The following is a 49,776-nucleotide window of genomic DNA, read 5'->3' as shown; positions in this document are numbered from 1 at the left end:
CAGCACACCATCGCCCACATCTGGCACGACCTCCTCAACCACCCCACCCCCAGCCTCGACGACAACTTCTTCGACCTCGGCGGCCACTCCCTCCTTCTCATTCAGGCCCACGAGCGGCTGCGGGCACTCAAAAGCGATCTCCAGGTCCTGGATCTGTTCCGCTATCCGACCCTGCGCTCGCTGGCCGCCTACCTCGCGGGAGAGGCGCACGACGCTCCGGCCGCATCGGCCGAGGACACGCCGCAACTCGAAGAGCGCCGCGCGGGGATGTCGCGGCTGAAGCAGCGCCGCCGACGCCTGAGCGACGAGTCGAAGGGACACGACAGATGAGCATCGACCACACGTATGACAGCGACAGCGACTTCATCGCGGTCATCGGCATGGCGGGGAGGTTTCCCGGCGCCCCCGACATACGTTCCTACTGGGACAACATCCTCAACGGCGTCGACTCCGTGTCCGCCGCACCGCGATCCTGGTCGGTTCCCAAAGGAGTCCTGGAGGACCACGACCTGTTCGACGCGGAGTTCTTCGGCTTCAGCCCCAAGGAGGCCGAGCGGACCGATCCGCAGCAGCGCCTGTTCCTGGAGTGCGCGTGGGAGGCTCTGGAGCACGCCGGATACGGCAGCGCGAACCGGCCGGTCACCGGGATCTACGCCGGATCGTCCACCAGCAGATACGTGTTCGATGTCCTGTCGAGCCCGCGTCACCGGGATCTGCTCGACGACTCGCAACTGCTCATCGGCTGCGACAAGGACTATCTGACGACACGGACCTCCCACAAGCTCGACCTCCGGGGGCCGAGCGTGGTCGTGCAGACGGCTTGTTCCACGTCGCTGGTCGCCGTCCACATGGCGTGCCAGGCTCTGCTCGCCGGCGAGTGCGACATGGCGCTCGCGGGAGGGGTCGCGGTCAGGGGTGCCGAAGGGCTCGGGCGTGGCTCAAGCCGTCCTGACGGGATGCTGTCGCCGGAAGGGCGCTGCCGCGCGTTCGACGCGAACGCGACCGGGATGGTCAACGGCGACGGCATAGGCCTCGTCGTCCTCAGACGCCTCGACGACGCGCTGCGTGACGGCGACTCCGTGTACGCGGTCATCCGAGGCTCGGCGATCAACAACGACGGCGCCCTCAAGGCCGGATTCACCGCGCCCGCGATCGCGGGCCAGGCACGCGTGATCCGCGCCGCCCACGCCGCCGCCGAGGTGGACCCGGCCACGATCGGCTACATCGAGGCGCACGGAACGGGGACCCGCCTGGGGGACCCCATCGAGGTGGCGGCGCTGGCCGAGGCGGTCGCCGGTGTGGAGCCGGGTGACCGGTGCGCCCTCGGCTCGGTGAAGACGAACATCGGGCATCTCGACGTCGCCGCGGGCGTCGCCTCGCTCGTCAAGGTCGTGATGGCGCTGGGTCATCGGGTCATTCCGCCGACGCTGCACTTCGAGCGGCCCAATCCCGAGCTTCGCCTCGACACCACGCCCTTCTTCGTGAACGGTGCGGTCCGGCCGTGGGAGCCGATAGCCGGGGTACGGCGGGCGGGTGTGAGCTCGTTCGGCATCGGTGGCACGAACGCGCACGTCGTGGTCGAGGAGGCGCCCGAGCCGGAGAGGGCGGACGGGAGCCGTCCCTGGCAGATCATTCCCGTCAGCGCGCGGACCGCCGCCGGGCGTGACCGGGCCATCACGGCCCTGGGTGACGCGGTGCGGGATCTGGACGGCGCGCGGCTCGCCGACGCGGCCTACACGATGCAGGCCGGACGCCAGGAGTTCGAGCATCGGGGCGTCGTCATCGCGCGGTCGGGCTCCGAGGCCGCGGCCGAGATCGCGGCGGCCGGGCATTCGAGGGTCCTCAGGGGCCGGGCGGCCGCTCCGCCTCCGGTGGCGTTCATGTTCTCCGGCCAAGGCTCGCAGTACGTGGGCATGGCGGGCGGGTTGTACGAGGCGGAGCCGGTGTTCAGGCGGGAGTTCGACGCCTGCCTGGACCTTCTCGGCGAGGGTGAGTCCGGGGTCGATCTGCGTGAGACGCTCTGGCCCTCCGGGCACACGGTCGATCCGGAGCTTCCGCTGCGGCGCACGTCGGTGACCCAGCCCGCGCTCTTCGCGATCGAGTACGCGCTCGCGCGGCTGTGGATGTCCTGGGGGATCGAACCGGCCGTGCTGATCGGCCACAGCGTCGGCGAGCTGGTCGCCGCCTGTGTCGCGGGTGTCATGTCGCGCGAGGACGCCGCGCGCCTGGTCATGGCCCGCGGGCACGCGATGGCGGCGAGCCCGCGCGGGGCGATGACGGCCGTGGCGCTTCCGGAGGAGCAGGTTCTCGCCGACCTCGCGGACGGCGTGGAGGTCGCGGCGGTCAACGCGGCGTCGCAGACCGTGCTCGCCGGTGAGATCGCCGCGATCACCGCCCTTGAGGAGCGTTACCTCGGGCGCGGGATCGGCTACCGCCGGCTGCGGACCTCCCATGCCTTCCATACGTCCGTGATGGACCACGCCGCGGAGATGGTGGTGAAGGCCGCGGCGGCGGTGACGCTCTCGCCGCCCCGGCGGCCGGTGATCTCCAATGTCACCGGGCGGGTACTCACCGCCCAGGAGGCGACCGATCCCGCCTACTGGGGACGCCAGGTGCGCGCGACCGTGAGGTTCGCCGACGGGCTCGACGCCGTGGCGGCCGAGGGTGCGCGCCTGCTGGTCGAGGTGGGGCCGGGCCGGGCTCTCTGCGATCTCGTCTCGGTGCGCGATCCGGCCGCCTTCGCCGCGGCGGTGCCCTCGTTACCGGGGCCCGGCCGTACCCGGGACGACCTTGAGGTCATGCTCGGTTCGCTCGGCAGGCTGTGGTCGCACGGGGCCTCGGTCGAATGGGCGGGCCTGCACGAATCCCAGCGGCGGCGCCGGATGGCCATGCCCACCTATCCGTTCGAGCGCCGGCGCTACACCGTCGAGGCGGTGGAGGACCCCTGGGACGCGCGGGGGACGGACCCGGCCGAGGCGCGGCGGCTGGCGGCCGGCGCCGACCTCGACAAGACCGATCTCGACAAGACCGGCCCCAACGAGACGGACTTCAACGAAACCGAGCAGGTCATCGCGGAAGTATGGGAACGCCTGCTCGGCATCGGCGGGATCGGCAAGAACGAGTCGTTCTTCGACATCGGCGGGCATTCCCTGCTGGGCATGCAGGCGCTCGACGAGTTGTCCCGGCTGTTCCGGATCGAGCTTCCGCTGGCCGTGTTCTACGAAAGCCCGACCATCGCCGAACTCGCGCTCCTGGTCGAAGACGCGATCATCGCGACCCTGGAGACGCCTGACCGGGATGCCGACAGCCTGTGGGAGGCGGGGGCATGAGCGAGGGAAGCCAAGCCGAGTCGATCGCCCGGCGCAGGGAGGCGCTGTCCCGGGAGGCCCGCGCCGAGCTCGCCGCCCGGCTGCGCGGTGCGAGGCAGCTCCAGGCCGATCCGGTGGTCCCGCGCCGGGGCGGCGAGGACGGTGAGGATGCGCCGCTGTCCCTGACGCAGGAACAGTTCTGGCTGCGCCAGTACCTCTTCCCCGAGGACGCCTCCGCCAACGTCTTCATGGCCCTGCGCCTGCGCGGACATCTCGACGTCGCCGCGCTGCGGCGTGCCTGCGAGGAGTTGCTCCGCCGGCACGACGTGCTGCGGTCGAGCTTCGTGGAGGTGGACGGGGAGCTGCTGCAGCGGGTGAGCCGCTCGGCTCCGCCGCGCGTTCCCTACGCCGATCTCACCGCCCTCGACGAGGCGGAGCGGGATCGGGAGCTGGAGAGGATCGCGAGTGAGGAAGCCGGCCGCGCCTTCGACCTCGGCACCGGCCTGCCCTTCCGGGCGTCGCTGATCCGGATGGGTGACGACCATCACGTGCTGCTGATCACCGTCCACCACATCGCCACGGACGCGTGGTCGAACACGGTGCTGCTTGAGGAGCTGGCCGCGATCTACGCCGCCACGCGGGACGGCAGCAGGGCGTATCCGCCACCACCGCGGCTCCAGTTCGCCGACTACGCGTCGTGGCAGCGGCGACGGCTCGGCTCCGCGGACCGGGCCGGTCTACCGGACCACCAGGCCGGTCTACCGGACCACCAGGCCGGTCTACCGGACCACCAGGCCGGTCTACCGGACCACCAGGCCGGTCTGCCGGACCTGCCGAACCATCAAGCCGGTCTGCCGGACCATCGGGACCCGGTGCTCGCGGAAGCGTCGCCGGCCCTGGAGCTGCCGGCGGACGGGCCCCGGTCGCCCGGGGTGGCGGGCCAGTCAGGGCGGCTGATCACGACGATCTCCCCGGAGGTGACACGCGAGTTCACGCACTTCTGCGGTTCGATTCGCGTACCGCTTTTCGCGGGGCTGATGGCGGCGCTGCAGGTGCTGCTGCATCGCTATACCGGGGCGTCCGGCTTCCTGGTCGGCGTGCCGTTCGGCGGCAGGACGCGGCCCGAGCTCGCCCGGGTCGTCGGTCCCCTGTTCACGACGGTCCCGATCCGGGCCGACCTGTCCGGGGCGCCTTCCTTCCGTGATCTCGCGACCCGGGTGCGGGCCGCGGCCGCCGACGCCTTCGCCCACGCGGACCGGCCTGCCGACCGCCCGGCCGGTGGCGCGCCGTCAGGCCGGGGAGCGAAGCGCGCGCCGTACGACGTGTTGTTCGCCCTGCAGGACGCGCCGCCGCCGCGGGTGGAGGTGGACGGGCTCACGGTCGAGCCGATCGAGCTGGGGCCGGGCACCGCCCAGTGCCCGCTGACGCTGTCGATCACCCCGGACGCGGGTGGCCTCCGGGTCACCACGGACTACGACCGGGCGGTCTTCGAGCGGGAGACCGCCGAACAACTCGCGCGCCACTACGGCCGGTTGCTGGAGACGCTGGCGGGCGAGCCGGACGTCCCGGTCGGCCGGGTGCCGATGCTCACCTCGGTGGAGCGGAACACCGTGCTGGTGGAGTGGAACCGGACCGCGGCGCCGGTCGCCCCGCCGTCCGTGGTGCATGAGGCGTTCATCCGGCAGGCGCGGCGGACGGCCGACGCCCCCGCTCTCCGCTGCGGGACGGAGCGATTGTCGTACGGCCGGCTGGAACGGCGGGCGCGCGACCAGGCGGAGCGTCTCGTCGCGCTCGGCGTCGGCCGGGGTGACGTCGTCGGCGTGTGCGTGGAGCGGTCGGCCGAGCTGGTGGTGGCGCTGCTCGCGGTGCTGATGGCCGGTGCGGCGTATCTCCCCCTCGACCCGTCGTACCCGGCCGAGCGGAACCGGCGGGCGCTGGCGGGCGCCGGAGCCCGTTTCCTGATCGCCGGTCGCGACCCGCGGTCGCGGGTGGACGCCGCCGGGGTGCGCGTGCTCGACGTCCGCACCTACGAGCGCACCGCGGGCACGACCGGGCGCGGGCTCCCCGTCGTGAGCGGGGACGACATCGCGTACGTGATGTACACCTCCGGTTCGACCGGGACTCCCAAGGGCGTGATGGTCGCCCATGACGGGGTGTGCAACAACCTGGAGTGGCGTCGCCGGGTCACCGGCGTCGGGCCGGGCGACCGGTTGCTGCACACCGTCTCGTTCTCCTTCGACCCCTCGGTCTGGCAGCTGTTCGGACCGCTGACCACGGGCGCCGAGGTCGTGCTCGCCACCCAGGAGGAGGCCGCCGACCCCGAGCGTGTCGGCTCGCTGATCCGCGACCACCGGGTGACCATCGCCGACTTCGTGCCGTCGACGCTCGCGCGGACGCTCGACACGGCGGCGCCCGGTGACCTGGCCTCTCTCACCCACGTGTTCTGCGGCGGCGAGCGTCTCCCCCGTGATCTGGCCGTCCGTTTCCACGAGCGGCTGCGAGCGAGGCTCTTCAACCAGTACGGCCCGACCGAGGCGACCATCGACACGACCTCGCACCCGGTCACTCCCGCCGAGCCGCGCCACGAGACGAGCATCGGCCGGCCGATCGCGAACAAGCAGGTGTACGTGCTGGACGGCGATCTCGAACCGGTGCCCGTGCGGGTGCCCGGCGAGCTGTGGATCGGCGGTGCGGGGCTGGCCTACGGTTACGTCGGCTCCCCGGCCGCGACCGCGGACCGTTTCCGCCCGGACCCCTACGGCCCGCCGGGTGCGCGGATCTACCGCAGCGGTGACCTCGTGCGCCACAGGCACGACGGGACCCTGGAGTTCCTGGGGCGTCTCGACGAGCAGGTCAAGCTGAACGGCGTGCGGATCGAGCCCGCGGAGGTCGAGGACGCGCTGCGCGAGCATCCGGCGGTCGCCGACGCCGTCGTCGTCCTGCGGGAGGTGCGCGGGCGCCCGGCGCTCGTCGGCTACGTGGTCTCCCGCGACGCCGGGGCGTTCGACGTGGCCTCGCTCCGCGGTCACCTCGTGGAGCGGGTGCCGCCCGCCTTCGTGCCCGCCCACCTGGTACGGGTGGCGGAAATCCCCCGAGGTGTGACCGGCAAGGTCGCCGCCGGGCGGTTGCCCGATCCCCCTCCGCCGCCCGCCGGGCCACGCTCCGGGCAGGTTTTCTCGCCCGGTTCCACCGAGGAGCTGCTGGCGGGCCTGTGGGCGGAGGCCCTGGGTGAGGAGGCGGTCGTGACCGGCTCCGACTTCTTCCAGCTCGGCGGTGACTCGCTCCTCGCCGTACGGCTGGTCGCGGCGGTGCGCGGACGCTTCGGGGTGGAGCTGGCGCTGCACGAGTTCTTCGAGGCCCCGACGTTCGGAGAGCTGGCCGGACTCGTCCGCGCCCGGAGTACGGACCGGAGTACGGGCCGGAGCGCGGGCGAGCGGTGGCAGGCGTTCCCGCTGCGCAGGCGGGACACCGACCGGGTTCCGCTGTCCCACGCCCAAGAGCGGATCCACCGGCTCGCCGAGGCGGGCGCCGGGCCGGAAGAACTCCATGTCCCGCTGGTGGCCAGGATCCGGGGCGACCTGGATCTCGACGTCCTGCGGCGGGCGCTGAACACGGTGGTCGCGCGTCACGAGGCGCTGCGCGTCTCAGTCGTCCCCTCATCGGTTCCGGGCCGCCCGCCGGAGCAGATCGTGCGGAAGCCGTACGAGATCGGGATCGAGCGAGGCGCCGCGGCCGTCCCGTCGCCGGAGAGCGGTGAGCTGCTCGCGGCGGAGGTCACCCGCCTCGGCCCGGACGAGCATGAGCTCTCGCTGACGCTCCACCGCGTCGCCACCGACGGCGCCTCGGCGCAGATCCTCGCGCACGAGCTCGCGGTGTCCTACGCGGCGCTGCGTGCGGGGCGCACTCCGGAACTGCCGGAGCTGAGCCTCCAGCATCCGGATTACGCCGCCTGGGAGCGCTCCTGGCTGACCGAAGACGTCGTGGCCGAGGCCGTACAGGACTGGCTGCGCACGATGCCGGAGGCCTCGTGGCCCGTGCGGCCCCTTTCGTACGGCCCGCGCAGGCTACGGCGAACCCTGACACTCGACGCGGAGGAAACCCGGGCGCTCGCCGCCCTGGCGAGAGAGCAGCGATGCGGCCTGCGCACGGTTCTGCTCACCGCCTGGGCCGTCGCGTGCTCCCGGTGCCTGGGTGGCGACCCGGTCGTGTGCGTACCGGTGAGCGGCCGGGATCATCCGGCGTTCCAGCAGGTGATCGGGCGCTTCGTCAACCTGGCGGTGCTACGGGTCCCGATGGACGACACGGATGATCTTCCCGGCCGGATCCAGCGGGTGCAGGCGGTGGCCGTCGACGCCTACCGGCGTCAGCGTTCGCTGCCCTTCGCCGCGCTGGAGCGTGCGGGGGAACGGGAGGGGACCGGCCGGGCCCCCGCGTTCCCGATGATGTTCGACCTCGCCGACCGTCCGGCCGAGCTTCCCCGGATCGGGGGACTGGACATCACGCTCCAGCCTCCCGACGAGCACTGGACGGATTTCAGCCTCGCTCTTCAGGCGCACCACCAAACCGACACGCTGGAGCTGACAATGCTGCATGATCCCGAGGTTCACGGTGCCGAGCCGATGGCCGGCCTGTTCGACGCGTTCCGCGCGGCGCTCGACCACGCGATCGCCCGCCACCGGCGGGAGGGCGGACGATGACACCCTCGCCCCGGGCGCGACTGGCCGAGATGCTCGGCGGGTACCGCCGCACCGCGCTGGTGCATCTCGCGGCCGAGCTGGGAGTTCCCGACCTGCTGGCCGGCGGGCCGCGTTCGGGCGCGGAGCTCTCCGCCTCGACAGGTGTCAGGCACGACCGGCTCCACCAGGTCCTTCGCGCCCTGGCGAGTCTGGGCATCCTGGGACAGGACACCGACGGGCGTTTCTTCCTGACCGAGACCGGCGACCTGCTGCGCGGCGACCATCCGGAAACGCTCCGCGGCCAGGCGGTCTATTTCGGCGGCCTCAGCTACCGGGCCTACTCGGGGCTGTACGACAGCCTGGTCAGCGGGGGCATCGCCTTCGACCACGTCTTCGGCACGAGCTACTACGACCATCTCGACCGGCATCCGGACCTGGCCGGGCACTATCACCGGATGATCGCGCTGGCCCCCGGGGCGGCGCAGCTGATCCAGGGCCTGTTCGACTTCACGTCCTGCCGGACCGTCGTCGACGTCGGCGGCGGGAACGGGTCGCTGCTGGCCGAGATCCTCTCGCTGAGCCCGGCCACGCGGGGAATCGTGTTCGACCTGCCCCTCAGCGCCGAGGCCGGCCGGGAAACCCTGGCCGACCGGCGGATCGGCGACCGCTGCGAGGTGGTCAGCGGTGACTTCCGGGTCTCGGTCCCGCCGGGGGGCGACGTCTACATCCTGTCCCGCGTGCTCGCCAACTGGCCCGACGAGACGGCGGTGAAGATCCTTTCCAACTGCCGCCACGCCATGGGGGCCGGTTCCACCCTGCTGGTGTTCGAACTCCTCATGCCCGAGCGTGTCGAGGACGGGGCCTTCGCCGTCGACGGCGACATCAACGCTCTGGCGCACTTCGGCGGGGCCGTACGCACGCGGGCGCAGTTCGAGCGGCTCCTCACCGAAAGCGGATTCCACCTCGACGAGGTCCGGGAAGTGGTTCCCGGCACCCACTGGTCGCTCCTTCGATGCGCGCCGGAGGTAGCCGGGTGAAGGACATACCGCGGTTTTCCGGCCCTCCCCTTCTGGGGCTGAACCACCGCTTTCTCCGTGATCCGATCGGCATGTTCGTGGAGGCGCATCGGAAGTACGGCGACCTGGTGGAGCTCGACCTGGGGGTCTCCGGGTCGATCTACGCCGCCTTTCACCCCGACGGCGTCAAACAGACGTTGCTGAAAGGGCGGCGCGTGCATCGCGCGCTCCTTCGGGAACTGCTCGGCAAGGGGCTGTTCACCTCGCCGAGCGGCGACGACTGGCTCCGGCGCCGCCGCCTGATCCAGCCGCTGTTCCGCCAGGAGCGCCTCGCGGAGATGGTCCCCCTCCTCCTACGTTCGCTTGACGAGGTGATGGAACGGCACTGGCTGCACGCCGGCACGATCGACCTGGCCAGGGAGATGAAGAGGGCGACGGTCGCGATGATGATCGACGCGACCTTCGGCCGGCATCGTGGCATCGACCGGCAGACCGCCCGGGAGGAGTTGAGCTTCCTCCTCCGATACGTGGACGACCGCCTGTTCACGCTGGTCAAACCGCCTCGGCGGTGGCCCACACCGGACAACCGGCGCTACGTGAGGTCCATCGGAACTCTGCGGGCCATCATCTCCGACGCCGTCCGTGACCGGCGGCGGGGTGGTGGGGACGACGAGCCCACGTTCCTGGACGGCCTGCTGGAAAGCCGGGGCGCGGACCCCTCGGTGAGGTTCTCCGACGAGGAGCTCGTCGACGAGGTCCTGTCGATATTCATCGCGGGCACGGAGACCACCGGCACGGCGCTGACCTGGGCTCTGCATCTGCTCGGCACTCACGCGCCCGTCGCCGCGAGTCTCTACGAGGAGGTGACGAGCACGGTCCCCCAGCGCACTCTCACCGCCGGAGATCTCGCCCGGCTCTCCTGGCCGAGGGCGATCGTGCAGGAGGCCGTACGTCTCTACCCTCCCGCGTGGGCGCTGCGCCGCGTGATCGACGAACCCGTGGAGATCGGCGGCGCGCGGTTGCCCGCGGGATCCCGGCTCATCGTGTCGGCCTACGTCACCCACCGGCACCGGGAGGTGTGGCCGGAGCCCGAGCGCTTCGACCCTGCCCGATGGCTGTCACCCGGCGCCGCCGAGCGCCCCCGCTTTTCCTACCTGCCCTTCGGCGCGGGAGCCCACCAGTGCATGGGCAACCTGTTCGCCCTGCTGGAGGGCGAACTGATCATCACGCGTCTGGCACAGCACTTTCGCATGGCGCCGTGGGGAGCCTCACCGGTCCGGGCGCGCCCGACCATCGCCCTGGCTCCCGTTCCCGCCCCGCAACTGGAGGTGACACCGGTCTGATGAGCACCGTCGTCCCCGGACACGAGAAACGCACGCCGCTGAGCGCGAATGAGGTCGTGCACGCCGGCCGGATCCTGACGTGGCTGCACACCTACATCTCCGAACCGCACACGGAACTCGGGCGGGGAGGGCCCATCTGCCCTTTCGTCCCCGCGTCCCTGAAAACGGACGCGCTCGCATTCGTCGTCCACAGCGAGATCGACGGCGAATCCCCCGAAGCCCTGTCGGACCTTCTCCTGACCCACATGAAGGACTTCGCGGCGGCGGCTCCGAATTCGGCTCACGAGCTGAGACGCCGGAGCCTGATGATCATCGTTCCCAATGTCAAGGAAGAGCGCCTTCACGTACTCGATTCCGTGCAGCGCGAAGTCAAGAACGAGATGGTGCGGAACGGCATGATGCTCGGGCAATTTCACCTCCGATGTCCTGACACCGCGGTTCGCAATCCCGGCTTCCAGGTCTCCATCGCACCGCTGCCATGCTTCGCCATACGACACATGGCGCCGCACGACATTCTCTTTCTCCACGACGACCGGGACTGGTTCGCCGAATACAGGCGGAGATTCGAAAACGAATATCTGCAGGGAAAGGTAAAAGACCCCATGATGCTGGATCTCTACAACAGGGCTCAGAACCACTTGGAGGAGGAATGACCCATACCGCTGGCTCCGCCGGCCGGGCCGGGCGTGTCCGCCGGCTCGTCGTCGTCGGCTCGGTCGCCGCACTGGTGCTCACGGCCTGCGGTTCGCTGCCGCCCGAGACCGAGTTCGGCCCGTCGACCTCGGTCACCGCCGGTGCGGGCCCCGCCGGCCTGGTGACCGTCGACGTCAACGGCGACAACAGGGCCGACCTCATCACCGCCGACTTCATGTCCAACACGATCTCGGTGATGCTCGGCAACGGCAACGGCGGTACGGGCAAGCGGGCGAAGTTCCCCACCGGGATGGTTCCCTCGGACCTCGGGCTGGGGGACTTCAACCGCGACGGCAAACTCGACGTGGCCACCTCGGACTTCGGCCCCGACACCGTGTCGGTGCTGCTGGGCGACGGCAAGGGCGGCTTCCGCGCCCCGAAGGCCTACCCGACGGGCGGCGCCGACCCCAACCGGATCCTCGTCACCGACCTCAACGGGGACACCATCCCGGATGTCGCGACGACCAACTTCCACACCGACAACGTCTCGGTCCTGCTGGGCGACGGCAAGGGCGGCCTCGGCAGGGCGACCGAGTTTCCCGTGGTCTTCGACCCGATCCGGATCATCTCCGCCGACATCAACGAGGACAACAAGGCCGACATCCTGACGGCGAACTTCGGCTCCGACGAGATCGGCGTGCTGCTCGGAGACGGCAGCGGCGGGTTCAAGGCGGGCGACAGCCTGCCGACCGGCGGCGACCCGTCCGCGCTCCTCGCCGCCGACCTCAACGGAGACAAGATCATCGACCTGGTGAGCGGCAGCTTCGACCAGCACGACCTGTGGGTGTATCTCGGCAAGGGCGAAGGCGAGTTCTCCGCTCCCGCCCAGTATCCGACCTCCGGAAAGGCGCCCGCCGCCGTCGTCGCCGTCGACCTGAACGGCGACAAACTACTCGACCTCGCGACGGCGAACTCCGTCTCCAACGACGTGAGCATTCTCCGCGGCGATGGAATCGGACATTTCAGTGAGGCGGCGACGTTCCCCATCACCGGAAAGGACCCGCGAGGAGGAATCGCGGCGCTCGACCTGGACGGTGACGGCTCCCTGGATCTGGCCACCGCAAATCACAACTCCAACGACGTATCGCTCCTCATCAACAAGGGTTCAAGCAGGGATAAATAGCGCTATCTCAGTAAATAGGAGTCAAGTTGCTTATCAAGGACGATGATCCATGTAAGATCGTGGTCAACCATGAAGATCAATATTCAATCTGGCCGCAGGAGCGCGATAACCCGCCCGGTTGGAGTGACGCGGGAAAAGAAGGCACCAAGCGCGAATGCCTGGCCTGGATCGACGAGCACTGGACCGACATGCGTCCGCTGAGCCTGCGTCGACTCACCGAATCGGCCGAGCACGCCGCCGGTAGCGATAAGTGACCGGAAGGGACGTGTCCCGGCCCGCACCCCCAAGCCGAGGAGAGAACAGATCATGTCAGCCTCTGATGCCAGCGCGGGAGCCGAGGCGAAAAGGGCGAGCGCGCTGAGCGTACTGCGCGACAATCCGGGGTTCGCATCCCTGTGGACCTCGCGAGTCATCTCCGTCGGCGGTGACGCGCTCAGTCTTGTCGCGCTGATGCTCTACGTGGCCGACACGGCCGGGCAGGCGATCGCGGTCTCCTTGCTTCTGCTCGTCGGGGATTTCGTCCCTTCCCTGCTCAGCCCCATCGCCGGCGCGATCAGCGACCGCTTCGACCTCCGGCGGGTGATGATCGCCTGCGAGGTCACCCAGGGCGTGATCCTTCTGCTCATCGCGCTCTCGCTGCCGCCGCTGCCTCTGCTGCTGGTGCTGGTGGGGCTTCGCGCGATCGGGGGGCAGGTGTTCCTGCCGGCCTCCCGATCGGCGATACCGGGGCTGGTCCGAGACAAGGACCTGGAGACCGCGAACTCCACGCTCGGGTTCGGGACCAACGCCGCTGAGGCCCTCGGGCCGCTGATCGCGGCCGCGCTGCTCCCCTTCGTCGGCGTCCGCGGTGTCCTCCTGGTCGACGCGGCCTCCTTCCTGCTGGCGGGGGCGCTCCTGCTCCGGCTGAAGCCGCTTCAGCCGGCCCCCGCCGAGGAGGGCGAGAGCTCCTCGCTCCTGCAGGACGCGAAGTCCGGGCTCGGCTACATCTGGTCGGCCAAGGTGGTGCGGATCATCGCCCTGGGTTTCTGCGCCATCGTCGCGTTCAACGGGGTCGACGACGTCGCCCTGGTCCTCCTGGCCAAGGTGACCTTCGCCGCCGGCGACTCGGCGGTGGGCGTGCTCCTGGGCGCGGTCGGCATCGGGCTGGTGTTCGGATACGCCCTGATGGCCCGCTACAGCACCCGCGTGCCGCTGGTGACCCTGCTGGTCGCCGGCTTCGCGGTGAGCAGCGTGGGCAACCTGCTCACCGGGTTGACCTGGGCCGTCGCCGCCGCGTTCGCCACCCAGTTCGTCCGCGGATTCGGCATCGCGGCGATGGACGTGGCCACCAACACCATGCTGCAGCGGCTGGTCCCGGCCGGAATGCTCGGCAGGGTGTTCGGCAACCTCTACGGAGCCATCGGGGTGGCCGCCGCGCTGTCCTACGTCGCCGGTGGTTTCCTGCTCGACGCCACCTCCGCGCCGGTGACCCTCGTCATCGCGGGCGGCGGCGGCACGCTGGCCACCGTACTCGTCGCCCTGACCCTGCCGGGGGTGATGCGGAACGCCCCCGCCCAGGGCACGGAGACCGCCGAGGACGGCGCCGGGAACGGCGCCGAGAAGGACATCGAGAAGGACACGGAACTGCGCGACGTCAGGGAGTAGCGATCCGCCGTAGCGCCTCGGCGAGCTCGCCACAGCCGCTGTAGCGGGCTCGCGGATCCGCGGCCATCGCCTTGGCGACGACACGATCTATCTGAGGTGGGAGGTCGGGGCGCAGCGCGGCGAGGGAAGGATGCCGCGCGCGCCGATGCGAGCCGAGAGCCGGCTCGTGCTCCTGGAAGGGGGCCATCGTGGTCAAACATGCGTAGAGCACACAACCGAGGGCGTAGACATCAGACCGGCGGTCGACCACCTGGGCGGTGATCTGTTCGGGAGCCATGTAGCCCAGCGATCCCACGAAGTAGCCGGTCAGGCCCGTTCCCGGCCTCCGGGTGGAGGCCTCGCCGGTGGCTATGCCGAAGTCGGAGAGGTAGCAGCGCCGGCCCGAACGCGTGTCGACGAGGATGTTCTCCGGCTTCACGTCCCGATGGACCAGCCCCTGGGCGTGGAGATAGTCCAGGGCCTCCCCCGTCTGCGCGACGACCGAAACGGCGTGTTCGAGCGTGAGAGGACCATTCGATTCGAGTAGCGCCCACAGATCTCCGCCATGAATATATGGCATGACCGCATAAAGTGAACCGCCACTCTCGCCGACGCCGTAAACCGGCATCACGTGGGGGTGGCTGAGGCCGGCCGTCGTGCGCCATTCGCGCAGAAAACGCCGGCGGAACATCTCGTCCCGGGAATACGCGGGACGCAGCGCCTTCACGGCCACCCTTCTCCCCAGACGCACGTCTTCTGCCAGGTAGACGACGCTTGTCATCGATCGGTGCAGCTCGCCCTTGATGCGGTGGCCGGGAAGCGAGAAAGCACCCTCATCCGTCGAAGGCAATTTTGGCGACCCCCTTTACTGATGTGATGAGCACAATTGACGATACAACAACGCCATTCAATCAAGAGACTATGCAAGCCGTTATTTCCGTGCTTAAACTGACGCCCGAAGGCATCCTCTAAAAGACAGAGAAGAGAGCGGATAATCCGGAGGTAGCGATTGTCGCCCGTCAATAACAAATTACCCTCGGCCGAGCGAATACCGGCGGCGTCGGAGGGCGACGTCAGCGGCGACCTCTCGCCCGAACTGCTCGCGTCGCCGGTGTGGACGGAAGATCAGCTGACCCGGGCCGGCATCCCCATCGTGGACGCTCCCTTCGTGAGCATCGGGGGAGGCATGGGGTCCTTCGTGATGGTGGACCTCCTGCGGATCTCGGGATTCCCCGTGGAGAACATCAAGGTCCTGACCACCCTTGACTACCCCTGGGAGAACTACGAGTACCTGACCGGTGTCGCCCAGCTCCCCCCGGACTACCGGATCAGGTCCGACTCGGCCTCGACCCCGGACAACATCTGGGGCTTCCCGAGCTACGCGGTCCGCGCCGCCTTCGGCGCCCGATCCGTCGAGGGGTTCATCGCACCGATCTGGAACGTCCTCACCGAGAACCTGTTCACGGACTACTGGACCCCGCTCGCGGGGCAGGTGTTCAGGGGGCTCAGGCGGGAGGCCGACCGCATCGGCTACTGGCAGACCATCGCCAAGGGCCAGGCGAGGATGGTGCGCAGGCGGGCCGGGGGCGGCTATTTCTCCATCCTGACCGTGGAAGGAGGGAGAACCCGCAGGGTCGCCTACCGCAGCGGCTTCGTCCACCTGGCCGTCGGTTACCCGAGTGTTCGCTTCCTGCCCGACCTGCAGGCCTACCGCCGGCAGTACGGCGACGGCTACCGGTTCGTCAACAGCTACGAGCCCCACGAGCACGTGTATGACGACCTGGTGAAACAGCCGGGGACCGTCCTCGTGCGCGGTGGCGGCATCACCGCGTCGGCGATCCTGCACCGGCTGTTCAACGACCGGGAACGGCATGGCGCGCGGACGCAGATCCTGCACCTCCTGCGCACCCATGTCGACTCCTCGCACGGTCCGTCCGTCTTCATGCGCCGGCGGGGCGGCGACGGCTGGGCTTACCAGGGGTTCAACTGGCCGAAGTCCAGCTGGGGCGGGCAGCTCAAGGTCCGCCTGGAGAAGCTCGACGACGACGAGCGGCTGCGGATGTGGAAGACCATCAAGGGCTCCACGACCCCGTACCGGAAAGGCTGGCAGAAGCAGCTGCGGCAGGGGCGGGAGGAAGGCTACTACCGGACCCTGGCCGGGCAGATCGACCACGTCGAGCCCGGCCCCGACGGAACCATGACCACCTTCATCCGGCAGAACGGCTCCCCGGACATCCGCAGGGTCGACGTCAAGTTCATCATCGACGCGACCGGCCTCGTGGGAGACATCAAGGAGCACCGTGTCCTGGCCGACCTGCTGGACAACTCCGGCGCCGAGCGCAACGGGCTCGGACGGCTCCAGGTGTCGCGCACCTTCGAGGTTCCCGGCTCACGCAACGGAGGCGGCCGGCTCTACGCCGTCGGGGTCACGACCGAGGGCTCCTACTACGCGCCCGTGGACTCGCTTCTCGGGCTGCAGTACGCGGCCCTGACGATCTGCGACGACCTCGCGCGGCTGGGCTTCTGCCGCCGGATCGGTCCGATCAGGTCGGTCTCCCAATGGTGGAAGTGGATGAGGGGTGTGACGCCGTGACTCCCACGCTGGCAGGCCGCATCCAGTCGCGGATCTTCCTCGTCTTCACCGCCGGACTGGCGTGGACGCTACTGATCACCCTGGTGCTTCCCGTGGGTTTCACCCCTCTGCCCCAGGCATACATGGCGACGCTGACCGCTCTGGTCCTCGTCGCCGTGCTCGGCACCGTCCTCTGGGAGCCCCTCTACCACTTCCTCCAGCAGTTCCGCTGGGAGAAGGACTGGCCGGCCGTCCTGATCCTGCTGGAGGGCGTCCCGGAGGGCTGGCTCGTCTACGTGGTGATGCGGGACGTCATCGGCATCCCCGTTGACCCGCTGCCGTTCGCCATCCACTTCGCGACCACCTGGTTCGTGGTGTTCGCCTGTCTTCACGGCCCCCTGCGTGTCCCCTTCCTGCGCTGGCGTTTCCGTGGTGGGAGATTGATTTGAGAATCGACGAGTACAAACTGTCCGTACAACCGGGTGAAGGAATCATCGGTCGTTTCCCGTCAGCGGTGTTCCTGCTGGTGAGCGAGGACGACGCGAACGAGCCCGACAAGCTCATGGACCTCTTCGACGGTCCCGCCGGGCCCGTGGAGGACCTGGACGACCGGCTTGAGGAGTTGTTCTCCGCGACCGAGTCCGACACCATCGCCGCCTTCGCCGCGCTGGTCGAGACGGACCAGCGGATGTCGCTCTATCTCCACGGCCCGGTCGAGGTCGTCGCGGACGGCCCCAACGCCGACTTCCGCGCGTGGGGCCCCGGGCAGGTCCCCCTGCTCCGCTATGAGGTGCCGGACGCCGCGGGTTCGCTGTCGGTCCGTTACACCGAGGGGCCGGAGACCGACCGGACCTGGGCCTCCCTCGACTTCCGGGCCGGCGCCGTACCCGGCAGCGGATTCGTGCTCAAGCGGCTTGACCTGGCCGGGTCCGCCATGGATCTCGGCATGGACGAGCCCGCGATGCCCGAGGCCGTGACGGCGGAGCCCGACGCACCGGCCTCGCCCGGGAACACGGCGGAGGGGCGGGTACGGCCCCGCCTCCAGATGCCGAGCCGCCCGCGCCGGCCGTTCATCCCCCCGCCGGCCCCGCCAGCGCCCGTGACGCAGCCGTTCGAACGGCCCGCGCCCGTGACGCACTCGTTCGACCAGCCGCCCCTGACCCAGCCGCCCCCGAGCCTGCCGTTCCAGACCCAGTCATCCCTGACCCAGCCGTTCCAGACCCAGCCGGCGGCGCTCCCCGGCCTGCAGGGGCTTCCGGGCCGGCAGGAGACGACGGCCGGGAACGGGAACCCCCGGCCCACCTATCCCTCCCGGTTGCTCGCCAGACTGCTGGTCGCGGCCACCGCCGGGGCCCTGTGGACGGCCGGCATCGCTCCCCTGCTGTCCACCGGGTTCACGCCGCTGGGCGACGTCTACACCATGGCGCTCATCTCGCTGGGACTCCTCGTGGTGCTCGGCGTCGTGCTCTGGGACCCGATCTACACGTTCGCGCAGCGTTCGCGGCGGGGCAAGGACTGGCCGGCCGGCTTCTTCCTGCTGCAGGCCGTACCGGAAGGACTGTTGGTCTACGGAGTCCAGTCCCTCCTCCTCGACCGGTTCGTGGTGAGCCAGCCGACGCTGATCATCCACCTCGCGACGACGAGCCTCGTCCTGGGGCTGGGGCTGTTCTGCCTGAAATTCCTCCCCTTCGCCCGCCGCGTCCTGCTGCGGTCCGGCGGCCACGGCACGGGCGGCATGGCCCCGGAGACTCCGGCGGTTCCCTCGCCCTCGTCCGTGACGGCCGGCGAGCCGGCACAGGCCCCGCTGGTCTGGGGCGTCAACTGCCAGCAAGGGCACTTCAACCGGCCGGACGCCCGCTACTGCGCCTCCTGCGGGACCGCGATGCACGGTCTCACCCGGGAGCCCTTCCAGGCGCCCCGGCCGGTTCTCGGATATCTCGTCTCCGACGACGGCACCGCGCACGTCCTCGACAGCGACTACGTCGTGGGACGCGTACCGCAGACCGACGAGAAGGTGCTCGGCGGGCGAGCCCGCGCCCTGGCCACCGCCGACACCGACCCGTCGGTCGGGAACGCCCACACCGACGTGGAACTCGACCAGTGGGACGTCGTGATCACCGACCGGGGCCACCCGGCCGGCACCTTCCTGCGCGAACCGGAGAGCACCAGCTGGATCCGCCTGACCCCGCAGCAGTCGTTCGCCGTGCAGTCCGGGACGCACATCCGCGTCGGCGGCCGCGAGTTCGTCTACCACGCCCTGAACCAGCGCTAGGAAACGTGAGGAGCACCATCATGACCGCCACCTACAACTCCGACACGACCAAGACCTTCTACAACTCCTGGGGTGCCAACGAGTGGGACCGGCTCGAGAGCTCCCTGGAGAACCGCATCAACTACCGCATCCACCGGGCGATGCTCGCCGAGTTCGTCCGCCCCGGTGACAAGGTGCTCGAAGCGGGTGCCGGCCCCGGCAGATTCACCATCGAGCTGGCCAAGGCCGGTGCCGAGGTGACGGTCTGCGACCTGTCCGACGTGCAGCTGGGCATCAACCGCGAGAAGGTGGCCGAGGCCGGGCTCACGGAGCGTGTCACCAGCTGGCATCAGGCCGACATCGTCGACCTCTCCCGGTTCGAGTCGGCCGCCTACGACGCGGTGGTCTGCGTCGGGAGCGTGCTGAGCTGCGTGCTCGACCGTGTCCCCGACGCCCTGGCCGAGCTCGTCCGGGTGACCAAGCCCGGAGGGGTCATCATCGTCAGCGTGACCTCGCGCTACGGATACCTGCGCGCGGGGCTGGAGCCGATCCTCGAACTCGCCGGTTCCGGTGACCAGCTCGCCGCCATCGACGACGCGGTGGTCACCGGGGACATCGTCGGGATCACCGCCGACATGGAACTGCTGACCACCCACTTCTTCACCTGGGCGGAGCTGAAGGAGGCCCTGGAGGTCGCGGGCTGCGAGATCGCCGCGGCCTCCGCTTCGAACTTCCTGTCCGCGGACTTCCCGAAGCTCGACGCGCTGCTGGAGGATCCCGCCGTGATGGAGGCGTTCACCCGCTGGGAGCTTGAGGCGTGCCGCGCCCCGGGAGCCATCGACGGCGGCACCCACATCATCGCCGTGGCCCGCCGCCTGGCCGGATGACGGGAGAACCGGATGCTGGACTACGAGAAGTCGACGTACGGCGAGCGCATCGCCGACATGTATGACGACTGGATGCACAGCGCCTGGGAACCCCGGGAGACGATCGCGGCCGTGGAGGAGCTCGCCGGGGGCGGGGCGGTTCTGGAGCTCGGGGTGGGGACGGGGCGGATCGCCCTGCCCCTGGCCAGGGCCGGGCTCAAGGTCACCGGCATCGACGTCTCTCCCGCCATGCTCGCCAGACTGCGGGAGAAGGATCCCGACGGCCTGATCGAGGCGGTCCAGGGCGACTTCACCGAGTTGCCCGTCGAGGGACGCTTCTCGGTGGTGTTCGTGGTGAACTCGCTGCTCCAGCTCTCCGACCCCGCCGACCAGCTGCGCTGTCTCGTCAAGGTCCGTGAGCACCTCGAACCCGGCGGTGTCCTCATCATGGAGGAGGCCAACCCCGCGGTCTTCTCCGGAGGCGGGCTCCAGGTGGCCCACATCACCACGGACGAGCTCCACCTGATCGCCTCCGAGTACGACCCCATCGGACAGCACTACCGGGCCCAGCACGTGATCCTGCGCAACGGCGAAACCCGCCTCAATCCCGTGGCCCTCCGTCTCACCTCGCCGTCCGAGTTCGACCTCATGGCGGAGAAGGCGGGTCTGCGCCTGCGCGAACGCTGGGGCAACTGGTCCCGCACCATCCCCTACCTGGCCGAGAGCCGCGCGCACATCTCGTTCTACGAACCCGTCTGACCTTTCTACGAGCCTGTTCGCTCGCCCGGCGGACGATTTCGCCGGGCGAGCACCGACAGGTCCATCAACCACATCCGGACCTCTGGGCGCCTGACGACATACGGAGATCTCATGACCATCCAGCAGCAGGCTTCCGACTATGAGGCCATCATCAAGCAGTACGAACAGCTCACCGATGTCTCCGAGGTCATTCTCGGCGGCAACCTGCACGTCGGTTACTGGGCCGGCGTCGACAACGACGACTCGATGCAGAAAGCGACGGACAGGCTGACGGACCTGCTCATCTCCAAGATCGAGGTTGGCCCTGGGCAGCGGGTGCTCGACATCGGTTGCGGCACCGGGCGGCCCGCCGTACGCCTGGCCAGGACCAGGCAGGTGGAGATCGAGGGCATCGATCTCGGTCTCCACCAGATCGAGCAGGCCATCGCCCTCGTCCGCGAAGAGGGCCTGGAGGACAGGATCACTCTGCGCCATGCGGACGCGATGACGATGGACTATCCCAACGAGTCGTTCGACGCCGCCTGGGCGATCGAGTCGCTCCCGCACGTGCCCGATCGCGGCCACGTGCTGCGCGAGGTCTCCCAGATGCTGCGCCCCGGTGGACGCCTCGTGTTCACCATCTGCGTGGAACTCGTGCCGACCACCGGGGACAAGCGCGCGTTCCTCGACAACTACTACCAGACGTTCAACGCCTCCTACCCCACCTTCGACAGCCTCCCCGAGCTCATCGACCAGGCCGGCCTGGAGCTCGTGGAACTCCTGGAGATCGGCGAGCACGTGTTCGACAAGACCATGGCGGCTGTGGCCAAGGGGTTCCGGGAACACGCCGACGAACTCGAACGCAGCGTCGGCCTGCCTACCCAGCGCACGGAGTTGATGGCCGAGTCCGCACTGCGCTTCGGCGCGATGGCGGAGACCGGCTACGCCGTCGCCGTCACACGCCGCCCGCTCGCCTAGCACTTCCCGCTGTTTCCCACATCCTCGTGAGGCCCCCAAGCGGGACCCCCTCGAACGTGAACCTCGTACCTCGTACCTCGTACCTCGTACCTCGAAAGGAGGAAGGATGGTGAGTGGCTCCCCCGGTCCATGGATACGGCGATTCACCGTGGGAGACGCGGCTTGTGTCCGGCTGGTCTGCTTCCCGCACGCGGGCGGCGCGGCCAATTACTTCCACGGGCTGTCCGCCCTCATGCCGCCGACCGTGGAGATCCTGGCCGTGCAGTATCCCGGACGCCAGGACCGGCTGGCCGAACGCCCGATCGAGGCCGTGCCGGAACTGGCCGCCCGGATCACCGAGCGCCTGGCCTCGTGGGCCGACCGGCCGCTCGTCCTCTTCGGGCACAGCATGGGCGCGGTGGTCGCCTTCGAGGTGGCCAGAAGGCTGGAGCGAGAACCAGCGGGTCTGATCGTCTCCGGGCATCGGGCACCGTCGGTGCCCATGAGGACCTCCCCATCACACCACGATGACGACATGCTGATCTCCGTCCTGGAAGAGCTGGACGGCACCGACGCACGTCTGCTGGCCGACCCCGAGATGCGGAAGATCATCCTTTCCGCGCTCCGGGCGGACTACAGGGCGATCGAGACCTACGCCTACGTCCCCGGCCCTCCGGTGAGCTTCCCTCTCAGCGTGATGGTCGGCGACACCGATCCGGACGTCACTCTCGCCGACGCGCGGGCGTGGGGGGAACACTCTTCGGCCCGATGCGGCGTTCGGGTCTTTCGTGGCGGGCACTTCTATCTCCGGTCGTGGCCCGCCGAGGTCGTCGAGTCCGTGGTCGCCGACCTCCTCTCCTTCTGTGGAGCCGACCTTCTCTCCTTCTGCGGAAGCGACGGCCCGTGAGGGAACAAGGGGCCACGGCACCTGGCCCCTTCCCCCGGGTGCGCAAGGTCCTTCGTCACGGCACGGGCAGGTGCCCGCGCACCTGGCGCGGAGGCGCCGTGTTTCTCCGCAAGACCCGTCCCGCTCAGCGGCGGACCGGTGCCACGGCGCTGCCGGCGGCGAAGGCGTCGCGGCAGCCGATGGAGCAGAACCAGTAGGTGACGCCGTCCCGCTCGATGGACGCGGCGGCGGTCCGCGGCTCGACCCGCATCCCGCAGACCGGGTCGATCGTCGAGGCGGGTTCGGTGGGAGTCTCCACGGAGACGCGCAGGTCCGCCGGGACTCGCGGTGCCGGTGGCAGGGGTGGCGAGGTGAAGCGGCGTAGCCGGTTGGCGTTGCCCACCACCGACAGCGACGAGGCGGCCATGGCCACCGCGGCGATGATCGGGCTGAGCCGCAGGCCGAGGAAGGGGTACAGAACCCCGGCGGCGATCGGGATGCCGATCACGTTGTAGACGAAGGCCAGGAACAGGTTCTGGCGGATGTTGCGCATGGTGGCCTGTGACAGCCGTACCGCGGTCACCACCCCGCTCAGCGCGCCGGAGATGAGCGTGACGTCGGAGGCCTCGATGGCCACGTCGGTGCCCGTGCCGATGGCGAATCCCACGTCGGCCTGGGCCAGCGCGGGGGCGTCGTTGATCCCGTCGCCCACCATGCCGACCCGCCGGCCCTGACCCTGCAGGCGGGCGATCTCGGCGGCCTTGCGGTCGGGCAGGACCTCGGCGAGCACCTCGGTGATGCCGACCTGGCGGGCGATGGCCTCGGCGGTGCGCCGGTTGTCCCCTGTGATCATGACGACCCGCGGGCCCAGCTCTTGGAGGGCGGCGACCGCGGCAGCCGAGTCCTCTTTGACGGTGTCCGCGACGCCCAGCACTCCGGCCGGTTCCCCGTCCACCACCACCATGATCGGAGTACGGCCGGCCCGGGCCAGCCGATCGGCGGCCCCGGCGAGACCGGCGGCGTCGACCCCGTACCTGCTCAGCAGCCGGGTGCCACCGACAAGCACGCGATGGCCGTCCACGGTCGCGACGACGCCCTGCCCGGTGATCGAGTCGAACTCGGCTGGATCGCGCAACGGCAGGTTCCGCTCCCTGGCCCCGTCCACCACCGCCTGTCCCAAGGGATGTTCCGAGACGCGTTCGGCGCCGGCCGCCAGCCGCAGGACCTCCTCGGCGGCCCATGTGCCGTACGGTTCGACATCGGTGAGCGCGGGCCGGCCACGGGTGATCGTGCCGGTCTTGTCCAGCACGACCGTCTCCAGCTTGTGCGCGGTCTCCAGCGCTTCCGCGTCGCGAATCAGGATCCCGGCCTGGGCGCCCTTGCCGGTGCCGACCATGATGGACAACGGGGTGGCCAGGCCCAGCGCGCACGGGCATGCGATGATCAGCACGGCGACCGCCGCCACCAGCGCCGGCGTCAGCGCGGGCGCGGGACCGGCCACGAACCACACCGCGAAGGTGATGATCGCGATCGCGATGACCGCCGGAACGAAGTAGCCGGAGACCAGGTCGGCCAGCCGCTGGATGGGTGCGCGTGAGGCCTGCGCGGCCTGCACCAGCCGGATGATCTGCGCCAGCATCGTCTCGGCGCCGACCTTCTCGGCACGGAAGGTGAACGATCCCGTCTGGTTGACGGTCGCGCCGACCACCTCGTCCCCCGGGCCCTTGTCAACGGGGATCGACTCGCCGGTGACCATCGACTCGTCCAGCGTCGACCGGCCTTGCAGGATCACCCCGTCGACCGGGACCTTCTCGCCCGGCCGCACGATCACCACGTCGCCCGGTCGTACCTGCTCGACCGGGATTTCGGCCTCGACGCCGTCACGCACGACGCGGGCGGTCCTGGCCTGCAGGCCGATCAGCTTGCGTATCGCCTCGCCGGTGCCCGCCTTGGCGCGTGCTTCCAGCAGCCGGCCGAGCAGGATCAGCGTCAGGATGACCCCGACCGCCTCGTAGTAGACGTCGCGTGCCTGCTCGGGCACCAGAGCGGGGGCGATGGTGACCAGCAGGCTGTAGCCGTAGGCGGCGGTCGTGCCCAGGGTGATCAGGCTGTTCATCTCGGCGGAGCGGTGCCGCAGGCTCAGCCAGCCGGTCTTGTGGATCGGCCAGCCGGTGTAGAACATCACCGGCGTGATCAGCGCCAGCTGCACCCATCGGTTCAGCAGCGCCTCCGGCACCCAGGACGCGCCGAAGAGCTCGTGCGCCATCATCGCGAAGGCCACCGGCGCGGTCAGCACCGCCCCCACCAGGACGCGCCGCGACAAGTCCCGGATCTCGGCACGCCGCTCGGCCGCCTCGGCGTCCTGGGGCGCCTCGGCGAGTTGTGACGACGTGGACGAGGGCGCGGAGAACGGCGTGGACAAGGGCGCGGAGAACGGCATGGACGAGGGCGCGGGGATCGGCCCGGCGGGCGCCTGCCCGGGATCCTCGGCTGTACGGCCGGCGCCGGGATCGGCCGGCTCGACGATCAGCCGGCCGTGGACCATGCTCATCCCACAGACAAAGCCGTACTCCCCCGCACGCTGGGGATCCAGCTCCACGACACTCTTGGCGAAGGCGGGCAGCGCCCGGCTGACCCCGAAGCCGGGGAAGAGCACCCGGGAGGTGCAGTCCCCGCTTTCACGCCGGTCGAAGACCAGTCGCACCGGGATGCCCTGCCGTACCCGGATCACATCCGGCGAGTAGCCGCCACGCACGACGATCTCGGCCTCCTGAACGCCGTGGCGCAGTTCGGCCAGGCGGCTGCGGCGAGGTCCGAAGAAATACCAGACGAGGAAGACCAGCAGGCCGCCGGAGACCAGGACGACGACCCACTCAGCGGTGCTCATGAAATACCACCACGGTGACGCCGGCCGGAACCAGCTGTTGCTTCTTCATCACGGCCTCCCCGGCGCCGCGTTCCTCGGCGAGACCCTTCGCCCCGCCTACCCGCTGCTCACCGGCGCAAGCAACGCCGGCCCTGCGACCAGCGGCAGAAGCTACGGTCAGCTTGCGGCCCGTCCTCCCTCCCCGCCTACGGCACAACGTCCCGGAAGGGAAGGACCAAGGCCCTTCCCGCGACGTGCCGTCGCCGGCGGGTCCGGTGCGATCGATCGGCCTCCGCCGCCGTCACGTGCGGGGATGCATCGCGTCACCGTCTCGTGGAGATGAATGTCGGAGCGCTCTGGTACATGTGGGCCATGGGCGTGAGTGTTGACGAGTTCCTGAAGATGTTGAAGAGGCTGCCCGAGGTCGAGCAGAGCGACGGCGGCAACTGGGTCTCGCTGAAGGTGCGTGGCAAGGGCTTCGGCTACCTGTGGGAGAAGACGCGGACCGTGGGGCTCAAGGCGACGATCGAGGAGCAGATCGCGCTGGTGGCGGAGCGCCCGGAGGTGTTCGAGGTCCAGTTCACCACGGGCCGGTTCGGCTGGGTCGTGGTGCACCTCGACAAGATCGACCCGGAGGAGCTGTTCGAGCTGGTCACCGAGGCATGGCTGCTGACGGCCCCCAAGCAGCTGGCCGACGCGCATGAGATCGGGCCATAGCCGTACGGCATGGCGGGTCTCGCCGTTCAGGTGTCGTTCCGCGGAGGCGCCCCCGGGAGCGCCTCTGCCGATCAGCGTTCAGGAGTCGATGACGATGGCCTGACCGTCCCGAAGGGTCCGGTGCCGCACGTTTTCGGTGCGGTAGTGCGCGGCGACCAGCTCCACGGCCTCACTTTCCGGATGCTCCGACCGGTAGTGCGGCACGATGGCATACTCCAGCAGGCCCAAACCGTCCCACAGGGGATCGGCCCCATAGAGCTCCCGCACGGCGCCGGGATCATCGACGAGTTCGAGGCCGCGCAGGCTCGGCGCCAGCACGCAACATCCGGCGCTGTAACCGGCATAGAGATCTGCCGGGCCGCAAGCCCGTGGCATGGCGGCGGCCGTGGAGGACTTTCCGAAGCCGGAAACACCCGGAACACGGCCCGCGCCGGGACAGATCACAGATTGCGATCAAGAAGGGGAACCGCCGTCGCCTGACTCGAATTGCTGTCTAGGTTTGTGGCGACCTCATTCGCCTTCATAAGGGAACAGCCGTGACCGACACTTCAGGGACCTTCATCGAACCACCCATGATTGACACCGATGTGTCTCACTCACCGAGAATCTGGAACTACTGGCTGGGCGGCAAGGACAATTACCAGATCGACCGCGAAGTCGGTGACCAGTTCGCGCGTGTTTTCCCGGACATCGTGCCGATCGCCCGCGCCTCGCGATGGTTTCTCACGCGCGCGGTGGAGTTTCTCGCCGGAGAAGCCGGGATCCGCCAGTTCCTGGACATCGGCACCGGGCTTCCCACCGTTGACAACACCCATGAGGTCGCCCAGCGAGTCGCTCCGGAATCACGGATCGTCTACGTCGACAACGACCCGATCGTCCTGGCGCACGCCCGCGCCCTGCTGGTCAGCACCTCCGAAGGCGTCACCCAGTACATCGACGCCGACCTGCGCGAACCCGGCGAGATCCTGCGGGCGGCGGCCGAGACCACCCTCGACTTCAGCCAGCCGGTGGCGCTTATGCTGCTGAACGTCCTGGGTCACATCCCCGACATCGACGAGGCACGCTCGATCGTCAGTCGGCTGGTGGACGCCCTGCCGTCGGGCAGCTATCTCGCGGTCGCCGACGGCACCAACGTGATCCGCGGCGAGGAGTTCGAGGCGGCCATCGCCATCTGGAACGCCAGCGGCTCGGTCCCCTATCACCTGCGCACACCCGAGCAGATCGCCGGTTTCTTCGACGGTTTGGAACTCCTCGAACCAGGCGTGGTCTCCTGCCCGCTGTGGCGGCCCCACCCCTTCGACATCGGTTCCAACGCCGAGGTGGACGAATTCTGCGGTGTGGCGCGCAAGCCGTGACGGCCGCGGAAACCGAAACGCCATTACGAGCCGCGGGCCCGTAAAAAGCACGATCAAAGAAGACGGCGGGCTCTTTGGTCGGGCAGGCTTCATTCGACCACATCGACGCCAGGCGATCGGCCGCCGCGTCTCATTCCCGGCACCGGTACGGGCCGTGTGCGCCGATCGCTGATTCGGTGCACTGCGGAAGCGAGCCATGCCGCCACAAGCTGGACCGTTCCGCAGTTCTCTGCTCCGTGGAAAGGGAACTGCATATGCCGCTAGAAGGAACCACCGCGCGCGTTGCCGTACCAGCACCAGGAACAAAGCCTTGCGTCATGAGATGGGGGCGGGCCGCCGTCAGCGCGCTCGCCGCCCTGGTGCTGGCTCTGGCCGCCACGACCGCCAGCGCCGGTGCGAGCAGCGCGCCCAGCGAGCCCACGGAGGGCCCGGCGCTTTTCGCCCCCGGGTTCAGGCACGGGAAGGTCGCCGTGGACGGCGGCACCATCCACTACGTCCGCGGCGGGTCGGGCCCGGCCCTCGTGCTCCTGCACGGCTGGCCGCAGACCTGGCAGATGTGGCGCAAGGTGATGCCCGATCTCGCCCGCGAGCACACCGTGATCGCGATCGACCTGCCGGGGCTGGGCGGTTCCACGGTGCCGACCGGCGGTTACGACAAGGTCACCACCGCGCGGCGCGTTCGCCAGGCCGTCAACCAGCTGGGCTTCAGGCAGGTGGAGATCCTCGCCCACGACCTCGGTGTCCTGGTGGCGTACCCCTACGCGCGGGACTTCCCCACCGAGGTGAAGCGGGTCGCCATGCTCCAGACCCCGGTGTCCGGTTTCGGCCTTGAGGAGCTCTACGGGCTGAGCTGGCACTTCCGCTTTAACATGTCCCCCGCGCCGATTCCCGAGCGGATCCTGGACAACGACGAGGTCAGCACCTACCTCGACATGATGTTCAACTTCAGTCACCAGCAGGGCGCGGTGGACCGCGAGACGTTCTACAAGGCCTACGCGGACCCGGCCCGGCGTACCGCGGGGTACGAGTACTACCGGGCGTTCGCCGCGGACGCGGAGAACAACCAGGCGAACGCGGCCAGGCGGCTGCCCATGCCGGTGCTGGGGATGGGCGCGCAGTACGGGTTCGGAACCACCGTCGCCGATTCGTTCCGCCGGATCGCCGACGATGTCCGCACGGTGGTGGCACCCGACTCCGGTCACTTCATCGCCGAGGAGAACCCGCGCTTCCTGATCGACTGCGCGAACCTCTTCTTCGGCGCCCAGGGCGGCACGCCGCAGCGGCCCGAACTCGCCGGCTGCGCCCCGTAGACACCGGCGCCACGCCGTTCCCTAGCACCTGCCCCGGCGTACCGGAGCACCGACCGTGAAAGCCCCGCCTCCGACGGGGCTTTCGCTGTCGGCGCGCTCAGTTCCTGACGCCGGCCGGCAGCAGGTCGCCGTGGGCCGCGATCAGCTCGTCGACGAGCTCGCGGATCCGGTGGACCGGAAGCGTGGCGGCGGTGTTCGGGTCGAGCAGGGCGGCCTGGTAGACATGGTCGCGTCTGCCCTCCAGGGCCGCCTTCACGGTCAGCTCGCTCACGTTGAGCGTGGCCCTGTTGAGCGCGGCGAGCTGGGCGGGCAGCTCGCCGATCGCGGTCGGCTGCACCCCCGCCCTGTCCACGTGGCAGGGCACCTCGACGCAGGCGTCGGCGGGAAGGTTGGCGATGAGGCCGCCGTTGCGGACGTTGCCGTGGATGAGGCGGGGAGTGCCGGTCTCGATGGAGTGGATGGCCAGCGAGGCCAGCTCGTCACCACGCTCGATGGTCACGCCCTTGCCCGCGTCGAGGGAGAGCTTCTGCGACTCGTATTCGGCGAAGCCGTCGGCCAGCCAGTCCAGGTAGATGCCGACCGGGATGCGGTAGTGCTCGACCTGGTCGGCCTTCGAGAGGAACCAGGGCAGGTACTCCGATCCGTGCTCGCTCGACTCTGTCGGGAAATAACCGAAATTTCGATAAATCTCCACACGGACCCTGCGTCGCAGCTCGGGGCTGGCCTCGATGATCTCGTCCAGCCTCCGGTAGAGGTTCTCCCCGTTCCGCTCGAAACGGAGCACGAACGCCTGGTGGTTGACCCCCGCGGTGAGGAAGGAGACCTCCTCCTCCGGCACGCCGACCATCCTGGCCAGGGTCGACTGCGTGTCGCGCGCGGCATGGCAGACGCCCACGACGTTGCGGAACGGCGTGCCCGCGTAGACCGCCCAGGGGATCATCGACATCGGGTTGGTGTAGTTGAACAGCACCGCGTGGGGGGCCAGTTCGGCCAGGTCCTGGCCGATGGAGACCATCACCGGGATGGTGCGCAGCGCCCGGAAGATCCCGCCGATGCCCAGGGTGTCGGCGATCGTCTGGCGCACGCCGTACTTGGCGGGGATCTCGAAGTCACGCTGTACGGCGGTCAGCCCACCGACGGCGATCTCGTTGATCACGTAGTCGGCGCCGTCGAGCGCGGCCCTGCGGTCGGCGTGCGCCTCGATCCTGGCTCCGACACCGAGCTCGGTGACCATCCAGGTGGCCATCGCCTCGGCCGTGGCCAGCCGTTCGGGGTCGATGTCGTGCAGGACGATCGTCGACTCGGCCAGCTCGGGGAAGGTCAGGATGTCGGAGAGCAGGTTCTTGGCGAAGGTGATGCTGCCGGCGCCCACCAGGACGATCCGGGCCATGGGATACCTCGATTCAGGGGGTCAGCAGTGCCTTGACGGGGGTGGCGTGGCCGTTCATCAGCGCGGTGAAGATCTCCGCGCCCTCGGAGAGCGGGAAGGAGGTGACCCAGCTCAGGTCCCAGCCCGCGACCAGGTCCACGGCGGCGGCGAAGTCGGCGTCGCTGTAGGCGAAGGAGCCGAGCACCCGTTTCTCGCCGCGCACGAGGTCGGCGGCGTCGAACCCGGCGGTCTTGTCCGCCAGGCCCAGCCAGACCGCCACCCCGCCGGGACGCAGGCGGGCGAGCGACTGCTCGTGGGTGGTGGCCGCGCCGACCGCGTCGAACACCAGGTCGTACTCTCCGGTCAGCTCCGGCCCGGACACGTCGGCGCCCAGGCGGCTCGCGATCGCGCAGCGCTCCTCGGACCGGTCGGCGATCTCGATCCGTGCGGCCTTGCCCGACATGGCGACCTGCAGGCAGGCCAGGCCGATGGCGCCCGCGCCGATGATGCCCACCTTCGCCCCGGCCGGAGCGTCGGCCAGCGCCCAGGCGTGGACCGCGTTGGCCGCGGGCTCGACGATCCCGGCCGCCGTCCAGTCGACGCCTTCTGGCAGCGGCACCAGCGCGCCGGCGGGCACCGCCACCCGCTCGGCGAACCCGCCGGGCAGGTGCACCCCGACGATCCGCCGCTGCCTGCACACGTTGGAGAGCCCTCGCGCGCAGATGTCGCAGCGCCCGCAGGAGAGGATCGGGTTGACGACCACAGGCCGGCCGTCCTCCGTGCGCCCGGCGAACTCATGTCCCATCACCAGCGGCGGCACCCGGAAGCCAGGCGTCCTGACGCCGTGCAGCTCGCTGCCGCAGATGCCGGAGGTGACCACGTGCACGAGCACGTCGTCTCCGCCGACCTCGGGCTCGGGGACGTCGCGCAGCTCCACGACGCCTGGCCCGGTGAAGACGAGGGCCTTCACCGGACCCCGCCGGCGGCCGGATGTGCGTGTCTCACGGAAACTCCTGTCTGAGGATCGGATGCGGCGGTGTCAGCCGCGGTAGGGGTTGGCCGGCATGCCGCTGACCGAGGTACGGCAGCGCAGCAGCTCGCCTCCGGTGCGGCCGTCCGAGGCCGTGGTCACGTACAGCACGTCGAGGCCGGGGCCGCCGAACGCGCAGCTCGTCACGTGGGGGGCCGGGATCTCGACGGCCAGGTCGAGCGTTCCGTCCGGCCGGTAGCGCACGACCGCGCCGCCGTCCCACAGCGCCACCCACACGTGGCCGTGGGCGTCCACGGTGATTCCGTCGGGCAGACCCCCGGCCACCTCGACGAACGTGCGCCTGCCGTCGAGGTGGCCGGTGGCCGGGTCGTAGTCGAAGACGTCCACCCGGCCGGTGGGCGTGTCCGCGTAGTAGACGACGCGCTCGTCCGGGCTCCAGGCGATGCCGTTGGAGACGGAGACCTCCCCCAGCACGTGCTCGGCGACGTGGTCGGGGCCGAGCTGGTAGAGCGCCCCCGCCCGGGGGGTTTCGTCCTCCGCCATGGTGCCCGCGAAGAACCGCCCGGCCCGGTCGCACGCGCCGTCGTTCATCCGGTTGCCCGGACGTTCGGCCGCCGTCACAGGCACGATCACCTCCATCGGCCCGTCCTCCGGCAGGAGGGCGAAGCCATCCCTGACCGCGAGCACCAGCCCTCCCGCCACCCTCGGCGCGACGGCGCCGACCGGCTGGCCGAGCTCGATCGTGTCGTGGGAGTCGTCGGCGGGGTCGAGACGGTGCACGCGTCCGGCCGGAATGTCCACCCAGAGGAGCCGCCCGGTGGGGGCGTCCCAGCGCGGCCCCTCGCCCAGCGCGGCCCTGGGCACCGGGACGATCTCCGGCTCCGAGACTCTGGTCACGACTGCCCCACAACGGGGTTGCGCAGGCTGCCGATGCCCTCGACGCTCACCTCGACGACGTCTCCCGGCTGGAGCGAGCGCCGCGGGTCCATGAAATCGCCGCAGCCCCAGGGGGTGCCGGTGAGCACGACGTCACCGGGTTCGAGGGTGAAGGAGCGCGAGCAGTACGCCAGCAGCTCCGCGACGCCGAACAGCATCTCGGCGGTGCTCGAGTCCTGCATGGTCTCGTCGTTGACGACGGTGCGCAGCCGCAGCGCCTGCGGGTTCGCGATCTCGTCCGGCGTGACGATCACGGGGCCGAGCGGGCAGAAGGTGTCCAGGCTCTTGCCCCGCACCCACTGGACGTCGGCGAACTGCAGGTCGCGGGCGGACACGTCGTTGGCGACCGTGTATCCGGCGACCCCGGCGAGCGCCTCCTCGGGACTCGCGTGGCGCAGAGGCGTCCCGATCACGGCGGCCAGCTCGGCCTCCCAGTCGACCCGGCCGGTCAGCTCGGAGTCGATCACGATGGGCTCGCCGGGGCCGATCACGCTGGACGGGAACTTGGCGAATATCAGCGGCCGGTCCGGCTTCTCCATCCCCGCCTCGCGGATGTGGTCCAGGTAGTTCAGCCCGATCGCAACGATCTTGCCGGGACGCAGCGGCGCGACGGGCACCGCGTCCGGAAGCCGGTCGACCGCCCTCTCGGCCAGCCGCAGGGTCCCTTCGAGCCCTCCGGCCAGCACGGTCTCCAGCGGCGTGCCGGCCGGGACGTCCAGCGCGTACCAGAGTCCCTCGCGCTCCACCGCCGCGAACCGGGCCTCGTTGACCCGCACCGTGCCGAGCCTCATCACACCCCTCCTCAATTCCGTATCGCAGAATCACATTCCGAATATGCGATAGCAGATCACCAGGGGTGGAAGCTGTCAAGAGTCTCCGGGACATCCCAGGTGAGAGCGACTCCCTTGGTCACGCTCAGAAATCGCGGCGGACCAGGCCGAACGGCAGGCCGGGCGGCGGGCGGGCGGACGAACGGACGGGCGGGCGGACGGGCGGACGGGCGAACGGACGGACCGATGGATTCCTGGATCAGGTGGCGGGCCGGACGGTCCCGGCGTGTTCGGCGACCATCCGGCACAGGGCCTCGCCCAGCTCCTCGAACCGCGCCGGGGGCATACGGTCCTTCAGCGCCGTCACGCTCACCGAGGCCAGCGGGGTCGAGCGCCCCATGAAGACCGGGACGGCCACGCAGCGCACGCCGGGCTCGTTCTCCTCCAGGTCCAGCGCGTAACCGCGCTCCCGGACCTGGGCCATGTGCGCGGCCAGCTTGGCCGGGTTCGTGATCGTGTTACGGCTCGGCGCGGCGAGCGGGCCGTACTGCGCCGCCCAGGCCTTGATCGCCTCGTCCGTCGGGTAGGTCCAGGCCAGCAGCGCCTTGCCCACGCCCGTGCAGTGCGCCGCGTTGCGCCCGCCCACGACCGAGGTCATCGTGATCGACCGGGGCACCTCGACCTTGTCCAGATAGACCACCTCGCCGCCGTCGAGCACGGCCATGTGCGCGGTCTCGCGGAACTTCTCGCACAGTCGCAGCAGCAGCGGATGGATCAGCGTCCGCAGGTCCATGCTCTCGTAGAACCGGAACGCCGTGGCCAGCAGCTCGGTGCCGACGAAATAGGGGCCGTTGGCCTCGTGCTGCGCGGCGAACCCCCGGTGTTTCAACGCGCCGAGCAGGCGGTGGAGCGAGCTCTTGGGAATGTCCAGCCGGGTGGCCAGCTCGTCCAGCGTCACCCCCCGGCCGTGCCGTCCTATCTCCTGCAGGATCACCAGGGCCCGGTCGACGCTGCCCACCGGTGATTGGCCGTTACCCATGCGAACTCCTCATATATTCCGGATAACGGAATGCTAGACCGTAATCCGGAACTGCTGCTAACTTCACCTGGAACTGCCGCACAACGAGAAGGGCGGCCCTTGCCGATGCGTCTCGAACCCGACATCACCACTGAACCACGCCTCGCCATCCGCGGCGCGGCACGCTGAAAGGGGAAGCACGATGCGCGGACTGGCGGGAAAGCGCGTGCTGGTCAGCGGCGGCAGCAGCGGCATCGGCGCCGCCACCGCCCGCAGGTTCCTGGAGGAGGGCGCCCGGGTCTTCGTCGGCGGGCTCGACGCGGCCGAGGTGGACCGGACGGTGGCCGAACTCGGCCCGCTCGGCGAGGTGGGCGGGCTGGCGGGAGACGTCAGCGCGGAGGCCGACGTGGCCCGGCTGGTCGACGGCGCGATCGCGGCCCTGGGCGGTGTCGACGTGCTGATCAACAACGCGGGCACCGCGTGGCGCGAGCCGTTCCTGCAGATCACCCCCGATCATTGGGACCGGATCATGGCGGTGAACCTGCGCGGCATGTTCCTGCTCGCCCAAGCTGTGGCCAGGCACCTGATGGCGCGGAACTCCGGAGGGGTGATCCTCAACATGTCCTCCACGAACGGGATCGGCGGCGAGGAGGACTACGCTCATTACAACGCCTCCAAAGGGGGCGTGCTGCTGCTCACCAAGACCATGGCCGTGGAGCTCGGCCGATACGGCATCCGCGTCAACGCGCTGTGCCCCGGCTACATCCGCACCCCGCTGAACTCGGCGATCTCGGCCGGGCTGGCCGACGGCTTCGTCTCCGCCTACGAGCGCGACCACATCCCGCTCGGCCGGGCGGGCCTGGCCGAGGAGGTCGCCGCCGGATACGCCTTCCTGGCCTCCGACGACGCGGCGTTCATCCACGGCACCGAGCTGGTGATCGACGGCGGCCAGCTAGCGATCATGTGACACCGCACCGCCGTACGCACAGGAGAGACCCATGGACACCGCACCACGCGGAGAGGCGATGGACGCCACCGTGCTCCGGGAGCTGCGCGCGATCGTCGGCGAGGATCACGTACGGCACGCGGACGGGGACGTCGCCGCCTATGCCAGGGACGCCACCCCGCTCTTCTCCGCCAGGCCCGGCGCCGTCGTCCACCCCGGCTCCACCGAGGAGGTCGCGGCCGTTCTCAAGCTGGCCTGCGCGCGATCCGTCCCCGTGGTCCCCCGCGGCGCCGGGTCCAACCTGTGCGCCGCCACCGTCCCCCTCACCGGCGGCATCGTGCTGGTGCTGACCCGGCTCGACCGCATCCTGGAGATCAGCGCCGACGAGCTGCTCGCGGTCTGCCAGCCGGGGGTCACCACCGCCGAGCTGGCCGGAGCCGCCGCCGCGCGCGGCCTGCTGTACGCACCCGACCCCGGCAGCAGGACCGTGGCCACGATCGGCGGCACCATCGCCACGTGCGCGGGCGGCCTGCGCGGCCTCAAGTACGGCGTCACGCGCAACTACGTGCTCGGCCTGGAGGCGGTGCTGCCGACCGGCGAGGTCATCCGCACCGGCGGGCGGCTCTGGAAGGACGTCGCGGGTTATGACCTCACCCGCCTGCTCACCGGTTCCGAGGGCACCCTCGGCGTGATCACCGAGGCGACGGTCGCGCTCACCCCGGCCCCGCGGGCCGGCGGGACCGGCCTGGCGTACTTCGCCACCCTGGCCGATGCCGGGCGGGCGGTCGCGCGGATCATCGGCTCCGGGCTCGTCCCGGCCACTCTGGAATTCCTCGACGCCAAGTGCATCGACGCGGTCGAGGCCTATGCCCGGCTCGGGCTCAGGTCCGACGCGGGAGCCCTGCTGCTCTTCGGCGACGACGGCGACGCCTCGCTGGTCGAGCGCCATCTTTCCCGCATGGCCGAACTCTGCCTCGGCGAGGGCGCCCTTGAGGCCACCGTCGCGGGTGCCGCGGCCGAGTCGGAGGCGCTGCTCGCCGCGCGGCGGTGCGCGCTGCCCGCGCTGTCGCGGCTGGGCTCGATCACGATCCTGGAGGACGCCAGCGTGCCCCGCCCGAGGATCGCCGAGATGGTCGACCGCATCGACGCCATCGCCGTCAAGCACGACCTGACGATCGCCACGTTCGGCCACGCGGGAGACGGCAACCTCCACCCCACCTGCGTCGTGGACGCCGACGACACCGACGCGATCGAGCGCGCCCACCGGGCCTTCGGCGACGTCTTCCGCGCGGCGATGGAACTCGGCGGCACCATCACCGGCGAGCACGGCGTCGGCGCCGCCAAGCTGCCCTACCTCGCCGAACGGCTGGGCACCGAGCAGATGGCGCTGCTGCGCCGGATCAAAACCGCCTTCGACCCCGCGGGCATCCTCAACCCCGGGAAGCTGGGCTCTTGACCTCCCCCCGGGGCTCGCGGCCCGGGGTCTCCACTCTGGAGGAATTCGATGGACGGCTTCACTCCCGAACTGCTCAACCGCTGCATCTCCTGCGGCTTCTGCCTTCCCGCCTGTCCCACCTACGCGCTCACCAAGGACGAGACGTCCTCTCCCCGTGGCCGGATCACGCTGATGCGCGCCCTGGAAGAGGGGACCCTGCCGGACAACGACCTGAGGCTTCAGGAGGAGTCGAGTTTCTGCCTCGGCTGCCGTGCCTGCGAGACCGTCTGCCCGGCGGGCGTCCAGTACGGCGCGCTGCTTGAGGAATGGCGGGACCGGCAGTGGCGAGGCACCCGCCGCCCCCTGATCGTCCGGCTGCTGATGTTCGCGGTCAACGCCCGCTGGAGAGTGTGGCTGCTCGGCCGTTTCCGCCGCCATGCCCGCACCTCCCCGTCGCCCTCCGGCCCGCACCTGATGCTCGGATGCTTCGAACGCGCCCTCTACCCGAAGGTGAGCCGGGCCGCCCTGCGTCTCCATCCCGAGCTCGCGGCTCCGGCGTCGCAGGGATGCTGCGGCGCGTTGCACGCGCACAACGGCGATTCCTCCCGCGGCAGGCAGCTGGCCGCCGAGCTGGGCGAGCGGCTGCCCGGCACCATCGTCACCACCTCCGGCGGCTGCGCCGCCCACCTCGCCGACGTCCTCGGCCGCGACCGGGTCAAGGAGATCTCGGAGTACGTGGCCGGTGAGAACGTCCCCCAGGTCGGCGCGCGCATCGCCCTGCAGGACTCCTGCCACCTGCGCAACGGCCTGGGCGTCTGGCGTGAGCCCCGGGCGGTGCTGGAACGGATGGGCGAGTACGTCGAGCTGCCCTCGGCGGGAACCTGCTGCGGGGCGGCGGGCAGCTACTCCCTGGTCCGCCCCCGGGACAGCAGGCGGATCCTCGACGCCAAGCTCGACGAGATCGAGGCGGCCGGGGTCGACTACGTGGCCGTGGTCAATCCCGGCTGCTACCGCCAGCTCGAACAGGGCCTGCGCCGTAGGCGGTCCTCCGTGCGGGTCGTGCATCTGGCGGAGCTGGCGGCGGGCGCGGTCCGGCCTGAAGACCAGTAAGGACCTCGCTCCGCTTTTTCCGTTTCAGGTTTTTTCGCAAGATTTGTTATCGCCACCGCTCCGCTCGGTCTCCCAAAGTATCCCGGCGGCACGACCCTCTCCCGCATCGGGGCGGCATCGACGCCGTTGGTTATGTTGTGGATGTGGAGGCACCCGTCCAACGGCCGCTGGGCCGTACCGGCCTGATGGCGACGCCGCTCGGCCTCGGTCTGGCCGCACTCGGCCGCCCGGCCTACATCACGCTCGGCCGGGACGAGGATCTCGGCGACGACCGCAGCGTCACCGCGATGCGATCGCGGGCGTGGGACGTGCTCGACGCGGCGTGGGCGGCGGGCGTGCGGTATTTCGATGTCGCGCGTTCCTACGGGCGTGCGGAGGAGTTCCTCGCCGGCTGGCTGCACGAGCGCGGGATCGCTCCGGGGGCGGCGACGGTCGGCTCGAAGTGGGGATACGCGTATGTCGGCGGCTGGCAGATGGACGTCGAGCGCCACGAGGTGAAGGACCTCTCGGCCGAGCAGTTGCACCGTCAGCTGGACCAGACGCGGGAACTGCTCGGTGAGCGTCTTTCGCTCTACCAGATCCACTCGGCGACGGTGGAGAGCGGAGTGTTCGAGGACGAGGAGGTGCTCACCCTCCTGCGCGTGCTGCGGGCCGGGGGTGTGGCCGTCGGGCTCACCACGACGGGCCCCCGTCAGGCCGACGCGATCACGCGGGCGATCGAGATCGGGATCTTCGACACGGTGCAGTCGACCTGGAACCTGCTGGAGCGCTCGGCCGGTGAGGCACTCGGCCGGGCGCACGAGGCGGGAATGGGTGTGATCGTCAAGGAGGGGGTGGCGAACGGGCGGCTGACCGCCCGCGCGGCACCCGCCTCGCTCGCGACCCTCGCACGCGAGCGAGGCGTGGCGCCGGACGCGCTCGCGCTCGCGGCCGTGCTCGCCCAGCCGTGGGCCACGACGGTGCTGAGCGGTGCCGTGTCGGCCGAGCAGCTGCGCAGCAACCTGGGCGCGACCGAGGTGGGCTGGGACTCGGAGCTCGACGAGCGGCTCGCCGGGCTGGCCGAGAATCCCGAGACCTACTGGTCCGAGCGCGGCGCGCTGGCCTGGAGCTGAGACCGGGCCGAACGCGACGCCCCGCCGTACCGGCCTCGGGAAGGCAGCCGGCCGGTACGGCGGGGCAGTAGCGAACGCGCGTCAGCCGGTGACCTTGACCGTGGCGGTCTGGCCGGCGCGCACGGGCACCACGGCAACGGTGTACCGGACACCGTCGATCACCTTGGGCATGCCGACCATGCGGTGCCCGTTGACCTCCAGCCAGCGGTGCGTGCCCGCGAAGCGCGCCTCCCAGAAGGTCTGGTGGCCTGCGTGGTTCGTGAACGTGGTCGAGGTCTGGCCGTCGTGCCGGACCGTCACCTTGCCGTCCCCGACCGGCACGTCGGCCACCTCCAGCCAGCCGATGTCGGCGGGCAGCCGCGACTGGGTGGCGACGGTGCGCCGCGGGGCGTCGGGCTGGATGCCCATCAGTCCCTCGACCGTCTGGCTGACCAGGGTGAACGACACCTCGGGGTAGTCGCCGTTGAGCCCCTGGCGCCCGACGACGTGCCTGTTCTCACGCCTGTCGTAGACGCTCTGCATCCACTTCCAGGCGGTCTCGTTGCGGTTGTGCCTGAAGAACGTGTCGGGCAGGTAGGTGAACGCCTCGATGTTGACCGGCCCCTCCGGGCCGGAGGCCTGGGTGTCGATGAAGTCGAGGTAGGCGTCGTTGCGCGGGCCGGCGTCGACGATCCCCTTCATCGGCATGAACCAGCTGTTCTCCTTGCCGAAGCCGGTCACCGGCTCGCCGGCGACGTTGTAGGCGCGGACGAAGTCGGTGCTGCCCTGCTTCCGGCTCCAGGTGTCGTTGAAGTAGCGCTTGAGCTCGCGCGCCTTGGCCGCGTACTCCGCCGCCAGCTTCAGGTCGCCCTTGTCGACGGCGAGGTCCGCCAGCGCCTTGTACGCCTGGTACTGGGAGCCGATCCCGTCACCGGCCTCGATCAGCGGCTCGCCGTCCTCGTTGTAACTGGCCGTGCCCTGGAAGATGCCCTTGCCGGTGCCCTCGGCGACCTTGACGGAGCCGTTGGAGCGCGTGCCGTCGTGCAGCTCGACGAACTCATTGGTGGCGTGCCGGTAGTAGTCCCAGAACACGGGGTCGTCGATGTAGGAGCGGTCACCGCTCCAGCGGAACGCATGGTTGGCCTTCTCGACCAGCTCGAACGTGGCCGGCACCTCACGCACGAAGTTGGTGGGGCTCCGGTAGTCGATGGAGAGGTTGGTGGAGCCGTCGAAGTTGAGCGCCCACACCGGGTAGTACTTGTGCTCCTCGGTCGCCGAGGCGGCGAACGAGCGGAGCATCGTCTTGTTCTCGGCGGCCAGGCCGAGGATCTGCGCTCCGGCCAGCTGGTGGGCGAAGTCGCGGGAGTAGTAGCCGCTGCGGTGGGCGTACCCGGCCCAGTAGGTGGAGGCGTAGGTGCCCTGGCCGGTGCCGGCGGGCTGGCGCTCGTCCACGTTGAGCGGACCGGGGACACCGCTCTGGTGCACCCAGCTGCCCGCCTTGTCCTTGGCCCAGCCGAACATCTCCACGACCTTGGCGTTAGACGAGCTCACGCGGGGGCCCGCGGCCGTACCGGGGGAGATCATCACGTCGTCGGCGTTCACCCAGCCCGAGCCGGAGCCGAACACGATGCCCAGCTGGTCGCCCGCGGCGAGTTCCACATTGGAGATGGTGTAGCGGGTGTAGGTGGAGCGGGCGGGCAGGGTCACGGAGCCTGCCGCGGTGCCGTTGCGCAGCACGGTGAAGGTGCCGCCCGGGCCGCCGGTGGCGATCCAGGCGGAGATGGAGTAGTGACCCGCGGTGGGGACGGCGACGGTCTGGCTGACGCTCATGCCCTCCCCCGCGTCGAGGTAGATCAGCTTGGCGCCGCCGTGCGGCACGTTGGTGGCGACTCCGGTTCCGGAGGTGAACGTCCAGCCTTCGGTGCCCTGCTCGAAGCCGGGGTTGACCACGACGAGCGGGCCGCCCGACGCCGCGTGGGCCGGGGTCAGGGCCGCGGCGGCGAGCAGGGAGGAGCCGAGCAGGACGGGTAGGGCGAGGAACCTCATATGTGTCTCCCGATTCAGGGGGTGATCGGATGAATCTCGGGCTAGCAGCGGCGAGACGAGGCGATATTTCGGAAAAATCAGATGGAACGCGGCGGTGCGGTCGACGCCCGCACCACCAACTCCGGGTTGAACAGCAGTTCGCCCGGCGGCACCTCGCGGTTGCTCACCAGGGCGACCACGCTCCGGGCCACTTCCTTGGCCAGCCGGTCGACGGGCTGCCGGACCGTGGTCAGCGGAGGATCGACGAACTCCATGATCATCGATCCGTCGTAACCCACGACCGAGACGTCACCGGGCACGGACAGGCCCTCCCTGCGCACCCCCCGTATCGCGCCGAGCGCCATGAAGTCGCTGGCCGCGACGATCGCGGTGACATCCTGCCTGAGCAGGGTGGACGTGGCCGACTGGCCACCCTCGATCGTGTAGTACTGCCGGACCACCCACTGGTCCGGGTCCTCCACCCCGCGCCGCTCCAGCGCGGCGAGGAAGCCCTCGACCCGGCGATCGGCGGGCCGGTTGCCGACGGGACCGGCGGCCATGCCGATCCTGCGGTGCCCCAGCGAGAACAGATGCTCCACGGCCAGCTCGGCGGCGAGGTGGTCGTCCGTGGAGAAGACCGGCACGTCGTGCCCCTCGAAGGCGCCGTTGACCCCCACGAACGGGATCCGCCTGGCGGCCAGCACGTTGTATGTCTCGGGATCGGCGTTCTCGATGGTGTTGCTGGCAGACAGGAACACCACCCCGGCGACGCCGTGGTCGGCCAGCGCGGTCACGAACTCGCGTTCCTGGATGCCACCCGGCAGGGCGGGGCAGAGCACGCCCTTGAGCCCGTGCGGTGCCAGTGCGGCCTCGATCAGCTCGGCGACGTCGGCGAAGAACGGGTTGGACAGCCACGGCGTTATCACCGCGACGATCTGCCCTCGGGTGGAACGCTCGTAGCCCAGCTCGGCCATGGCCCGCTCGACGGCCTCGCGGGTCTTGGCGGAGACGCCCGAGCGGCGGTTGATGACCCGGCTGACCGTGGCCTCGCTCACGTCGGCCCGCGCCGCCACCTCGGTGATGCCGATCTTCACTGGGCTTCCTCCAGAGTCGCCAGGCCCGAGGGCGGGACGGCCAGCGCGCACAGGCCGGGCTCAAGCCGCCGCTGCGCCCGCTCGATCATAGATCCGACCGCGTCGTAGACGACCAGCTCCACCGTGATTCCCGGCCCCGTGACATCGAGGACGAGGCGTTCCGCGGCGGTGCCGTTGACGAGCGTGATCCGCCGGTGCCGCGCGGTGTCCAGCACGGCCACCCGGTCGGCGCCAACGGTGATCACGCAGTCTTCTCCCCGCGACGCCGTGATGACCGGGTACAGCTCGTCCGGGCGCCCCGGCTCCACCTCGCCGTCGAGCAGGAGAGGCCGCAGCCTGCGCCACTGGCCGAGCCAGAACGCCACCATCCGCCGGTGCTCCTCGCTGAGCCCGGCGAGCCTGACGGAGATCTGGGGCACGGCGTGCAGCGGGCCGATGAGCTGGCGCGCGGCGCTCCGCGCCTCCCCCTCAGGATCCCACATCAGCATGTCGGCGTGGACGGCCCCGCGCACGGAGAGCAGGCCGACGTCGATCGTGCGGACCCGGTTGGCGGTCGCGTCGGCCGGGCAGTCGTCGGCCCGGAGCATGTTGCCGAAGGGCGCCATGCCCGGCCCGACGTACGGCTGGCGCAGCTCGATCAGCACGTCGGGCCGGATGGCCTCAAGCGCGGCCCGGAGCTCGGTCAGCAGCACGTTCATGGCGGTGCCGACGTCGGGGATGTCCGCGCCGTGCGCGGGCGTGCCCGCGTAGACCATGGCCTCGTTCAAGAAGTCAATCTTGAGCCCGTCGAGCCCGTGGTCGGCGACCAGCGAGGCGCACAGCTCGACCACGTGCCGCCTGACCTCGGGCCTGCGCGGGTCGAGCACCTGCGCGCCCGGCACGCCGGCCGGAGCCGTGGCGTAGGGCGACAGCTCCGGGAAGCATTCGGCTTCCGGGCCCAGGAGCAGCGGGGCGACCCAGAGGAGATACTTCAGCCCGAACTCCCGAACTCGGGCGACGTGTCTCGCGAGGTCTGGAAACTTCGTCTTGTCCGGGCGCCAGTCTCCTACGCCCGGATAGCCCCGCCCGTTCCCCAGCTCCTGCCATCCGTCATCGATGATGATCACACCGCAGCCCAGCTCCGCCGCCAGCGCCGCCTCGGCCTCGATGGCCGACTCCTCGACGTCCTGGGTGAAGCTGTACCAGGTGGAGTAGACCGGCAGCCGCGCGGCCTCGGGCACGGGCTCCAGGCCCGCTCCCAGCCAGGTCCGCAGCCCGCGCATCGCCGCCGCGACCGACGGAGCCGTCCTGGCGAACACCATCCTGTACGGCGAGACGCCCGCGGGCACGGTCAGGTGCACGACGAAGGTCTTGTTCTCCTCGGAGACGCCGAACCGCATCACGGCCTCCGGCACCGTGTCGACGGCGGCGAAGGCGAGCATCGAGCGGCCGGTGCTGTCGTACAGGCAGCCCGCGGCGACGTCCTCGACCAGCGACACGTGCGCCAGGCCCGCCCAGTCGGCGACGAGCGGGCGGCTCCAGGAGCGGGTGGGGTGCCAGAAGCCCACCGCGTCGCCCAGCGGGACCGAGAGCCGGATCTCCGTCTCCCCGTCGGAGTGGACCTCCAGCAGGTCGGGGCCGTCCTGCTGCGCGGTCAGCTCCCAGCGCGCCGACGCGCCTGGCGTATGCGTCAGGACGGCCAGCCGTACGTCGTCGAGCAGGTGCTCGGTTGGCGCGGGCGCGAGCCCTGCGGTCGTGACGCTCACTCTTTCACCGCTCCTGCGAGAAGTCCGGACACGAAGTGTCGTTGGAGTAGAAGGAAGAGCAGGGCCATCGGGATGGCGGCGACGGCCGTTCCGGCGAGGATCTGGCCGTAGTCGGTCTCGGTGGCACCCTGCAGGGAGGCGATCGCGAGCGGGATGGTGTAGGCGTCCCGCGTCCGCAGCGCGATCAAGGGCCAGACGAAGTCGTTCCACTGGTAGAGGAACAGGTAGATGCCAAGGGCGGCGAGAGCCGGTCGCATCGGCGGCAGCACCACGCGGGCGAAGAGCCGCAGTTCCCCGCAGCCGTCGACCCGGCCCGCGGACAGGATCTCGTCGGGCAGCGCCGACATCGACTGCCGCATCAGGAAGATGCCGAACGGCAACGCCAGGTTGGGCAGCACGATGGCCTGGTAGGTGTTGAGCCAGTCGAACGCCAGCATCATCTTGAACAGCGGCACGAGCGTGACCTGGCTGGGGATGACGAGGCCGAGCATCAGCAGGCCGAAGAAGACTTCCTTGCCTCGGAAGTCGTATTTGGCGAAGCCGTACCCCGCCATCGTGCAGACCAGGCCGCCCAGCACCGTGTAGATCGTGGAGATCAGCACCGAGTTGAGCACCACCCGGCTGAAGCCGACGCTGGCCTCCAGGTTGGCGAGGTTGTCCAGCAGGTGCCCGCCCGGCAGCAGCGGCGGCGGGCTGTCGAAGACCTCGGCCGTGCTGTGCGTGCTGGCCACGACCAGCCAGTAGAACGGCACCAGCACCACGGTGACGGCTATCAGCAGCGACGACGTCAGCATGATGCTGCCCGCCGCGTTCCTGCGGTTCACGACTTGTCTCCCAGGAAACGGAACTGCACGATGCCGAGGATCCCGATGATCACGGCGAGTGCGTAGGCGATGGCCGAGGCGTAACCGAAGTCGAAGAACTTGAAGCCGTTGTTGTAGAGGTAGAGGCCCAAGGTCAGCGTGCTGTTGTCGGGGCCGCCGTTGGTGAGGACGTACGGCTCGTCGAACAGCTGCAGCGTGCCGATGGTGGACATGACCAGCGTGAGCAGGATGACCGGACGCAACCCCGGCAGGGTCACGTGCCTGAACCTCTCCCACGCGTTCGCCCCGTCCACGGCCGCCGCGTCGTAGTGCTCCTTGGGCAGCGCCTGCAGCCTGGACAGGAAGATCACCGCGTTGTAGCCGGTGTAGTGCCAGGTGAGGGCGAGACCCAGGGCGATCCGCGCCCAGAGCGTGTCGGTCAGCCACGGCACGGCCGGGATGCCGAAGATCCCGAGGAACCAGTTGACCAGGCCGGACTGCGGGTTGAGCAGGACGGCGAAGAGGATGCCGTACGCCACGAGTCCCGTCACCATCGGCAGGAAGAAGCCGAGCCGGATGAAGGCGCGGAATCTCAGCAGTGCCGACTTGAACGCCACGGCCAGCCCGATCGCGATGACCAGCATCAGCGGTACCTGGACGACGAGGACGACGCCGGTGTTGCGCAGTGCCGTCCAGAACAGCGGGTCTTTGAGGAGCCGTTCGTAGTTGGCCGTCCCGGCGAAGGTCTGCAGCGTGCCGTCGGTCCGGAAGAGGCTCAGCCAGAACGACCACGCGATCGGGTACAGCTTGAAGACCGCGAACAGCGCGAGCGCCGGCAGGACGAACAGGTAGGGGGCGGCCTTCGCCCCCGGCTGGCGCACCCGCCGGGGCGTCACGACGGACGCCCCGGCGGTGACACGTTCGGAGACCGCCGTCACCGCACGACCTTGCGGCCGGTCTGCTGAGCGATCAGGTCCGCGGCCTCCTTGAGGACCGCGGCCGGGTCGGCACCCTTGAGCAGCACCTTGCTCTGGGCGTCGGTGACGGCCTTCAGCGCGCGGGGGTAGTCGGCGGAGTAGTTCGTCACGTAGGACGGCTGCTTGAGGGCGTCGAGGAAGATCTCACCCTTCTTCTGGCCGCTGAAGAAGTCCGACTTCTCGTGGAAGACCGGGTCGTCGTAGGCGGCCATCAGGGCGGGCGCGATGCCCTTCTCCTTGTAGATCTTCACCTGCGACTCCGGCCTGGTCAGCACGTACTCCGCGAAGGCGAACGCCGCCGCTTTGGCCTTGCTGGTGTTCGCGACGGCCAGGTGGGTGGAGTTGACGGTCGCCGAGACCTTGCCGCCGGAGGTGACCGCCGGAGGGAGGCGCACCTTCCACTTGCCCTTCTCCCCGGGCACGGTCTCCTCGATGATGCCGCCGAACCAGGTCGGCATCGACTGCACGGCGACGGTGCCCTTCTTGATCGAGCTGATCATCGCGTTCCAGCCGCCCGCGGTGTCGGCGATCAGGCCCGCGTCGTTCAGCTTCTTGATGATCGTCATGGCGGTGACCGCCTGGGGCGAGTCGAGGGTGACGTTGCCCTGCATGTCGAAGTAGAAGCTGTCCTGGAGCTGCAGGAGCATCTGGAAGAAGTTGGCCGAGTCGCCCACCGTGGCCGGCTTGTCGATGCCGATCAGCTGGACACCGGTCTTCTCCTTGAGCTTGATGCCCGCCTCGATGACCTCGTCCCAGGTCTTCAGGGCCTCGACATCGACGCCCGCCTTCTCGAACAGGTCGGCCCGGTAGTAGAAACCGGCCGAGTTCGCCTCCCACGGCAGGGCGTAGACCTTGCCGTCCCGGCTCACCGTCTCCCACATGCCCTGGGCGAACTTGTCCTTGTGCTTGTCCGCGCCGAGCGGCACGAGGTCGGCCAGGCCGCCCTGGAACTTCTCGATGTAGGCGGGCAGGTAGTCGACGCCGATGTGCAGCACGTCGCCCAGCCCCTGACCACCGGCCGCCAGCCCCGCGGTGATCTTGTCCCAGATGGCCGGGTTCCCGATGTCCTGGACGTCGACCTTGATGCCGGGGAACTCCTTCGTGAAGTCCGGCACCAGCGCCTTCATCATCGCCGCGGGACCCTGCCAGCTCCACACGGTGATCTCACCGGTGGCGGCGGTCCCGGTCGGGCCGACGGATGCGGGGGCGGCCGCGGAGCCTCCTCCACCACAGGCGGTGAGAACCGTGCCTCCTGCGGCCAGGGCGCCGAGCTGGAGGAAGCGGCGACGGTCAAGGTGGGCCATTGTCGGCCTCCTGGGGGGTACGCGAAATTTGGTCTGACGCGCCGGAACGCTACCCCCACGCTTCGTGACTTGCAATATTCGAGTGAAAGTTTTCTGCAGACTGTGACAGAAGATCAGCAAGTCACAACACCGGCCGCGCCCGCATCGACCGGCCCGGCGCCGACGCGGACCGGGAGGCGCGGCAGACGAGGGCGATCACCCAGAAGCCGTCGTGACATGTGTCACGAGTTGGCCATGAAAATGGACATAAGGTATATAAAGGACAAGGCTTTCCCTTCAGGGACAGCCCCATCCCAACGCATGTTCGAGTGATCGCAAAGGACCACTCTCCCGGCCGGCACCGTGGCCGGGTCCCCTCCGGCCCCCGGAAGGCGCCTCCCCCGATCACACCGACGCCATGTTCGCCACCCCACCGGAAAGTCGCGCCATGAGCCAGGACATCAGCAGCGCACACACCGTCTTCGAGATCGACCTCACCTTGGAGGAGACTCGCCGGCGGGCCGCGGTCGTGACGGCACTCGGGCCGGACTGGGATCCCCTGGCCGTGATGCGAGGCGAGGAGGAGGCCTACGACCTTCTCTACTCGGGCCTCGACGAACGGCAGCAGGAGATCTACGACATGCTCGTGGCGGCCGAAGTCCTCCCGCGAAGGAGGTCCGTCCATGCTGCCGATTGATCCGCACGCGGACCTGGGACGCCGGGCATGGGTCTCCTGCCCCGGATGTTTCGACAGCACGGACTGCGGAGACTGCCTCGGCGGCCGGAACTGCGGGGAGCACTGGCGCTACCTGATCGGCAACACCGGAAGCCGCCTGCACCTGCAGTGCCCCGGATGCACCCACGTGTGGGACCACGAGACCCATTTCGGCGCGGGCGGGACCGCCCCTTTCTGAGGGAACGCACCGAAACTCCGCCGACCGTCTCCTCGCGCCACCGTGAACGGCAGAAGCCACCGATCAAGCAAAAGTCGACAAATCCCAAATAACAGCGGAAAGCCCTTTTATCGGACGCACCTGCCCCGCTTGACATCGCTTGACATTCACCTGACATCTGACACAGACCAGCCCCGGGCCTACCCCGTGACGGTGGTGGTGGCCCGGGTGGTCGAGGTGACCGGTTACCTGTGGCCTTCCCGCTGAGTCCGGCCCTCTCCATCCGGGAGTCCCGGTCCTCGGGGATCGGAGGATGTCAAAGGGCGGTGAGGGAATCACGGGCATGGTCGGCGACGGCGGCGGCGACCACGGTCGCCTCTATGGGCAGCACGTCCATGCACAGCCGGATCCCCTCGAGCAGCATCGGGCGGGGCACGCGCATGGACAGCGTGCAGTGCGGCACCCAACGATCAGGCCGGTAGACGTCGAACCCGCTGATCCCTGCCTTGCCGAGCCGCTCGTGCACCGCCGCGTGATGAGCCAGCAGTTCCGCCGTGGGAACCGGGCCGAGCCAGAGCACCCGTCCCAGGAACTGCCCGACGAAGTCGAAGCGGAGATCGAGCGGTGGTGCCGCGTCCATGCCCTCCAGCGCCGCGGCCACCCCGGGACCGTCCAGCTCCGGAGCGCTGATCAGCGAGACGTGAGGACGGTGCCGGCCGTCCAGCAGATCTCGCATCGTCGGCACGCCGGCACGGGCGAGTGCGTCCCACAACGTCCTGATCCGCTTCTCGGCGATCGGATCGAGATAGAGCTCCAGAGCGGCGACCATGGCTGAAGATTAGCCAGCGTGACGGGGGTCACCACGCCGGTCTCCCGTCCGGGCGGCCGGCGAGGCCGCGTTCGGGCACCGGAACCACCGCCGGCGGCGGGGTCCGATCCGGTGACGAACGCGGCCACTCAGCTCGATCGCCCCGGCCCCGGGACGACCCTCGGTGAACGGGCTCGTATCACCGGTCGAAACCGGCGGAGTAGGTCATCTCGGCGAGCAACCGCTGGCCGGAGGTGTTGGGGTGGAAGTAGTCCCAGGTGCTCATGTGGGACAGGGCGAACGGATAGCCGAAGACGACGCCTCCGTCGTACCGGCAGGCGGCCTGTTCCGCGCAGACCCTGGCGAGCACCGCGTTGAAGTCGGCCACGCGCTGGCGCACCCGGTCACGCCTGTCGACGTCGGCCTGGTCGGTGGAGCGAGGCCTGGCCAGCATCGACTGGCAGATGCTGAAGGTGGACCAGGCGGTACGGGCCGATGAGCTGTCCTTGCCGACCTCCCAGAGCCGCTTGATGTCGGGGATGCTGGAGACGAAGATCGACGCGTCGGGCAGGCCGGTGGTGAGCGTCTGCATCGCCGTACGGAATCTGGCCTCGAAGTCGGCCACCGCGGTCATGCTCGCCTCCGACGACGCGCAGGCGTCGTTGGCCCCGATCAGGATCGTGACGTAGTCGACGCCCTGGGAGACGGCCTGCTGGGCCTGCCCGGCCATGTCGGCGACCTTGGCTCCCGACCGGGCGTCGTTGTAGGCGACGAGAGAAGGGTTCGCGGCCCGGAACCGCAGGAAGTGGCTGTTCACGGTCGAGTTGGAACCGGTGGACCACGACCTGGACGGGCAGTCGACGTAGAAGCCGCAGGCGTTGAAACCGCGGGTGATCGAGTCGCCCATCGAGGCCATGGAGTCGGGGACCGACGAGGTGTCCGCCACGGCCGTCGCCGGAACGAACGCGAGTGTCACTGCTGCGAAAAGGGCAAGCATGCGGCGGGGGGTGATCAAGCGGGCCTCCTGAGGTTCTCCCCCGATCGGCTTCGTTGCTCAGAATGTCAGCCCGCTTTACCGGCTTTACAAGACCTCATTACATGATATTGATCTGTTTGTAATATTTGCCCTCCGGGAGGATGACGGACCCGCGGGCGAGAACGGCCACCGGCCGGACGCCGGGCGGAAGATCGCAAATAGGCCCGATCCGGGAGCCCGCCACCCATGAGCGATCCCGACAAGAACCGCCGGATCCACCTCGGGCCGACTCAAATCTGCAGACCGCCTGCAGATGAGCACTCGCAAGCCCGGACTACGAATCCCGAGAAAAGATCACATCCCCACCGATCGGCCGCCAGGCGATCTCGGATCGTCGTACCTCATCGGACCGGAGGACAACATCCTCTGATTGGTATGGGAATCCAAAATTACCAACCAAGGCCATTTCCCAAGTTTTTGTCATTTGCATAATAATAGGATTTTGAGTGGCATAGGAGAATAGGGGCGGATATTCCTGGATGGAATGGCTCTCCACCCAAGTGCCGAGAGGATGCACCGATGATCACCATCGACATTCCGATCTGGTCTGCCCGCCTGCGCGCCCACAGACGTGCCCGCATGTGGAGCCGGCAAGAACTGGGACAGCAGATGGCCGAGGCCGCGGACGAGGAGACTCGTGATCGCCTGCCCGCCCAGGAGGGACTCACATGGATGGTCCACTCCTGGGAAACCGGGGAGCGGCGGCCGGACGAGCGGTATGCGGAACTGCTCTGCCGGGCGCTCGACATGGACGAGGCAGGGCTGTTCAGCGGCGAGGCCGCCGGCACGACGCTCTGGCATCACCTGACGGGCATCCCGCTGCTGCCGGAGCTGTTCTCCCCCGAAGACGAGGAGCGCACCGGCCGGGCGATCGAGAATCCTCGCCGGGCCGACGACCAGACCGTGGCCTACTTCGAAGCCGTCCTCAGGACCTACGCCCGGACGGATCTTCGCCCGGCCGGCCTGATCAACGCCCTGGCCCCGATCTTCGACACGCTTGAGGGGCTGCACCGCGACGCCAGATCAAGCGTCCGCCAGACGCTGCTCCGGCTCAGCTCGCAGGACGCCGAGCTGATCAGCCGCATGCACCACGAGGCCGGCGACCTCAAGGAAGCGCTGGCGTGGTCGGACCGCGCCCTGCTCGCG

General features: G+C 69.6%; 42 protein-coding genes (1 of these 42 running past the window's edge). 26 read left to right on the top strand and 16 right to left on the bottom strand.

Translation table 11 applies throughout. The annotated features are described in order from the left end of the window. From ACFY2X_RS23990 to ACFY2X_RS23950, 9 genes are all read left to right on the top strand, one after another. On the top strand, window positions 1-330 hold a 330-nt coding region (locus ACFY2X_RS23990), incomplete at its 5' end, for a phosphopantetheine-binding protein (protein ID WP_389941215.1). Next, window positions 327-3,329: a type I polyketide synthase gene (locus tag ACFY2X_RS23985; protein ID WP_389941213.1), complete on the top strand. Its 3,003-nt coding sequence runs from the start codon at window positions 327-329 to the stop codon at window positions 3,327-3,329. The genes ACFY2X_RS23990 and ACFY2X_RS23985, both read left to right, overlap by 4 nt. Further along, window positions 3,326-8,005: an amino acid adenylation domain-containing protein gene (locus ACFY2X_RS23980; protein ID WP_389941211.1), complete on the top strand. Its 4,680-nt coding sequence runs from the start codon at window positions 3,326-3,328 to the stop codon at window positions 8,003-8,005. Before ACFY2X_RS23985 ends, ACFY2X_RS23980 begins: the two co-directional genes overlap by 4 nt. Then, window positions 8,002-9,021 carry a methyltransferase gene (locus tag ACFY2X_RS23975; RefSeq protein ID WP_389941209.1) on the top strand — a complete coding sequence of 340 codons (1,020 nt, stop codon included), beginning with the start codon at window positions 8,002-8,004 and terminating at the stop codon, window positions 9,019-9,021. The genes ACFY2X_RS23980 and ACFY2X_RS23975 overlap by 4 nt, the downstream gene beginning before the upstream one ends. Continuing rightward, a complete protein-coding gene (locus ACFY2X_RS23970) occupies window positions 9,018-10,343 on the top strand; it encodes a cytochrome P450 (protein ID WP_389941207.1) in 1,326 nt (441 codons plus the stop codon). Before ACFY2X_RS23975 ends, ACFY2X_RS23970 begins: the two co-directional genes overlap by 4 nt. Beyond that, entirely contained in the window at window positions 10,343-10,996 is a 654-nt protein-coding gene (locus tag ACFY2X_RS23965; protein WP_389941205.1) for a DUF6875 domain-containing protein, read from the top strand. The genes ACFY2X_RS23970 and ACFY2X_RS23965 overlap by 1 nt, the downstream gene beginning before the upstream one ends. Continuing rightward, entirely contained in the window at window positions 10,993-12,159 is a 1,167-nt protein-coding gene (locus ACFY2X_RS23960) for an FG-GAP repeat domain-containing protein (RefSeq protein ID WP_389941203.1), read from the top strand. The genes ACFY2X_RS23965 and ACFY2X_RS23960 overlap by 4 nt, the downstream gene beginning before the upstream one ends. A gap of 26 nt (window positions 12,160-12,185) precedes the next feature. After that, window positions 12,186-12,413: an MbtH family protein gene (locus tag ACFY2X_RS23955; RefSeq protein WP_389941201.1), complete on the top strand. Its 228-nt coding sequence runs from the start codon at window positions 12,186-12,188 to the stop codon at window positions 12,411-12,413. A gap of 52 nt (window positions 12,414-12,465) precedes the next feature. Then, complete coding sequence (locus ACFY2X_RS23950; RefSeq protein WP_389941199.1) at window positions 12,466-13,803, top strand: MFS transporter; 1,338 nt, start codon at window positions 12,466-12,468, stop codon at window positions 13,801-13,803. On the opposite strand, the gene ACFY2X_RS23945 is transcribed toward ACFY2X_RS23950, so the two are convergent. Next, window positions 13,793-14,632, bottom strand: coding sequence for a serine/threonine-protein kinase (locus ACFY2X_RS23945; protein ID WP_389941197.1), 840 nt, complete (start codon window positions 14,630-14,632; stop codon window positions 13,793-13,795). The two genes, ACFY2X_RS23950 and ACFY2X_RS23945, sit on opposite strands and share 11 nt — an antisense overlap. A 159-nt stretch (window positions 14,633-14,791) precedes the next feature. On the opposite strand from ACFY2X_RS23945, the gene ACFY2X_RS23940 reads away from it, so the two are divergent. The 7 genes from ACFY2X_RS23940 (at window position 14,792) to ACFY2X_RS23910 (ending at window position 22,073) form a co-directional block, all read left to right on the top strand. Then, the gene (locus tag ACFY2X_RS23940) at window positions 14,792-16,375 is read left to right on the top strand and encodes a hypothetical protein (protein WP_389941195.1); all 1,584 of its coding nucleotides are present in this window, start codon (window positions 14,792-14,794) and stop codon (window positions 16,373-16,375) included. After that, window positions 16,372-16,803, top strand: a complete 432-nt coding sequence (locus tag ACFY2X_RS23935; RefSeq protein ID WP_389941193.1) for a hypothetical protein — start codon at window positions 16,372-16,374, stop codon at window positions 16,801-16,803. Before ACFY2X_RS23940 ends, ACFY2X_RS23935 begins: the two co-directional genes overlap by 4 nt. Further along, window positions 16,800-18,626 carry a hypothetical protein gene (locus ACFY2X_RS23930; RefSeq protein ID WP_389941191.1) on the top strand — a complete coding sequence of 609 codons (1,827 nt, stop codon included), beginning with the start codon at window positions 16,800-16,802 and terminating at the stop codon, window positions 18,624-18,626. The genes ACFY2X_RS23935 and ACFY2X_RS23930 overlap by 4 nt, the downstream gene beginning before the upstream one ends. Window positions 18,627-18,646: 20 nt before the next feature. Then, window positions 18,647-19,492 (top strand): class I SAM-dependent methyltransferase, encoded by an 846-nt coding sequence (locus tag ACFY2X_RS23925; RefSeq protein WP_389941189.1) that lies wholly within the window; start codon window positions 18,647-18,649, stop codon window positions 19,490-19,492. A 12-nt stretch (window positions 19,493-19,504) separates the two neighbouring features. Further along, window positions 19,505-20,230 (top strand): class I SAM-dependent methyltransferase, encoded by a 726-nt coding sequence (locus tag ACFY2X_RS23920; RefSeq protein WP_389941187.1) that lies wholly within the window; start codon window positions 19,505-19,507, stop codon window positions 20,228-20,230. 111 nt (window positions 20,231-20,341) lie between these two features. Further along, window positions 20,342-21,187, top strand: coding sequence for an SAM-dependent methyltransferase (locus ACFY2X_RS23915; RefSeq protein WP_389941185.1), 846 nt, complete (start codon window positions 20,342-20,344; stop codon window positions 21,185-21,187). Window positions 21,188-21,293: 106 nt separating this feature from the next. After that, a complete protein-coding gene (locus ACFY2X_RS23910; protein WP_389941183.1) occupies window positions 21,294-22,073 on the top strand; it encodes a thioesterase II family protein in 780 nt (259 codons plus the stop codon). Window positions 22,074-22,197: 124 nt separating this feature from the next. On the opposite strand, the gene ACFY2X_RS23905 is transcribed toward ACFY2X_RS23910, so the two are convergent. Further along, a complete protein-coding gene (locus ACFY2X_RS23905) occupies window positions 22,198-24,939 on the bottom strand; it encodes a heavy metal translocating P-type ATPase (RefSeq protein WP_389941181.1) in 2,742 nt (913 codons plus the stop codon). A gap of 351 nt (window positions 24,940-25,290) precedes the next feature. Between ACFY2X_RS23905 and ACFY2X_RS23900 the strand changes: the two genes are divergently transcribed. Further along, window positions 25,291-25,635 carry an MmcQ/YjbR family DNA-binding protein gene (locus tag ACFY2X_RS23900; RefSeq protein ID WP_389941223.1) on the top strand — a complete coding sequence of 115 codons (345 nt, stop codon included), beginning with the start codon at window positions 25,291-25,293 and terminating at the stop codon, window positions 25,633-25,635. A 78-nt stretch (window positions 25,636-25,713) separates the two neighbouring features. Here ACFY2X_RS23900 and ACFY2X_RS23895 read toward each other — a convergent pair whose 3' ends face one another. Next, entirely contained in the window at window positions 25,714-26,010 is a 297-nt protein-coding gene (locus ACFY2X_RS23895) for a Type 1 glutamine amidotransferase-like domain-containing protein (RefSeq protein WP_389941180.1), read from the bottom strand. Window positions 26,011-26,207: 197 nt separating this feature from the next. On the opposite strand from ACFY2X_RS23895, the gene ACFY2X_RS23890 reads away from it, so the two are divergent. Next, a complete protein-coding gene (locus tag ACFY2X_RS23890; protein ID WP_389941178.1) occupies window positions 26,208-26,990 on the top strand; it encodes an SAM-dependent methyltransferase in 783 nt (260 codons plus the stop codon). A gap of 317 nt (window positions 26,991-27,307) precedes the next feature. Beyond that, a complete protein-coding gene (locus ACFY2X_RS23885; protein ID WP_389941177.1) occupies window positions 27,308-28,300 on the top strand; it encodes an alpha/beta fold hydrolase in 993 nt (330 codons plus the stop codon). Between the two features lie 97 nt (window positions 28,301-28,397). Here ACFY2X_RS23885 and ACFY2X_RS23880 read toward each other — a convergent pair whose 3' ends face one another. From ACFY2X_RS23880 to ACFY2X_RS23860, 5 genes are all read right to left on the bottom strand, one after another. Next, a complete protein-coding gene (locus ACFY2X_RS23880; RefSeq protein WP_389941176.1) occupies window positions 28,398-29,690 on the bottom strand; it encodes an alpha-glucosidase/alpha-galactosidase in 1,293 nt (430 codons plus the stop codon). A 13-nt stretch (window positions 29,691-29,703) separates the two neighbouring features. Continuing rightward, window positions 29,704-30,639 carry a zinc-binding dehydrogenase gene (locus tag ACFY2X_RS23875; protein WP_389941175.1) on the bottom strand — a complete coding sequence of 312 codons (936 nt, stop codon included), beginning with the start codon at window positions 30,637-30,639 and terminating at the stop codon, window positions 29,704-29,706. A gap of 69 nt (window positions 30,640-30,708) precedes the next feature. After that, on the bottom strand, window positions 30,709-31,557 hold the full coding sequence (locus tag ACFY2X_RS23870) for an SMP-30/gluconolactonase/LRE family protein (RefSeq protein ID WP_389941173.1): 849 nt from the start codon (window positions 31,555-31,557) through the stop codon (window positions 30,709-30,711). After that, window positions 31,554-32,387, bottom strand: a complete 834-nt coding sequence (locus ACFY2X_RS23865; RefSeq protein ID WP_389941171.1) for a fumarylacetoacetate hydrolase family protein — start codon at window positions 32,385-32,387, stop codon at window positions 31,554-31,556. Before ACFY2X_RS23865 ends, ACFY2X_RS23870 begins: the two co-directional genes overlap by 4 nt. 238 nt (window positions 32,388-32,625) lie before the next feature. Continuing rightward, window positions 32,626-33,405 (bottom strand): IclR family transcriptional regulator, encoded by a 780-nt coding sequence (locus ACFY2X_RS23860; RefSeq protein ID WP_389941169.1) that lies wholly within the window; start codon window positions 33,403-33,405, stop codon window positions 32,626-32,628. A 181-nt stretch (window positions 33,406-33,586) separates the two neighbouring features. Here ACFY2X_RS23860 and ACFY2X_RS23855 point away from each other — a divergent pair, with 181 nt between their 5' ends. The 4 genes from ACFY2X_RS23855 to ACFY2X_RS23840 all read left to right on the top strand — a co-directional run bounded on the left by ACFY2X_RS23855 (window position 33,587) and on the right by ACFY2X_RS23840 (window position 37,987). Next, window positions 33,587-34,351, top strand: a complete 765-nt coding sequence (locus ACFY2X_RS23855; RefSeq protein ID WP_389941167.1) for an SDR family NAD(P)-dependent oxidoreductase — start codon at window positions 33,587-33,589, stop codon at window positions 34,349-34,351. Between the two features lie 31 nt (window positions 34,352-34,382). After that, a complete protein-coding gene (locus ACFY2X_RS23850) occupies window positions 34,383-35,786 on the top strand; it encodes an FAD-binding oxidoreductase (RefSeq protein WP_389941165.1) in 1,404 nt (467 codons plus the stop codon). 48 nt (window positions 35,787-35,834) lie between these two features. Beyond that, window positions 35,835-36,875 (top strand): (Fe-S)-binding protein, encoded by a 1,041-nt coding sequence (locus ACFY2X_RS23845; protein ID WP_389941163.1) that lies wholly within the window; start codon window positions 35,835-35,837, stop codon window positions 36,873-36,875. Window positions 36,876-37,018: 143 nt separating this feature from the next. Beyond that, window positions 37,019-37,987, top strand: coding sequence for an aldo/keto reductase (locus tag ACFY2X_RS23840; protein ID WP_389941161.1), 969 nt, complete (start codon window positions 37,019-37,021; stop codon window positions 37,985-37,987). A gap of 81 nt (window positions 37,988-38,068) precedes the next feature. Here ACFY2X_RS23840 and ACFY2X_RS23835 read toward each other — a convergent pair whose 3' ends face one another. The 6 genes from ACFY2X_RS23835 to ACFY2X_RS23810 form a co-directional block, all read right to left on the bottom strand. Beyond that, a complete protein-coding gene (locus ACFY2X_RS23835) occupies window positions 38,069-40,012 on the bottom strand; it encodes a CBM35 domain-containing protein (protein ID WP_389941159.1) in 1,944 nt (647 codons plus the stop codon). 77 nt (window positions 40,013-40,089) lie between these two features. Beyond that, window positions 40,090-41,085, bottom strand: coding sequence for a LacI family DNA-binding transcriptional regulator (locus tag ACFY2X_RS23830; protein WP_389941157.1), 996 nt, complete (start codon window positions 41,083-41,085; stop codon window positions 40,090-40,092). Then, window positions 41,082-42,830, bottom strand: a complete 1,749-nt coding sequence (locus ACFY2X_RS23825) for a glycoside hydrolase family 36 protein (protein WP_389941155.1) — start codon at window positions 42,828-42,830, stop codon at window positions 41,082-41,084. Before ACFY2X_RS23825 ends, ACFY2X_RS23830 begins: the two co-directional genes overlap by 4 nt. Further along, the gene (locus tag ACFY2X_RS23820) at window positions 42,827-43,654 is read right to left on the bottom strand and encodes a carbohydrate ABC transporter permease (protein WP_389941153.1); all 828 of its coding nucleotides are present in this window, start codon (window positions 43,652-43,654) and stop codon (window positions 42,827-42,829) included. The genes ACFY2X_RS23825 and ACFY2X_RS23820 overlap by 4 nt, the downstream gene beginning before the upstream one ends. Continuing rightward, on the bottom strand, window positions 43,651-44,571 hold the full coding sequence (locus ACFY2X_RS23815; protein ID WP_389941151.1) for a carbohydrate ABC transporter permease: 921 nt from the start codon (window positions 44,569-44,571) through the stop codon (window positions 43,651-43,653). Before ACFY2X_RS23815 ends, ACFY2X_RS23820 begins: the two co-directional genes overlap by 4 nt. Continuing rightward, entirely contained in the window at window positions 44,568-45,914 is a 1,347-nt protein-coding gene (locus ACFY2X_RS23810; protein WP_389941149.1) for an ABC transporter substrate-binding protein, read from the bottom strand. The genes ACFY2X_RS23815 and ACFY2X_RS23810 overlap by 4 nt, the downstream gene beginning before the upstream one ends. A gap of 427 nt (window positions 45,915-46,341) precedes the next feature. On the opposite strand from ACFY2X_RS23810, the gene ACFY2X_RS23805 reads away from it, so the two are divergent. Both ACFY2X_RS23805 and ACFY2X_RS23800 read left to right on the top strand, forming a co-directional pair. Further along, window positions 46,342-46,590 (top strand): DUF6400 family protein, encoded by a 249-nt coding sequence (locus ACFY2X_RS23805; protein WP_389941147.1) that lies wholly within the window; start codon window positions 46,342-46,344, stop codon window positions 46,588-46,590. Next, entirely contained in the window at window positions 46,577-46,807 is a 231-nt protein-coding gene (locus ACFY2X_RS23800; protein WP_389941145.1) for a hypothetical protein, read from the top strand. Before ACFY2X_RS23805 ends, ACFY2X_RS23800 begins: the two co-directional genes overlap by 14 nt. A gap of 295 nt (window positions 46,808-47,102) precedes the next feature. Here the strand turns inward: ACFY2X_RS23800 and ACFY2X_RS23795 are convergent, their stop codons facing one another. Together ACFY2X_RS23795 and ACFY2X_RS23790 are read right to left on the bottom strand one after the other, a co-directional pair. Next, window positions 47,103-47,615 carry a 2'-5' RNA ligase family protein gene (locus tag ACFY2X_RS23795; protein WP_389941143.1) on the bottom strand — a complete coding sequence of 171 codons (513 nt, stop codon included), beginning with the start codon at window positions 47,613-47,615 and terminating at the stop codon, window positions 47,103-47,105. Between the two features lie 178 nt (window positions 47,616-47,793). After that, the gene (locus tag ACFY2X_RS23790; protein WP_389941141.1) at window positions 47,794-48,609 is read right to left on the bottom strand and encodes an SGNH/GDSL hydrolase family protein; all 816 of its coding nucleotides are present in this window, start codon (window positions 48,607-48,609) and stop codon (window positions 47,794-47,796) included. A 540-nt stretch (window positions 48,610-49,149) separates the two neighbouring features. Here ACFY2X_RS23790 and ACFY2X_RS23785 point away from each other — a divergent pair. Beyond that, window positions 49,150-49,776 carry the 5' portion of a hypothetical protein gene (locus tag ACFY2X_RS23785; protein ID WP_389941139.1) on the top strand. It continues 567 nt past the right edge of the window, so the window shows 627 of its 1,194 coding nt (coding positions 1-627); its start codon is at window positions 49,150-49,152; its stop codon lies off the right edge, out of view.

Origin of the sequence: Streptosporangium sp. NPDC000396 (assembly GCF_042898655.1) — a bacterium.
Taxonomy (GTDB): Bacteria; Actinomycetota; Actinomycetes; order Streptosporangiales; family Streptosporangiaceae; genus Streptosporangium.
The sequence above is the reverse complement of the archived record's forward strand: the minus strand, read 5'-3'. Positions and strand labels throughout refer to the sequence as shown.

Coding starts and splice junctions, on each gene's coding strand:
- ACFY2X_RS23850 (WP_389941165.1), top strand. CDS start 34,383: ATGGACACCGCACCACGCGGAGAGGCGATGGACGCCACCGTGCTCCGG.
- ACFY2X_RS23890 (WP_389941178.1), top strand. CDS start 26,208: ATGATTGACACCGATGTGTCTCACTCACCGAGAATCTGGAACTACTGG.
- ACFY2X_RS23985 (WP_389941213.1), top strand. CDS start 327: ATGAGCATCGACCACACGTATGACAGCGACAGCGACTTCATCGCGGTC.
- ACFY2X_RS23795 (WP_389941143.1), bottom strand. CDS start 47,615: ATGGTCGCCGCTCTGGAGCTCTATCTCGATCCGATCGCCGAGAAGCGG.
- ACFY2X_RS23910 (WP_389941183.1), top strand. CDS start 21,294: ATGGTGAGTGGCTCCCCCGGTCCATGGATACGGCGATTCACCGTGGGA.
- ACFY2X_RS23950 (WP_389941199.1), top strand. CDS start 12,466: ATGTCAGCCTCTGATGCCAGCGCGGGAGCCGAGGCGAAAAGGGCGAGC.
- ACFY2X_RS23860 (WP_389941169.1), bottom strand. CDS start 33,405: ATGGGTAACGGCCAATCACCGGTGGGCAGCGTCGACCGGGCCCTGGTG.
- ACFY2X_RS23865 (WP_389941171.1), bottom strand. CDS start 32,387: ATGAGGCTCGGCACGGTGCGGGTCAACGAGGCCCGGTTCGCGGCGGTG.
- ACFY2X_RS23960 (WP_389941203.1), top strand. CDS start 10,993: ATGACCCATACCGCTGGCTCCGCCGGCCGGGCCGGGCGTGTCCGCCGG.
- ACFY2X_RS23980 (WP_389941211.1), top strand. CDS start 3,326: ATGAGCGAGGGAAGCCAAGCCGAGTCGATCGCCCGGCGCAGGGAGGCG.
- ACFY2X_RS23920 (WP_389941187.1), top strand. CDS start 19,505: ATGCTGGACTACGAGAAGTCGACGTACGGCGAGCGCATCGCCGACATG.
- ACFY2X_RS23900 (WP_389941223.1), top strand. CDS start 25,291: ATGGGCGTGAGTGTTGACGAGTTCCTGAAGATGTTGAAGAGGCTGCCC.
- ACFY2X_RS23975 (WP_389941209.1), top strand. CDS start 8,002: ATGACACCCTCGCCCCGGGCGCGACTGGCCGAGATGCTCGGCGGGTAC.
- ACFY2X_RS23905 (WP_389941181.1), bottom strand. CDS start 24,939: ATGAGCACCGCTGAGTGGGTCGTCGTCCTGGTCTCCGGCGGCCTGCTG.
- ACFY2X_RS23805 (WP_389941147.1), top strand. CDS start 46,342: ATGAGCCAGGACATCAGCAGCGCACACACCGTCTTCGAGATCGACCTC.
- ACFY2X_RS23800 (WP_389941145.1), top strand. CDS start 46,577: ATGCTGCCGATTGATCCGCACGCGGACCTGGGACGCCGGGCATGGGTC.
- ACFY2X_RS23885 (WP_389941177.1), top strand. CDS start 27,308: ATGAGATGGGGGCGGGCCGCCGTCAGCGCGCTCGCCGCCCTGGTGCTG.
- ACFY2X_RS23880 (WP_389941176.1), bottom strand. CDS start 29,690: ATGGCCCGGATCGTCCTGGTGGGCGCCGGCAGCATCACCTTCGCCAAG.
- ACFY2X_RS23855 (WP_389941167.1), top strand. CDS start 33,587: ATGCGCGGACTGGCGGGAAAGCGCGTGCTGGTCAGCGGCGGCAGCAGC.
- ACFY2X_RS23895 (WP_389941180.1), bottom strand. CDS start 26,010: ATGCCACGGGCTTGCGGCCCGGCAGATCTCTATGCCGGTTACAGCGCC.
- ACFY2X_RS23835 (WP_389941159.1), bottom strand. CDS start 40,012: ATGAGGTTCCTCGCCCTACCCGTCCTGCTCGGCTCCTCCCTGCTCGCC.
- ACFY2X_RS23915 (WP_389941185.1), top strand. CDS start 20,342: ATGACCATCCAGCAGCAGGCTTCCGACTATGAGGCCATCATCAAGCAG.
- ACFY2X_RS23925 (WP_389941189.1), top strand. CDS start 18,647: ATGACCGCCACCTACAACTCCGACACGACCAAGACCTTCTACAACTCC.
- ACFY2X_RS23810 (WP_389941149.1), bottom strand. CDS start 45,914: ATGGCCCACCTTGACCGTCGCCGCTTCCTCCAGCTCGGCGCCCTGGCC.
- ACFY2X_RS23845 (WP_389941163.1), top strand. CDS start 35,835: ATGGACGGCTTCACTCCCGAACTGCTCAACCGCTGCATCTCCTGCGGC.
- ACFY2X_RS23965 (WP_389941205.1), top strand. CDS start 10,343: ATGAGCACCGTCGTCCCCGGACACGAGAAACGCACGCCGCTGAGCGCG.